General features: G+C 41.3%; 49 protein-coding genes and 1 riboswitch (2 of these 50 cut by a window edge). Of the genes, 15 read left to right on the forward strand and 34 right to left on the reverse strand.

The genetic code is table 11. From position 1 onward, the window contains the following. On the forward strand, window positions 1-170 hold the end of the coding sequence (locus E0H77_RS05285; RefSeq protein ID WP_131375597.1) for a YifB family Mg chelatase-like AAA ATPase. The gene continues 1,321 nt to the left of window position 1, outside the view; only the last 170 of its 1,491 coding nucleotides appear in the window; its start codon lies beyond the left edge, outside the window; the stop codon is at window positions 168-170. 60 nt (window positions 171-230) lie between these two features. Here the strand turns inward: E0H77_RS05285 and E0H77_RS05290 are convergent, their stop codons facing one another. After that, window positions 231-1,010 (reverse strand): TorF family putative porin, encoded by a 780-nt coding sequence (locus E0H77_RS05290; RefSeq protein ID WP_131375599.1) that lies wholly within the window; start codon window positions 1,008-1,010, stop codon window positions 231-233. A gap of 498 nt (window positions 1,011-1,508) precedes the next feature. Here E0H77_RS05290 and E0H77_RS05295 point away from each other — a divergent pair, with 498 nt between their 5' ends. Next, window positions 1,509-2,795 carry an OprD family outer membrane porin gene (locus E0H77_RS05295; protein WP_131375601.1) on the forward strand — a complete coding sequence of 429 codons (1,287 nt, stop codon included), beginning with the start codon at window positions 1,509-1,511 and terminating at the stop codon, window positions 2,793-2,795. 97 nt (window positions 2,796-2,892) lie between these two features. On the opposite strand, the gene ppa is transcribed toward E0H77_RS05295, so the two are convergent. Both ppa and E0H77_RS05305 read right to left on the reverse strand, forming a co-directional pair. Beyond that, window positions 2,893-3,420: an inorganic diphosphatase gene (gene ppa / locus E0H77_RS05300; RefSeq protein WP_131375603.1), complete on the reverse strand. Its 528-nt coding sequence runs from the start codon at window positions 3,418-3,420 to the stop codon at window positions 2,893-2,895. A gap of 114 nt (window positions 3,421-3,534) precedes the next feature. Continuing rightward, entirely contained in the window at window positions 3,535-3,933 is a 399-nt protein-coding gene (locus E0H77_RS05305; RefSeq protein WP_131375605.1) for an MAPEG family protein, read from the reverse strand. 108 nt (window positions 3,934-4,041) lie between these two features. Here E0H77_RS05305 and E0H77_RS05310 point away from each other — a divergent pair, with 108 nt between their 5' ends. Continuing rightward, on the forward strand, window positions 4,042-4,428 hold the full coding sequence (locus E0H77_RS05310; RefSeq protein WP_131375607.1) for a hypothetical protein: 387 nt from the start codon (window positions 4,042-4,044) through the stop codon (window positions 4,426-4,428). A 38-nt stretch (window positions 4,429-4,466) separates the two neighbouring features. Here the strand turns inward: E0H77_RS05310 and E0H77_RS05315 are convergent, their stop codons facing one another. After that, entirely contained in the window at window positions 4,467-6,146 is a 1,680-nt protein-coding gene (locus tag E0H77_RS05315; RefSeq protein ID WP_131312390.1) for an AMP-binding protein, read from the reverse strand. Window positions 6,147-6,276: 130 nt separating this feature from the next. Then, window positions 6,277-8,502, reverse strand: coding sequence for a DNA topoisomerase IV subunit A (gene parC, locus E0H77_RS05320; protein WP_131375609.1), 2,226 nt, complete (start codon window positions 8,500-8,502; stop codon window positions 6,277-6,279). 261 nt (window positions 8,503-8,763) lie between these two features. Here parC and E0H77_RS05325 point away from each other — a divergent pair, with 261 nt between their 5' ends. Genes E0H77_RS05325 through E0H77_RS05335 form a run of 3 tightly spaced genes read left to right on the forward strand, consistent with a single transcriptional unit; the run spans window position 8,764 to window position 10,490 of the window. Continuing rightward, window positions 8,764-9,444: a CsgG/HfaB family protein gene (locus tag E0H77_RS05325; RefSeq protein WP_131375611.1), complete on the forward strand. Its 681-nt coding sequence runs from the start codon at window positions 8,764-8,766 to the stop codon at window positions 9,442-9,444. Between the two features lie 18 nt (window positions 9,445-9,462). Continuing rightward, window positions 9,463-9,816: a DUF4810 domain-containing protein gene (locus E0H77_RS05330; RefSeq protein WP_131375613.1), complete on the forward strand. Its 354-nt coding sequence runs from the start codon at window positions 9,463-9,465 to the stop codon at window positions 9,814-9,816. Window positions 9,817-9,827: 11 nt separating this feature from the next. Then, entirely contained in the window at window positions 9,828-10,490 is a 663-nt protein-coding gene (locus E0H77_RS05335) for a DUF799 domain-containing protein (RefSeq protein WP_131375615.1), read from the forward strand. 44 nt (window positions 10,491-10,534) lie between these two features. On the opposite strand, the gene niaP is transcribed toward E0H77_RS05335, so the two are convergent. The 4 genes from niaP to E0H77_RS05355 are packed head-to-tail and all read right to left on the reverse strand — an operon-like array spanning window position 10,535 to window position 14,692. Beyond that, on the reverse strand, window positions 10,535-11,854 hold the full coding sequence (gene niaP / locus E0H77_RS05340; RefSeq protein ID WP_131375617.1) for a niacin transporter NiaP: 1,320 nt from the start codon (window positions 11,852-11,854) through the stop codon (window positions 10,535-10,537). Window positions 11,855-11,914: 60 nt separating this feature from the next. Next, window positions 11,915-12,556, reverse strand: a complete 642-nt coding sequence (locus tag E0H77_RS05345) for a trimeric intracellular cation channel family protein (protein ID WP_131312396.1) — start codon at window positions 12,554-12,556, stop codon at window positions 11,915-11,917. 41 nt (window positions 12,557-12,597) lie between these two features. Continuing rightward, window positions 12,598-13,065 carry a YchJ family protein gene (locus E0H77_RS05350; RefSeq protein WP_131375619.1) on the reverse strand — a complete coding sequence of 156 codons (468 nt, stop codon included), beginning with the start codon at window positions 13,063-13,065 and terminating at the stop codon, window positions 12,598-12,600. A 40-nt stretch (window positions 13,066-13,105) separates the two neighbouring features. Then, the gene (locus tag E0H77_RS05355; protein ID WP_131375621.1) at window positions 13,106-14,692 is read right to left on the reverse strand and encodes a TerC family protein; all 1,587 of its coding nucleotides are present in this window, start codon (window positions 14,690-14,692) and stop codon (window positions 13,106-13,108) included. Between the two features lie 382 nt (window positions 14,693-15,074). Between E0H77_RS05355 and E0H77_RS05360 the strand changes: the two genes are divergently transcribed. Then, window positions 15,075-15,686: an LOG family protein gene (locus tag E0H77_RS05360; protein ID WP_131375623.1), complete on the forward strand. Its 612-nt coding sequence runs from the start codon at window positions 15,075-15,077 to the stop codon at window positions 15,684-15,686. A gap of 101 nt (window positions 15,687-15,787) precedes the next feature. Here the strand turns inward: E0H77_RS05360 and E0H77_RS05365 are convergent, their stop codons facing one another. The 4 genes from E0H77_RS05365 to E0H77_RS05380 all read right to left on the reverse strand — a co-directional run bounded on the left by E0H77_RS05365 (window position 15,788) and on the right by E0H77_RS05380 (window position 20,602). Continuing rightward, window positions 15,788-16,720 (reverse strand): restriction endonuclease, encoded by a 933-nt coding sequence (locus E0H77_RS05365; protein ID WP_131375625.1) that lies wholly within the window; start codon window positions 16,718-16,720, stop codon window positions 15,788-15,790. Window positions 16,721-16,812: 92 nt separating this feature from the next. Next, on the reverse strand, window positions 16,813-18,381 hold the full coding sequence (gene guaA / locus E0H77_RS05370; protein ID WP_131375627.1) for a glutamine-hydrolyzing GMP synthase: 1,569 nt from the start codon (window positions 18,379-18,381) through the stop codon (window positions 16,813-16,815). Window positions 18,382-18,519: 138 nt separating this feature from the next. Next, entirely contained in the window at window positions 18,520-20,235 is a 1,716-nt protein-coding gene (locus tag E0H77_RS05375) for a cation acetate symporter (RefSeq protein WP_131375629.1), read from the reverse strand. A 10-nt stretch (window positions 20,236-20,245) separates the two neighbouring features. Then, entirely contained in the window at window positions 20,246-20,602 is a 357-nt protein-coding gene (locus tag E0H77_RS05380; RefSeq protein ID WP_131375631.1) for a DUF485 domain-containing protein, read from the reverse strand. A gap of 185 nt (window positions 20,603-20,787) precedes the next feature. Here E0H77_RS05380 and E0H77_RS05385 point away from each other — a divergent pair, with 185 nt between their 5' ends. From E0H77_RS05385 to E0H77_RS05400, 4 genes are all read left to right on the forward strand, one after another. Next, on the forward strand, window positions 20,788-24,276 hold the full coding sequence (locus E0H77_RS05385; protein ID WP_131375633.1) for a hybrid sensor histidine kinase/response regulator: 3,489 nt from the start codon (window positions 20,788-20,790) through the stop codon (window positions 24,274-24,276). 396 nt (window positions 24,277-24,672) lie between these two features. After that, the gene (locus E0H77_RS05390; protein WP_131375635.1) at window positions 24,673-25,437 is read left to right on the forward strand and encodes a YaiO family outer membrane beta-barrel protein; all 765 of its coding nucleotides are present in this window, start codon (window positions 24,673-24,675) and stop codon (window positions 25,435-25,437) included. Beyond that, entirely contained in the window at window positions 25,427-26,533 is a 1,107-nt protein-coding gene (locus E0H77_RS05395; RefSeq protein ID WP_131375637.1) for a hypothetical protein, read from the forward strand. The genes E0H77_RS05390 and E0H77_RS05395 overlap by 11 nt, the downstream gene beginning before the upstream one ends. Window position 26,534: 1 nt before the next feature. Further along, entirely contained in the window at window positions 26,535-27,920 is a 1,386-nt protein-coding gene (locus tag E0H77_RS05400) for a glycosyltransferase family 2 protein (RefSeq protein WP_131375639.1), read from the forward strand. Between the two features lie 153 nt (window positions 27,921-28,073). On the opposite strand, the gene E0H77_RS05405 is transcribed toward E0H77_RS05400, so the two are convergent. Next, window positions 28,074-28,724: a response regulator gene (locus E0H77_RS05405; protein WP_131312405.1), complete on the reverse strand. Its 651-nt coding sequence runs from the start codon at window positions 28,722-28,724 to the stop codon at window positions 28,074-28,076. Between the two features lie 361 nt (window positions 28,725-29,085). Next, window positions 29,086-31,035: an acetate--CoA ligase gene (gene acs, locus E0H77_RS05410; protein WP_131375641.1), complete on the reverse strand. Its 1,950-nt coding sequence runs from the start codon at window positions 31,033-31,035 to the stop codon at window positions 29,086-29,088. 163 nt (window positions 31,036-31,198) lie between these two features. Here acs and E0H77_RS05415 point away from each other — a divergent pair, with 163 nt between their 5' ends. Together E0H77_RS05415 and E0H77_RS05420 are read left to right on the forward strand one after the other, a co-directional pair. Beyond that, window positions 31,199-31,780: a DUF805 domain-containing protein gene (locus E0H77_RS05415; RefSeq protein WP_131375643.1), complete on the forward strand. Its 582-nt coding sequence runs from the start codon at window positions 31,199-31,201 to the stop codon at window positions 31,778-31,780. Between the two features lie 102 nt (window positions 31,781-31,882). Further along, window positions 31,883-32,842: a mechanosensitive ion channel family protein gene (locus E0H77_RS05420; protein ID WP_416240506.1), complete on the forward strand. Its 960-nt coding sequence runs from the start codon at window positions 31,883-31,885 to the stop codon at window positions 32,840-32,842. On the opposite strand, the gene E0H77_RS05425 is transcribed toward E0H77_RS05420, so the two are convergent. The 3 genes from E0H77_RS05425 to prfB form a co-directional block, all read right to left on the reverse strand. Beyond that, window positions 32,831-33,535, reverse strand: coding sequence for a 16S rRNA (uracil(1498)-N(3))-methyltransferase (locus tag E0H77_RS05425; protein WP_131375647.1), 705 nt, complete (start codon window positions 33,533-33,535; stop codon window positions 32,831-32,833). The genes E0H77_RS05420 and E0H77_RS05425 overlap by 12 nt on opposite strands. Beyond that, window positions 33,532-34,839, reverse strand: coding sequence for a 3-deoxy-D-manno-octulosonic acid transferase (locus tag E0H77_RS05430; protein WP_131375649.1), 1,308 nt, complete (start codon window positions 34,837-34,839; stop codon window positions 33,532-33,534). The genes E0H77_RS05425 and E0H77_RS05430 overlap by 4 nt, the downstream gene beginning before the upstream one ends. A gap of 132 nt (window positions 34,840-34,971) precedes the next feature. Then, window positions 34,972-36,067 (reverse strand): peptide chain release factor 2 gene (gene prfB / locus E0H77_RS05435; RefSeq protein ID WP_205677612.1). Its coding sequence is split into 2 segments (ribosomal slippage): window positions 34,972-35,994 and window positions 35,996-36,067, totalling 1,095 coding nucleotides; the frame shifts between segments, so codons are not numbered across the junction. A 370-nt stretch (window positions 36,068-36,437) separates the two neighbouring features. Here prfB and E0H77_RS05440 point away from each other — a divergent pair. Beyond that, a complete protein-coding gene (locus tag E0H77_RS05440) occupies window positions 36,438-37,214 on the forward strand; it encodes a putative porin (protein ID WP_131312412.1) in 777 nt (258 codons plus the stop codon). A gap of 39 nt (window positions 37,215-37,253) precedes the next feature. Here the strand turns inward: E0H77_RS05440 and recJ are convergent, their stop codons facing one another. The 10 genes from recJ to E0H77_RS05490 all read right to left on the reverse strand — a co-directional run bounded on the left by recJ (window position 37,254) and on the right by E0H77_RS05490 (window position 50,686). Further along, window positions 37,254-38,957, reverse strand: coding sequence for a single-stranded-DNA-specific exonuclease RecJ (recJ, locus tag E0H77_RS05445; protein ID WP_131375651.1), 1,704 nt, complete (start codon window positions 38,955-38,957; stop codon window positions 37,254-37,256). Next, window positions 38,958-39,614: a pyridoxamine 5'-phosphate oxidase gene (gene pdxH / locus E0H77_RS05450; RefSeq protein ID WP_131313152.1), complete on the reverse strand. Its 657-nt coding sequence runs from the start codon at window positions 39,612-39,614 to the stop codon at window positions 38,958-38,960. An 11-nt stretch (window positions 39,615-39,625) separates the two neighbouring features. Further along, entirely contained in the window at window positions 39,626-40,954 is a 1,329-nt protein-coding gene (glmM, locus tag E0H77_RS05455; protein WP_131375926.1) for a phosphoglucosamine mutase, read from the reverse strand. A 135-nt stretch (window positions 40,955-41,089) separates the two neighbouring features. Further along, window positions 41,090-42,556, reverse strand: coding sequence for an IMP dehydrogenase (gene guaB / locus E0H77_RS05460; RefSeq protein ID WP_131312414.1), 1,467 nt, complete (start codon window positions 42,554-42,556; stop codon window positions 41,090-41,092). A gap of 124 nt (window positions 42,557-42,680) precedes the next feature. Beyond that, window positions 42,681-43,475 (reverse strand): oxygen-binding di-iron domain-containing protein, encoded by a 795-nt coding sequence (locus E0H77_RS05465; protein ID WP_131312415.1) that lies wholly within the window; start codon window positions 43,473-43,475, stop codon window positions 42,681-42,683. Window positions 43,476-43,625: 150 nt separating this feature from the next. Continuing rightward, window positions 43,626-44,210 (reverse strand): TMEM165/GDT1 family protein, encoded by a 585-nt coding sequence (locus E0H77_RS05470; RefSeq protein WP_131312416.1) that lies wholly within the window; start codon window positions 44,208-44,210, stop codon window positions 43,626-43,628. An 82-nt stretch (window positions 44,211-44,292) separates the two neighbouring features. Beyond that, window positions 44,293-44,437, reverse strand: a riboswitch (yybP-ykoY riboswitch). Between the two features lie 188 nt (window positions 44,438-44,625). Continuing rightward, the gene (locus E0H77_RS05475; protein WP_131375653.1) at window positions 44,626-44,934 is read right to left on the reverse strand and encodes a hypothetical protein; all 309 of its coding nucleotides are present in this window, start codon (window positions 44,932-44,934) and stop codon (window positions 44,626-44,628) included. A gap of 141 nt (window positions 44,935-45,075) precedes the next feature. Further along, the gene (locus E0H77_RS05480) at window positions 45,076-47,031 is read right to left on the reverse strand and encodes a 2-oxo acid dehydrogenase subunit E2 (protein WP_131375655.1); all 1,956 of its coding nucleotides are present in this window, start codon (window positions 47,029-47,031) and stop codon (window positions 45,076-45,078) included. A 2-nt stretch (window positions 47,032-47,033) separates the two neighbouring features. Beyond that, window positions 47,034-49,751, reverse strand: coding sequence for a pyruvate dehydrogenase (acetyl-transferring), homodimeric type (aceE, locus tag E0H77_RS05485; RefSeq protein ID WP_131375657.1), 2,718 nt, complete (start codon window positions 49,749-49,751; stop codon window positions 47,034-47,036). A gap of 248 nt (window positions 49,752-49,999) precedes the next feature. Further along, entirely contained in the window at window positions 50,000-50,686 is a 687-nt protein-coding gene (locus tag E0H77_RS05490) for a M23 family metallopeptidase (protein WP_131312420.1), read from the reverse strand. A gap of 114 nt (window positions 50,687-50,800) precedes the next feature. Here E0H77_RS05490 and E0H77_RS05495 point away from each other — a divergent pair, with 114 nt between their 5' ends. Then, the gene (locus tag E0H77_RS05495; protein WP_131375659.1) at window positions 50,801-51,238 is read left to right on the forward strand and encodes a DUF721 domain-containing protein; all 438 of its coding nucleotides are present in this window, start codon (window positions 50,801-50,803) and stop codon (window positions 51,236-51,238) included. A 97-nt stretch (window positions 51,239-51,335) separates the two neighbouring features. Here E0H77_RS05495 and lpxC read toward each other — a convergent pair whose 3' ends face one another. From lpxC to murC, 6 genes are all read right to left on the reverse strand, one after another. Then, window positions 51,336-52,238 (reverse strand): UDP-3-O-acyl-N-acetylglucosamine deacetylase, encoded by a 903-nt coding sequence (lpxC, locus tag E0H77_RS05500; protein ID WP_131375661.1) that lies wholly within the window; start codon window positions 52,236-52,238, stop codon window positions 51,336-51,338. A gap of 123 nt (window positions 52,239-52,361) precedes the next feature. Then, window positions 52,362-53,564 carry a cell division protein FtsZ gene (gene ftsZ / locus E0H77_RS05505; RefSeq protein ID WP_131375663.1) on the reverse strand — a complete coding sequence of 401 codons (1,203 nt, stop codon included), beginning with the start codon at window positions 53,562-53,564 and terminating at the stop codon, window positions 52,362-52,364. A 166-nt stretch (window positions 53,565-53,730) separates the two neighbouring features. Then, window positions 53,731-54,993, reverse strand: a complete 1,263-nt coding sequence (gene ftsA / locus E0H77_RS05510) for a cell division protein FtsA (RefSeq protein ID WP_131312424.1) — start codon at window positions 54,991-54,993, stop codon at window positions 53,731-53,733. A 59-nt stretch (window positions 54,994-55,052) separates the two neighbouring features. Beyond that, the gene (locus E0H77_RS05515; RefSeq protein WP_131375665.1) at window positions 55,053-55,913 is read right to left on the reverse strand and encodes a cell division protein FtsQ/DivIB; all 861 of its coding nucleotides are present in this window, start codon (window positions 55,911-55,913) and stop codon (window positions 55,053-55,055) included. Window positions 55,914-55,916: 3 nt separating this feature from the next. Continuing rightward, complete coding sequence (locus E0H77_RS05520; RefSeq protein WP_131375667.1) at window positions 55,917-56,846, reverse strand: D-alanine--D-alanine ligase; 930 nt, start codon at window positions 56,844-56,846, stop codon at window positions 55,917-55,919. 40 nt (window positions 56,847-56,886) lie between these two features. Beyond that, a protein-coding gene (gene murC, locus E0H77_RS05525; protein WP_131375669.1) for a UDP-N-acetylmuramate--L-alanine ligase crosses the window boundary here: on the reverse strand, window positions 56,887-57,671 show its 3' portion. Its footprint extends 664 nt past the window's final position; the window shows 785 of its 1,449 coding nt (coding positions 665-1,449); the start codon falls outside the window, past its right edge — the gene reads right to left on this strand; its stop codon occupies window positions 56,887-56,889.

The following is a 57,671-nucleotide window of genomic DNA, read 5'->3' on the forward strand; positions in this document are numbered from 1 at the left end:
ACTCTCAAAAAATGCTGGCGCTCGCACAACAACGTCTCAATCTTTCTGCTCGAGCCTATCATCGAGTATTGCGAGTTGCCCGTAGTATTGCCGATTTGGCAGAAAGTGAGTCAATTTCTACAACTCACCTTTCTGAAGCATTGTCTTATCGCAGTCCATTTCAAAGCTAATTTTGCGACATAAAAAAACCGCATGTTTGACATGCGGTTTTTCGGGTAGACCTGCTATTTTTAGAAGGTTTTAGTCAAACTAAAGACCGCACCTGTATCAGTTTCGCGTTTGACAGCATTTGGCAAACCACTGGTATTGTAATTATTACCAATTGCATCCAGCTCGGCGGTTAAACCAGATACTGATTTAAAGCTATAGGTGATGCCAGCCTTCCAGTCCGTAAAGTTGTCATGTTTTTTATCACCATAACCAAAGATATCTTTATCCGCTTTGGTATAGCCAGCACCCAAGACGCCACCAAAACCTTTGGCGATTGGGAATGAATAGCTGGCATTGACATTCCAAGAGTTACTGCCTGTATAGCCACCCCAGTCATTGGTGTAGTTCACATTGGTAAATAGACTATCGCCATTGGTAATTAAGCTTGCAAAAGTTAACTTGGCATAAAATTCTGTCCAGTCCCAATCTTTGCTATGGCTTGGATAGTTATATTCCACAACCCCAACATCGAGCGTCGGCTTAATTTTATTGGACAGCGGTAAAGTTGTGGTAAAGCCAATCGATGGGTCAAGCTCTAAATGTGGAACATTCCCACCATCAAAGTCGACATTTGAAGCAAAGGCAGAAACATAAAGCCCACTTGAATGTGCCAAAGTAAATGATCCCTGAATCGCTGGGTCATTTAAAGTTTGACTGATACCACGGAAACGGTAGTCTGAAGTCAATGCAACATTGCCACTAAATGTTAAGCCATATTGTGCCAATGTATTATCTTCCGCAGCCATTGCACCGGTTGATAATGTCGATACAAATAATGCTGTTGTGAGTAATTTCTTCATTTTGTGATTTCTCCCCAAACCGTGAATTCGATTTTTTGGTTATTTCTTGCAACCCACCTAGTATTAGCAATTGTTATGCCAACTTTCCTGTTGAACAAATGATTATTCGCACCCTATTTTTTGTAAAATTGCTCACTTTTAGTTCATTTCAGCGATTTTTTTGTATAAAAAAAGTGCAAATACTTCAGCAAATATTTGCTGGAGCCCAGTAATTCACAATACATATAACATAGTATGTTTTATTTAGGAAACTATGATTCATATTGTTTTAAAATGAAAATAGATCTCATTTATATTCAAAAAAACTATAAATGATCTATTTCATCATCAGGTTTTAAATTTAAAAATATAGATATATTAAAACCATATGAAACTTTTGTGAAAAAATCATGAAATAATATTGATACTTGCAATCTTTTTATTATAGATTAAAGCCCACTTTGTAACTTTCTGTATCAAGCAGCGTTACGGGTTTTATTTTATTTTTAGGGGAAACCAATGCTAAAAGCACAGAAGCTAACCTTAGCAGTTTTAATCCAGGCTACTTTACTCTCTTCCGCATATGCAAGTGAACAAAGCGAATCTAAAGGCTTTGTTGAAGATTCAACCGCATCAGTTTTATTACGTACCGGCTTTATCGACCGTGATAAAAAAAATGTTAACCCAGGTGTAGATACTCGCTCTACAGTTCAATCTGTTATGTTGAATGCTGAATCAGGCTTCACTCAAGGTACTGTAGGCGTTGCTGTCGGTGTAGTTGGTGATTTCTCATTTAAACTCGGTGACAATAAGCACTCTGGCAACCAAATGATCCCTTGGAAAAATGACAATCGCAATGATCCATATGACCAATGGACTCGTGGTGGTGGTTATGTCAAAGTGCGTGCTTCAAATACAACTTTAACTTATGGTACACAAGTTCTTGATATTCCTGTACTAGCAAGCAACACAGCACGTATGGTACCTGAATATTTCACTGGGACTTTAGTCACTAGCCATGAAATTAAAAATTTAGAAGTGATCGCTGGTGAATTTACCAAAGATCAAATGTCTGACCAGATTGCTACAGATCAAAATCATTTAAAACGTGCTTATGTTTGGGGCACAAAATATAAATTTAATGACCAACTCACTGGCTCTTACTACGGTTTAGACAGTAAAGATGCGCTTAAACGCCATTATGCTGATTTAAACTTTAAACAACCGCTAAGCGATAAAAGTTCATTAACATATGACTTAAGTGGTTACCATACTAAGTGGGATAAAAATGCATCTGTATCTTCAGCAAAACCTGATGTTGATCCTTCAGATCGTTCCAACAATATTTGGGCTTTCTCTACAACTTATAGCCATGGCCCTCATAGTGTAATGCTTGCTTACCAACAAAGTACTGGTAACTCAGGTTATGCTTATAACGAAAATGCGGATGGTTTCCAAAGTGTCTATCTACCAAACTCTTACCTTTCAGACTTTAACGGTCGTGGTGAGAAGTCTGCACAAGTTCAATATAATGTTGACTTAGGTGCTTTCGGTGTTCCTGGTTTATCATTTACAACCGCATATGTCTATGGTTGGGATATCAACACCAAAACAACGCAAAATGCGAAAGAAAGCGAATTCTTCAACCAAATTAAATACACCGTTCAATCTGGTTTTGCAAAAGGCGTAAACTTGCGTCTACGTGAATCTATTTATCGTAATAGCCAAGCTTATGCAAATGACTACTACATGCCTGATACCAACGAAACACGTATCTTCCTAGATATTCCTATTAAATTCTTTTAATCATGACTGATTAATACGAATGAAAAAAACCTACACTGCAAAGTGTAGGTTTTTTTATATAAATAAATTTTGCTCACAAGCATGAGCAAAAAATCACTTATTTTTTAGCAGCTTCAATTGCTTTAACAACTTCAGCTTTCGCAACATCTGCACCTTCCCAACCAGAGATTTTAACCCATTTACCAGGTTCTAAATCTTTGTAGTGTGCAAAGAAATGTTCGATTTGGCTGATCAATAATTTTGGCAAATCTGTGTATTCCTGTACATCTTTGTACAATGGAGTCAATTTGTCATGCGGTACAGCAACCAATTTCGCATCGATACCACCGTCATCTTCCATCTTCAATTTACCAACAGGGCGGCAACGAATCACAGAACCTGCGGCGATTGGATATGGAGTCACAACCAACACATCTAATGGATCACCATCTTCAGATAAAGTATTTGGCACATAACCATAGTTTGCAGGGTAGAACATTGCTGTACCCATGAAACGGTCTACAAATAATGCGTCCGAATCTTTATCAATTTCGTACTTAATTGGTGCAGCATTCGCAGGAATTTCAATGATCACATAGATATCATTTGGTGCATCTTTACCCGCAGGGATATTGTTGTAGCTCATGACAATACTCTTTAAATGGAAACAAATTGAAAAAATTGAGTTGAGAGGCTCAATTTTTATCATGTGCCCAATTATACATGGCACATGATTTGATTGGAAAAATATTCAGACGCCTTAAAGCAGGCGCAAGGTAAACACCAACAGTAAAATCGGGCATACCATCGAGAAAAGCCAAATAATTGAACGTAAAGTTGCCCAGTTAGCCAAGTAGCAAATACCATACAAAACACGCAGCACAATATAAGCAATGCCGAGCGTCATAATCATGGCTTGATTCATCACCATATACTCAGCCATCAGCACAGACGCTAAAAATAAAGGTAAGCTTTCAAAACTATTTTGTTGCACCGCATTGGCTCTGGCGGCTAGACCTGTGGTTTTCGCCAAAAATTCACGTGGATTTTGATTATCTTTTAATTTATATCCACCTGCTATTTTAGCGATAAAGGTAAATACATAAGGCAATAAACATGCAGTCAAAATCAGATAAATAATCCCGCTTATGCTTTGCATGAATGTTTTCTCTTATTGAAATTAGACAGGCGCTCATCATAACATGGCTTTTCTGTGATTTTTTTTGTTAAATATAAGGCTTTCTATTATGCAAATGTGGATACTCGAATGATCGATCAAGATCAACAAACTTTGTTAGATGCCTTATCACAACAAATGCTTGCTCAAAAGCGTGTCGATCGTATCTTAAAAATTGTATTACCGATCACTGCCCTACTGATTACCACTATTTGCGCCAATATGACCTGGCAGTCAACTCTTGGCACATTCATCATGTTAACCGTTGCATTTTATGCTGTTGGCATTAAACGCTGGTCAATTTGGTTATGGCTGATTCTGTGTGCTTTATATAGTTTGATGGATAACTACCTCACTTTTGGAACATTACAAATTAAACCATTACGTTTACAAATGGTTGGCATGTTACCTTTTCTGATTATTATCCATATCGCACGCCCTTATTTAGACAAACTCATACAGCAACAAAAAAAATAAGACCGAAATTTCAGTCTTATTTTGTCTAGCTCAAAAACTTATTTGGCTTTATTGCGTAAATCCTTGCGCAAAATTTTACCTACATTGGATTTTGGCAATTCGTCCATAAATTCCACATAACGTGGACGTTTATAGCCTGTCAGATTGTCTTTTGCGTATGCCAGCAGTTCTTCTGTCGTTAAGCTTGGATCTTTTTTCACAACAAAAAGTTTTGGCACTTCCCCTGATTTTTCATCAGGCACACCAATTGCTGCCACTTCCAAAACTTTTGGATGCTTCGCAACAACTTCTTCAATTTCAGCAGGATAAACATTAAAACCAGACACCAAAATCATGTCTTTTTTACGATCAACGATTTTAATAAAACCACGATCATTCATGACGCCAATATCCCCAGTACGGAAAAAGCCATCTGCAGTCATGGTTTTTTCTGTTTCATCTGGGCGGTTCCAGTAGCCTTTCATGACCTGAGGGCCACGAATCGAAATTTCTCCCTGCTCACCCAACGCCACTTCTTTACCATCGTCATCTAAAATGGCAACTTCAGTTGCAGGCAGTGGAATCCCAATCGAGCCACTAAATTCAGAGGAAGCTGGCGGGTTAAAAGTTGCAACTGGTGACGTTTCTGACAAGCCATAACCCTCATGGATAATAATACCTGTCAGCTTTTTCCATGCCTCAGCAGTTGATGGCAAGACAGCCATACCACCGCCGAGTGCCAGCTTCATTTGGCTATGATCTAACTGACGGAAACCATCATTATTGACTAAGGCATTAAATAAGGTATTGACCGCAGGGAAGATCGTTGGCTTGAATTTAGCAAGCTCTTTGGTCAATGCGGTTAAATCACGTGGGTTAGGAATCAGTAAATTACTGAAACCTTTATACATACCGTACAGTTCACATACCGTAAAGGCAAAAATGTGATACAGCGGCAAAGCACACACCAAGCGTTCGACTTCCTGCGAGTCTTTACCAAATTTGCTCTGGAACATGGTGTCACATTGCAGCATATTGGCAATCAGGTTGCGATGCGTCAGTTCCGCCCCCTTAGATACCCCTGTGGTTCCGCCTGTATATTGCAATACTGCGGTATCACTCATGGTGACAATTGGACGTTTATATTGGCTTGGGCTGACTTTATGCAATGCAGTATTGAAACGCACATGGCCTGGAATATCCCAGTCAGGAATTTGTTTACGTACTTTGCGCAAGACAAAATTCACCAGATTGCCTTTCACAAAACCCAGCATATCGCCAACCGATGCGACAACGACATGCTTGACAGGCGTATGCCCAATAATTTTTTGATACACTGAAGCAAAGTTTTCAATAATCACCAAAACTTCTGCGCCTGCATCATTGAGCTGATGTTCAAGCTCACGTGCCGTATAAAGCGGGTTAACATTGACTAGAATCAAACCCGCCCGAAAAATCCCTAAACTCACAATCGGATATTGAAATACGTTTGGCATCATTACCGCCACGCGTGAGCCTTTTGCTAAACCTAAACTTTGCAAATAACAAGCAAATTTCTTACTTTCACGATCAACATCAGCATAAGAAATGGTTTTATCCATGAAAATAAAAGCATCTCGAGAAGCATACTTTTGAAAATTACGTTCAAAAATATCAATTAAGGAAGTATTTTCGGATGGCAGCTCGACTATTTCGGGAATACCTGTTTTTTTGTATTCATTAATCCAAATTTTTTCCATAATGCCTTTAATCTCCAATCTGTAATCCGATCTAATCGCGTTGTATGCTATGTACCTGATTGTTGAGTTTTTATGCCCAACGCGCTTTTTTTCCACAATAACATATATAACGTATTTCAAAATTGGCTTACTAGATCAATGTCTGAACTATGAGTTTATTTGCTTTTTGATAACCACGTGGTAAAAGTTGTCCTTTTGCTGCACGTTTTCCAAGATATTTTTGTAAGTCATCGCCTTTTAATTTCAATTGTTGTTGCCCTGCAACCACCTGAATCAGATCAGATAAATTCAATAATTGCATATCCACAACAATTTCATTGTCCTGAAGTTGTATCAATTTGTTGCCTTTACCTTTGTTTAAAACAGGTAATTCTTGCAAGTCAACAATCAAGACGCGCCCACCAGAGCTTAACAGTGCAACATGACTCTTTTGTTGAATTGGCATTAAAGGTAACGCTTGAGCCTGATCAGGTATGCTCAGGAAGGCCTTACCTGCTTTGGCATTGGTGTCGAGTGCATTGGCTTGGGTTTTAAAGCCATAACCCGCACTGCTCGCTGCCAGTAATTCTTGTTGATCGTCTTCAATCAGCACTTGAGTAAATGCTACGCCATTGGCAGGAGCAAGTTTCGAACTTAAAGGTTCACCCAAACCACGTGCTGACGGTAAGCTATTGATTGGCAATGCATAACTTCGCCCAGTCTGATCTATCACATAGACTCGTTGATTACTCTTACCAACGGCATGACTCAAATACTGATCGCCTGCACGGTAATTTAAGTTTTCAGCATCGACCTCTGCACCTTTTGCGGCACGAATCCAACCTGCTTCAGAGAGTACGACTGTTACAGCTTCTGCAGGCATCAAATCCTGTTCTTTAATTTGCACCGCTTCAGCGCGTTGTACAATCGCTGAACGACGCTCATCACCAAATTTTTTCGCATCTTCCTTGAGTTCATTAATCACCAAGTTTTTCAATGACTCAGGGTTTGCCAACTGCTCACGAATAATCGTTGCTTTGGCTGAAAGTTCATCCTGCTCTTGGCGAATTTGCATTTCTTCAAGCTTAGCCAGTTGACGCAATTTCAGTTCCAGAATCGCTTCCGCCTGAATCTCATCAATCTGTAACTTTTCCATTAATGCTTGTTTCGGCTGATCTTCTTCACGAATAATTTGAATCACCGTGTCGATATCCAAATAAGCAATTAATAGCCCTGCCAAAATATGCAGGCGTTTTTCAATTTTATTTAAATGATATTGCAAACGACGGGTGACGGTTGCTTTACGAATTTCGATCCATTCCAGCAAGATTTTACGAATCGATTTAACCTGTGGGCGACCATCTGCCCCAATCATGTTTAAATTGACCCGATAGCTAGACTCTAAATCAGTGGTCGCAAACAAATGGCTCATCACCTGTTCGGCATCGACACGGTTGGAGCGCAGCACAATCACCAAACGGGTTGGGTTTTGGTGATCCGATTCATCACGAATATCGGACACTAAAGGGAGTTTCTTCGCCAGCATTTGGTCAGCGATTTGAGTCACTACTTTTGAGCCAGACACCTGATATGGCAAATCACTGATGATAATTTCATTTCTTTCAACCGTATACACTGCACGCATACGGTAACTGCCACGCCCAGTCGTCTGGATTTTCAGGAGTTCATCTGGTGGCGTAATAATTTCAGCTTTGGTCGGTAAGTCAGGGCCTGGAATATATTCTGCGACTTTTTCATCGCTTAGATTCGGGTTACGAATTAGAGCAATCGTTCCTTTGATTACTTCACGTAAGTTATGTGGTGGAATATCCGTTGCCATACCCACGGCAATACCTGTCGTACCGTTCAGCAAAATATTCGGTACTCGCGCTGGCAAGTTAATCGGTTCTTTTAAAGAGCCATCAAAGTTATCTTGCCAGTCACAAGTGCCTTGCCCAAGCTCAGACAATAACAACTCACTAAACTGTGACAATTTTGCTTCGGTATAACGCATTGCCGCAAAAGACTTAGGATCGTCGGGTGAACCCCAGTTACCTTGCCCTTCAATAAACGGATAACGATAACTAAATGGCTGTGCCATGAGCACCATGGCTTCATAACATGCCGAGTCACCATGCGGGTGGTATTTACCCAGTACATCGCCCACTGTACGTGCTGACTTTTTCGGTTTGCCACTGTGCTTTAACCCTAGCTCACTCATGGCATAGACGATACGGCGCTGTACAGGTTTTAAACCATCACTAATATGGGGCAATGCACGATCCATAATTACGTACATGGCATAATTTAAGTAGGCTTGTTCGGTAAACTCTGCTACGGAGCGGTTTTCTGTCGCATGATGCGCAAGATTGGTCATAAAAGAATTGAACCTATCTGAATGCTAAGGGAAAGAAACAATGAATATGGCTATTTAACAAGATCGAGACTCAAACGTAAATTAAAACTCTATGATCTCGCTGATTTTTTCTACTTTCTTAAATTATTGCATACAATTCACACATTCCTTTAGGTTTTGCACCCTGCTTCTTTATAATATATAGGCTATGTAATGTGGTTGATTTATAATATTTATTAGATTACATAAGCTTGATTATAACCAGATTGGAAAAAATAATTTATGAAAATTCATTATATGGGCTGTTCTTTACTCGCACTCGGTCTTTTGGTCAGTGGCTGTTCGCCTGTTGAAAAATCAATAGTTTTACAATCTCCTCAAGTGAATGCTGCACTGAGCGCAAATAAATACACAGGTACAAAAACCAGTATTTCTATTGGGAAATTTGATAACCGCTCAAGCTATATGCGTGGCATCTTCTCGGACAATGTCGACCGTTTAGGTGGACAAGCCAAAACCATTTTAGAAACCCATTTACAGCAAACAGGCTATTTTACCGTCTTAAACCGTGACAACTTATCCGAACTAAAACAGGAAACAGGGTTTAGTGGCTCAGCTCAGAAAATTCAGGGCGCACGTTATGTCATTACAGGCGATGTTTCTGAATTTGGACGTAAAGAAGTGGGCGATGTACAGTTATTTGGCTTGCTTGGACGTGGCAAAGCACAAGTTGCTTATGCCAAAGTCAATTTAAATATTGTCGATGTACAAACCTCAGCAATTGTACATTCTGTGCAAGGCAGTGGTGAATACTCTCTCAGCCAACGCGAAGTTTTAGGCTTTGGCAGTGATGCGTCTTATGACTCAACCTTAAATGGTAAAGTGCTGGATTTAGCCATTCGTGAAGCAGTCAATCATCTGGTCAACGATATTCAAAACAATCAGTGGAATATCCAGAAATAAGCCAGAGAATAACATCACATGAAAAAATTTTTACCATGGGTAAGTCTTGGACTTGCCATTGGCTTGACGGGTTGTGCTTCGCAACCCAATACGCTTTACCATTGGGGTAATTATCCTCAACAGGTTTATTTAGGATTTAATCAACCTGAGAAAGCCTCTCCAGCCAAGCAAATCAGCGTATTAGAAGCTGATGTTGAAAAAGCACGCGCTAAAAATCAAGCCATTCCACCAGGTTTATATGCTCATTTGGGACTACTGTATAGTAATAGTGACACTCAAAAAGCAGCTCAGTATTTTGAACTGGAAAAACAAAGCTACCCTGAAGCCAGCGTATTGATGAATCGCTTATTGGCTCAATTGAAAGCCAATTAAGGAACAATACCATGAAAAATATGACGTTATTGCTTCTGGCTTTCTTCGGAATCAGCTTAACAGGCTGTGCAACCCACCAAGCCATCAAACCTCAATACGATGCAACGGTATATAAACAACATATGCCGCATTCGATTTTGATTTTGCCACCGGTCAATGACAGCCCTGAGCCGCGTGCAACTTACAGTTTTTGGTCAACCACCACTGTGCCTGTTGCAGAAGCAGGTTACTATGTTTTCCCCTTAAGCATTGTGGATCGCATGTTTAAAGAAAATGGCGTAACCAACGGGCATGATGCTCAGTCAATTCCTGCAGCAAAACTCAAAGAGATTTTTGGCGCAGATGCTGGCTTATATATTCACTTAAAAGAATATGGCTCGAAGTACCAAGTGATTCAGACAACAACCACTGTCTCGGCAGATGCCAAACTGATTGATTTGAACACAGGTACTGTTTTATGGACAGGTTCGAAACGCATCGTTCTGTCTAATAATGACAATAACAACAACTTGATCTCGATGCTGGTCATTTCTGTTGTGGATCAGGTGATCAATCAAAAGTCTGACTCGGGTTATAAAGCTGCTGCAATTGTCAGCTCTCAAATGCTCAACCCAACTCAACATGGCGGTATTGGTCTACTTTATGGACCGCGTTCGCCTAAATATCAGCCTTAATAAATTGGCGATCCTAGCGATTATAAATCGTTAGGATCGTTTTCTTACAATCCAATCGACTCAAGCGTTTTGCCTTGAGTTTCCTCTCCAAGAACAAGAATTACCGCAGCAACAGCTAAAAGCACCACTGTAAACATCATAAAGACATGATGAAAAGCCTCTGGATCAACGATTAAATGCGTGACCACAATCGGCGCGACAATGCCGCCAATCCGCCCAATCGCTGCTGCCCAACCTGAACCAAATGCACGGATATTGGTTGGATATTGCTCTGGTGTATAAGTATATAAAACACCCCACGCCCCCAGATTAAAAAAGGACATTAAACAGCCCCACAGCATAATTTCACTGTCGCTGTTGGCTTGTCCAAAAAAGTACGCCGACACCGCACAAAACCCGATAAAACCTGCGAGTGTCGCTTTACGCCCAAGTTTTTCCACTAACCAAGATGCCACAACATAGCCTGGAAGCTGTGCCAAAATCATAAACAGAACATATTCAAAAGATTTAACAATATCATAGCCCTGCTTCACCAACAGGCTCGGCAACCAGGTAAAAATACCATAATAAGAAAATACAATTCCAAACCAGATCAACCACAGCATGAGGGTTCTACGCACAAATGGTTTTTGCCATAACTGTTGAAATGATACTTTTTGCTGATGCGCGACAGGACAAACTTCAATCTCTTGAATCACCTCAACCCCAGCCTGCTGCTCCAGCTTTTGGATCAACATATGAGCTTCTTCAATGCGATTGCGGTTAATTAAATAAGGAACAGATTCGGGTACTTTGCTAAAAATCACCCAAACATAAAACAGGGGTAAACCACCGATTAAAAAGGCAATATGCCAGCCAAAATGCGGAATCAGAAAATAAGAAATCAGGGCGGCAACCAACCAGCCTAGCCCCCAGAAACTTTCCAGCAATACAATAAAACGCCCACGTACCTGTGCGGGCACATATTCACTGACCAGAGTCACAGCTACAGGCAACTGCCCACCCAAGCCCAATCCCACAATAAAACGACAGACCAGAAGCACAGTCAAATTTGGGGCAAACGCACATAATCCAGTCGCAATACTATAAATGACCAAGGTGCTGGCAAAGACATTCTTACGCCCAAAACGGTCAGCTAACGCACCTGAAAACACTGCACCAATTGCCATACCGACAAAGCCAATACTCACAATCCAGCCACTTTGTATAGCGGTCAAATTCCAGTCATGCACCAGCTTGGTCATAATAAATGCGATGATGCCAGTATCCATCGCATCGAACATCCAGCCCAAACCAACCATCCACAACAGATTATAATGAAAGCGACCAATCGGTAAGCGTTGCACGCGGGATACAAGATCCATAAGCTGTTCTCAAATCAATAGGTTATTTAAAAGGCATTGAAATGTGTTCTACACAATGTCTTATTCATCAATTGATGATGCCGAATGTCCATCATCTTCTTTATAGATAAATTTCGGCATTTCCAGACCAAAATAAATCGCAATCACCCGTAAGATAAAACCAAACAACAAGGTAATAACGCTGGTGACTTCAAGCGTTAAATTGAGCATGCTGCACAACCAGTAACAGATGACGGCAACAAAGGAAATGCTGGCATAGAGTTCACGGCGAAACACCAGTGGAATATCATTACACAAAATATCGCGCAAAATTCCACCAGACACACCCGTCAATACACCTGCCACCGCTGCGACCACAAAGCCATGCCCCATTTGAATCGCGACCTGACAACCAATAATGGTAAAGGCAATCAACCCCAAAGCATCAAGCAGCAAAAAGATAGAACGTAAATGCTTCATCCATTTGGCAATAAAAATTGTGACCAGTGCTGCAAAAGACGTCAGCATCAGATATTCAGGGTGTTTCACCCATCCCAAAGGATAATGCCCCAACAAAACATCACGTACCGACCCACCACCGAGCGCAGTGACACAGGCAATCAGAATCACACCGAACCAGTCCATGCTGCGACGCCCCGCAGACAAGGCACCTGTCATGGCTTCAGCGGTAATCGCCACAATATAAATGACCGTTAACAGCATTCCCTGAAACCTTTTTTAGGTAACTCAAAACAAACGTTATTCTAAAGAAAACTCGCACAACAATGTTTAAATTTTTTCCCCGAACCACACAGGCAGATCTGCTTCATACCGAGTGTTTTTGGCAATGTCGGATCTAGAAAAAACCACCGATCGGCATGGTAAACAAAATAGGATTGTTCTTGATGAATTTGATTTTCCTGACCATCAAAATAGTAAGCTTTAAACTCCACCATGGCATGTGATTTATCCAGCTTAGGCAAACTGTTTAGAATCTCCAGTTGCTGCCATTGATTATGTCGGCTCCATGCCTCTAGCGCAGCATGGTCTAATTGCTTCTGCTGGCCTAAAGCCGTGGTTTTAACAATATAATCAATCTCATGTTTGGCAAATGCACTATAACGTGAGCGCATGAGCTGTTCCGCACTTTGCGCGCTGGCTATGCCTTGATGTAAAGGCTGACAGCATGTGGCATATTGCCCATGACCACATGGGCATGTTTGTTCATTCATAAAAAAGCCTATTTAAAGGGCTATTTTAGCAAAACCAGACTTAGGATGTTTGTTCAGGTTGTGCTTTGGGGACAATATGGACTTTTTCAATTTTATGCCCATCCATAGTGACGATTTCGAAGCGATAACCATCGATCTCAATGACATCACCACTTTCGGGTAAACGTCCCAAATGCAACAACAAATATCCTGAAAGTGTTGAATACTCTTCACTTTCATCCACCAAGTCACGCCCAAGTAGCAAAGAAATATGACGAATATCAGTTGAACCATCAATCATGAGTGAACCATCATCCAGACTTTCTGCAACTGTCTGCATTTCATCTTCATCAGGGAATTCCCCTGCAATGGCTTCTAAAATATCAATTGGTGTGACAATCCCTTCGATTGAACCATACTCATTTAGCACAATGGCCATTTGTAATGGTGCTTGGCGTAGCTGCTCCATAACCATAAGTACCTGAGCATTTTCATGCACAATCATCGGTTCACGCAAATGTCCCGTAAAGTTCAGCTTACCTGTTTCAATATACTCATTCAGGATTTTATGCGTCAGGGCAATCCCTGCCAGATTATCCAGTTCGCCATGTGCAAAGATCAATCGTGAATGGGTCATTTGCGTCATATGTTCGCGAATCTGCTCAGGATGATTATCGAGGTCAATCCATTCGAGTTCAGGTCGTGGCGTCATAACCGATTTAACAGGACGTTCCGACAATCCTAAAACACCCTGCACCATCACGCTATGATATGCGCTATTTGCACCATCAAACATTTCTTCAGCAAAGGCATGTGTTGCTAAAACATCATGCTCAGACGTAACGTCATTCGTGTTGTTGTTCGACTTGCCACCCAGCATGCGCATGACTGCCGAAGCCGTCCGATAACGCAAATCAGTTGTAGTGATTGTACGTGCCTGATTACGGCGGGTCACCTGATTGATCGCCTCAATCAAGACGGAGAAGCCAATCGCGGCATATAAGTAACCTTTTGGAATATGAAAATTGAAGCCTTCAACCACCAAAGAGAAACCAATCATCATCAAAAAGCCAAGACATAAAATCACCACGGTTGGATGTTTGTTGACAAAATCCATCAGCGGTTTGGATGCCCAAAGCATAATGCCCACTGCAATTGTCACTGCAATCATCATCACAGGCAGATGTTTGACCATTCCTACAGCCGTAATCACACTGTCGAGTGAAAATACAGCATCGAGGACTACAATCTGAGCAATCACTACCCAAAAAGCAGCGTGGACTGGGTTTTCATCTTTTAAATGCAGATTACCTTCGATGCGTTCATGCAATTCCATAGTGCCCTTAAATAACAGGAATACACCACCGAACAACAGAATCAGGTTATGCCCAGAAAAAGGATGTTCCAAAATATGAAATAAAGGTTGGTCTAAAGTGACAATCCATGCCATAGATGCCAATAAAACCATGCGCATACACAATGCTAGCAACAAGCCAACGACACGCGCTTTACCTCGTTGCTCTAATGGCAACTTTTCTGACAAAACAGCAATAAACACCAAGTTATCGATCCCGAGAACCACCTCAAGAATCACCAGTGTTGCCAAGCCTACCCATGCTGAGGGATCAGACATCCATTCGAAAATCATTGATCACACTCCCCGAGGAAAGCTTTAACTGGAAACTGGACTTGCGTCAAAAAGAAAGAATGAACTGAAATGCAGTTCAAAATTTGAGTTGTTGAAAAATCGTGCGAGCGCCTACAACCACTACTCATGTTGATCTATATGTTGTGAATCGAATTTTCAGTATAGGCAAGATTTTTTAGAAATTCACCATTTTTATCCTCTTTTCATGAGAGTTTTTCAAAAAATAGAGCTTTTTCGAGACAGTTCTTTCAAGCTGATTTGAGACCATCATACTGATGATCAAGTTTACAAAATACGCTAGGAATACAATCACTTTCGCATCAAATTGTCATATTTCTTGCTTAATCTAAAACAAGAAAACATGATAAGGTGAGAATAAAAGATGAATAGTGTTGTAAATATGAATAAAGATCACAAAGTAAAAACGACGCAAGCACTGATTGCATTATATTGTGGCTCCCGTGTAGGTAACAAAGCAGTTTATTTAGAAAGTGCGATTCAATTGGCGCAAGGTTTAGCCGAACATGGATTTGGAATTGTCTATGGCGGGGCAAGTATTGGTTTGATGGGTCAGGTGGCAGATACCGTACTGGAACATGGCGGTGATGTCGTGGGTGTGATTCCTGAATTTATGCTGGACTATGAAGTTGCCAATGAACGGCTGACAGAGTTGCATGTTGTCAACAGTATGCATGAACGTAAAGCCATGATGGCTGAACGTGCCAGTGCTTTTATTGCTCTGCCAGGTGGTTTGGGTACATTTGAAGAAATTCTGGAAATTGCCACTTGGGGACAATTGGATCAGCATCAAAAACCAATGATGCTTTATAACGTCAATGGTTTTTATAATGCTTTAATTGCCCAACTTGACCATGCAGTTGCAGAAGGTTTTCTTCCACCACAACACCGTGCCAAACTCATAGTTTGTCAGAGTATTTCTGAAATTTACACTGCCATTAATAATCTAAAAATACCTGCAAGTTTTGTTATCTAAATTAAATTCCGACTATCCGCTGGCATGATTGCCAGCTTTTTTTATTTGAAAAATCAAAGAATAAAATATATACCTGCATAAAAAAGAGCGCCTAAGCGCTCTTAAAAATTATCTTCATCAAACCGATCTTGGTCTATTTTATAAATATGGAAACTTCTTTCCACTTGCACACCTAAACCAAATTCGATCATCAATGAAGTTAATTTATCACCATCAATTAGAACTATTCCTGATTTCTTCGCAGATTCAACTGCTTCCTTACTAAAATTGGACGTAGTAATAAATACACCTTTTTTAGCAACCTGATCTGCCAAAGCCCCTTTGAACTGTTGAATATCAGGTCGACCAACTGTACTTTCCCAACGCTTGGCTTGAATATAAATTTTATCTAGACCTAAACGGTCTTCACTGATGATTCCATCAATTCCACCATCATTTGTTCTACCAATTGCTTGTGCTGCATCTTGATGAGAGCCTCCGTAGCCCATCACTACCAGTAAATCAACGACTAGTTTTTCAAAGAATGTAGGAGAATTCTCTTTAATCAACTGAAGTAATTCAGTCTTTAAACTCATATTTAACAATTCAGTTGTCGTCTGTATTATTTCTTCTGGTGTTTGACTCGCATCTTTTTCATTCGGAATAATACCAATTACACCATCCTTTAGCTGTTGATTCACAAATAGAGATTTTCCTAACTTAAAATCACTAAACCCATCAAACTGCATTAAAAATTCATTTGTTATTGAATCAAAATGACTTAAATCAAGACTTTTCCCTAAGTTACTAATTTCACAAAATGCTCTTTTGGGTTGTTGAACTAAACCTGCCTTAACTAAATAAATTTTAGCCCAAGACACTCGATCTTTAAAAATATTTTTTCCACTGGGTAAAGTTTGATTTAACTCATCTTCAGATAAATTAGATTGACTAGCAAGTAAGTCTGCTGCTTGTGAAATTCTGATCGCTTCTTTTTGTTCAGCCAATAATTTCATTAATGGAAGCATTAATTGATCATATGTTGGCAAGGTCATTATTTTTCTCTGATTAAAATCTCAATTTTTATCTAAGTATAAATAAAAAAGGACACTTACGCGTCCTTTTCATTAACAACAATATAGAAAAATTATTCCCATTCAATCGTTGCTGGTGGTTTAGATGACACGTCATATACAACACGTGATACATCTTTAATTTCATTCATGATACGTGTAGAGATCTTGTCAACTAACTCATACGGTAAATGAGCAAAACGTGCTGTCATGAAGTCCACAGTTTCAACTGCACGAAGTGCAATCACCCATGCATAACGGCGACCATCACCCACAACACCAACAGATTTCACAGGTTGGAACACTGCAAAAGCTTGAGCAGTTTTGTCATACCAACCGCTGTCACGAAGTTCTTGCATGAAAATATCATCGGCAAGGCGAAGGATATCCGCATATTCTTTTTTCACTTCACCCAAAATACGCACGCCCAAACCTGGACCTGGGAATGGATGACGGTAAATCATGCTGTGTGGTAAACCCAGTGTTGTACCCAATTTACGGACTTCATCTTTAAACAAGTCACGTAATGGTTCAACCAAGTCAAAGGCCAAATCTTCTGGTAAACCACCCACGTTATGGTGTGATTTAATCACATGTGCTTTACCTTGTTTGCTTGCAGCAGATTCAATCACGTCTGGGTAAATTGTACCTTGTGCCAAGAATTTCACGCCGTCAAGTTTACGTGCTTCTTCTGCAAAGACTCCAATGAACTCACGTCCAATGATTTTACGTTTTTTCTCAGGATCAACTTCACTCGCCAAAGCCGTCAAGAAACGCTCTTCTGCATCAGCACGGATCACACGAATCCCCATGTTGTCTGCAAACATTTGCATGACTTGATCGCCTTCGTTTAAACGGAGCAAGCCATTGTCTACAAATACACACGTCAACTGATCGCCAATCGCTTTATGTAAAAGCGCAGCCACAACAGATGAATCGACACCACCAGACAAACCAAGCAGTACTTTTTCATTGCCAATTTGCTGGCGAAGCTGTTCTACACGCAAGTCAATGATATGTTCTGGTGTCCAAAGACCACGACAACCACAAATTTTGTGGACGAAGTTAGCGAGAAGTTCAGCACCTTTTGCAGTATGTGTTACTTCAGGGTGGAACTGTACACCATAAAAACGGCGTTTTTCATCACTCACCGCTGCAAATGGGCAACTTGGTGTACTTGCTGTTACGCTAAAACCTTCAGGAATCTGGCTGACTTTATCACCATGACTCATCCAAACATGAAGCTGGTTTTCTTTATCTTGTAGGTTACCAATCAGTTGGTCACGTACCAAAATATCGACTTCGGCATAACCAAACTCATGCACTGTACCTGGTTCAACTTTACCACCAAGCTGTTCAGACATGGTTTGTAAACCATAGCAGATACCAAGAACAGGTACGCCAAGTTCGAACACAACTTGTGGTGCACGTGGACTACCTTCTTCATGCACACTTTCAGGACCACCTGACAAGATAATGCCGTTTGGTTTAAATGCACGAATGTCTTCCTCAGACATATCAAACGCATACATTTCAGAATATACGCCTGCTTCACGTACACGACGTGCAATCAATTGGCTATATTGCGAACCGAAATCCAGAATCAGGATACGATCTTCAGTAATTTGGGTATTGGTAGTCATGAGAAACAACTATAGATAGCTAAAGAAGATAGGCGCGTTATTCTAGCAGTTTTTCTGTATGAAGCACATTGCCTAATATGTTTATTCATTAAGCATAAAAAAAAGCCCCTGACGGAGCTTTTTTTATCGATTCAAAGATTAGTGATCAGATGCACCTGATGCGCCAATCCCTGTCATTGAGCGAACATACTGAGCATCGAATGCTTTACGTTCTTTTTGTGCACGCGCTGAGTTATCTGTGATTGAGAAGAACCAGCAGCAGATAAATGATAATGGCATTGCAATGATTGCTGGACCATTCAATGGGTTAACTGGGCTATCAGAGATTTTAAGAGTATCTACCCAAACTGCTTTAGACAATACAATCATAATCACTGCTGTTGCCAAGCCAACAACGCCACCAATTACCGCACCACGAGTGGTTAAACCTCTCCAGAACATTGACAACACAAGCACTGGGAAGTTTGCACAAGAAGCAACAGAGAACGCTAAGCCAACCATGAATGCAACGTTTTGTTTTTCAAACAAGATACCCAAGATCATCGCAAAGATTGCAAGACCAAGTGTTGCAATTTTTGACATACGAAGCTCAGATTCAGGTGTTGTTTGACCTTTTTTGAACACGTTTGCATACAAGTCATGAGAAATTGCAGATGCACCTGACAAAGTCAAACCTGCAACAACCGCAAGAATCGTTGCGAATGCTACTGCTGAAATAAAGCCCATGAACATGTCGCCGCCTACAGCATCACTTAGATGCACAGCTGCCATGTTGTTACCGCCAATCAATTCCAGTTTGCCAGTCATTGCCATTTTTGCAGCATCAAGGAATTGTGGGTTGTTCGATACGAACAAGATCGCACCAAAACCGATGATAAAGGTTAATAGATAAAAGTAACCAATAAAACCTGTTGCAACAACCACTGACTTACGTGCTTCTTTCGCGTCTTTTACAGTGAAGAAACGCATCAAGATGTGTGGCAAGCCTGCTGTACCAAACATCAATGCCAAACCAAGAGACAGTGCATCAATTGGATTTGCTGCAAGTTTGCCTGGCCCCATGATCTTAGATGCATCATCAAAGCTGATATGACGAACTTCACCAAATACTTGGATAGATTTAGTAAACATTTCGCTGAAGCTGAAATCCACAGAGTTCATTACCATGAACGCCATGAAGGTTGCGCCACTGAGCAACATGACTGCTTTAATGATTTGCACCCAAGTTGTTGCCAACATACCGCCGAAGATTACATAAGCCATCATCAGCAAGCCAACAACAACGACTGCAATGTTATAGTTCAAACCAAATAGAAGTTTGATCAGCTGACCTGCACCCACCATTTGTGCAATCAGATAGAATGCAACAACGACCAATGAGCTAAATGCCGCAAGGGTACGTACTGGTTTTTCTTCCAAGCGGAAAGATACAACGTCAGACAGGTTATATTTACCTAAGTTACGTAAACGTTCAGCAATCAAGAACAATACAATTGGCCAACCCACCATGAAACCGAGTGAGTATAGCAAACCGTCAAAACCTGAACTAAACACCAGTGCCGAAATACCGAGGAACGATGCAGCCGACATATAGTCACCAGCAATCGCTAGGCCATTTTGGAAACCACTGATACCACCACCCGCAGTATAGAAGTCGCTGGTACTGGTCGTTTGTTTAGCAGCCCATTTGGTAATGAACAAAGTTAAACCAACAAAGATCACGAACATGATAATCGCGTGCCAGTTAGTCGCCTGTTGTTCCGTTGCGCCAAGATCTGGGCTTGCCATAGCAACAGTTGAACAAAGTGCTGTTGATGCAAGCAGAGCTTTAGTTTTTAGAGAAGTCCAATTCATCCGCGTATCCTCATCCTTGATTTACATTTGCTTGAGAAACAGAGCTTTTTTGATGCGTAATCGCTTCAACTTCTTTCATCGCTTCTGCACTCAACTGGTCAAATGTATTGTTGGCGATGTACGAATACACACCACATAAAATAAAAGACAAGACAATGATACCGAGACCGAGAGGAATTCCCCAAGTCGTGACGCCTCCACTAAAAGAACTCATTAAGAATTCTTTGTTGTAACCGACAAGAAGCATGAAGCTAACATAGATCACCAACATGATGATGGTTAATGTCCAACTTAACTTACTTTTGCGGCTAACCATTTCTTTGAATTTTGGATTTTGTAGAATTCTTTCTACTTGAACCTCATCCATAGCATTACTCCGTGTGTACAACCAGCCTTGGTCGCATTTTTTTAATTGTTTTTTCTGTGTTCTAACGGTATCAATATTTAAGGCTTTTAGTCAGTTAGACTTTGGTCGCTAAATTTTTAAGCAGCATTTTTGTTCAGGCACGACCTTCAGGTATGATAACAACAGATTCTTAATAAGCCATCAATATGAATAACTGGGTAATCATTGGGGTATTAACCCTTTACATTCTGATTTTATTTGTCTGTGCTTTCTTTGGGGAGAAATATGCAAGCCGGCTAAATGCACGCGGTCGCATGTTACTCTTTAGTCTAACCCTCGGTGTTTATTGCTCTTCATGGACATTTTATGGGGCAACGGGCGCAGCTGTCCGTCAGGGTATCATCTTCCTACCAATTTATCTCGGCCCCCTGTTATTTATTTGGCTGGGTTATGATATTTGGCGCAGGATTGGACGAGTGCGCCAGCATCATGCGATTGCGTCAATTGCCGATTTTATCGCTGCGCGTTATGGCAAAAGTGGGACATTGGCATCTTTAGTCACGGTACTGGCAGTTGTTGCGATTGTACCTTACTTGGCATTGCAACTCCGTGCGATTGCTCTTAGCATTTCAGTAATATTACCAGAAAACAATGATTTACACTTAACAACAAATACCGTATTGGTGCTCACTGCCATTTTAGCCATGCTGTCGATGGTCTTTGGAACACGCCAAATGGCAAATACTGAGCAGCATGGTGGTTTAATGCTGGCAGTGGCTTTTGAATCATTTGTAAAACTGTTTGCGTTAGTTTGTGTTGCCATTTTCTTTATCGCCGATCAGCCAAGCAACATTTCACAAATCAGTCGTGATATCCAAGAACAATACCATGAAGTGCAAATGGCTGGCGTTCCTGATACTTTTTGGGTACAAACTTTACTCGCAGCACTTGCGATTATTTGCTTGCCGCGCCAATTCCATGTTGCTGTTGTTGAACTACGTGATGAAAAACATATTCGCGGTGCGCGCAAATGGTTTTCACTCTATTTGATTCTAACCACACTGACTATTTTTCCAATTGCCAGCTGGGCACTGCATGCCAACCCCAATTTACTCAAAATTCCAGATTTGGCTGTACTGAGCCTGCCAATGAGCTATAACCATGAATGGTTAACTATTTTGGCCTTTCTTGGCGGCTTTTCTGCATCAACAGGCATGTTACTGGTTTCGTCGGTGGCTTTATCGATTATGCTGAGTAATGACCTGATTATGCCTGCATTATGGCGTTTCAATATGCTGTCACGTCATGACCGCCGTTTACCACTGGTTCTTAAAACCACGCGCCGTATTTGTATTGTAGCGGTCATGCTGATGGGTTTTTTATTCTTCCATTTCTTTAACGATATTAATCAGCTGTCTGTTTTTGGCTTACTGGCATTTAGTGCTGTTGCCCAGTTTGCACCTGCGTTAATCGGAGGCTTGTACTGGCGTGGCGGCAGTCAGCAAGGTGTATATGCAGGCTTACTGGTTGGCTTCTTGATGTGGGCATACACACTGCTCTTTCCAACTATTTTACGCAGCCTGCCACGCGAATACGCCGAACTGAGTTTTCAAGTTTTACATGGTGGCTTATTTGGCATTAATGGCTTGCGTCCTGAAGCTTTATTTGGTTTTGAATCACTCGCCCCACTCACGCATGGCGTGATATGGTCGTTAGGACTCAATACGATTTTATATATCTGGATTTCTAAAGCATACCGCCCAAGTGTTGCTGAACAGATTCAGGCTGAAAGTTTCTTTTACTATGAAACCAAGCCTTTACCTTCACAAAACTCCAATCATGAAATGGGCTACTTCCATCCCGATAGCCCACGTTTAAAAGTCAGTGACCTTATGGCGCTGGCAAAACGAATTACAGGCGAAGGACCAACCACCCACGCTTTTCAACAATTTTGTGATCAGAATTATTTGGTGCTCAATACCAATAGCGTTGCCAACGGCATGTGGTGGCGTTTTACCGAGCAATATCTGGCAGGGACAATCGGCGCAGCCTCGGCACGTACCCTACTCACGACTGCACTTGCCAATAACGGTTTAGGCATAGCACAGGTTGCCAATATTCTCGATCAGGCTTCGCAGTGGCAGCGCTTTAACCAAAACTTACTCATGACCATGATTGACCATATGACCCAAGGGGTGAGTGTGGTCGATGACAACATGTGTCTGGTCGCATGGAACAACCAATATCTAAAACTTTTTGATTATCCAAAAGATTTGGTTTATGTTGGCTGCCCGATTTCCGACCTGATCCGTTACAATGCCGAACGGGGTGAATGTGGTCCAGGTTCGATTGAAGAGCATGTACGCAAGCGGATTCACTGGATGAAAGTGGGTAGTGCGCATGAATTTGAACGCATTCGTAAAGATGGGCGTGTAATTCAGATGCGCGGCAATCCCATTGAAGGTGGTGGTTTTGTCACAACTTTTGCTGATATTACCGCTTTCCGTGAAAATGAAGCCGCACTTGAAGCCCGTGTCAAAGAACGCACCCAACAATTGGCAAATGCCTTAGAAGAACAACAGCTTGCACGTGAACAAGCCGATACTGCCAATATGTCAAAAAGCCGCTTTATCGCTGCCGCCAGCCATGACCTGTTGCAACCTATGCATGCAGCGCGCCTGTTTAGTACTGCACTCGAGCAAAGCATCCAATCAGATGAAGATCGACAAACCTTGCAGCAACTGGATCGTGCCTTACATGGTGCGGAAAGTATGCTGTCTGCGCTTTTGGATATTGCCCGTTTAGAAGGCGGTACAATTCAGCCAAAACGCCAAGCCTATCCATTACACGATTTGTTAAGCGATTTGAAATTGCAGTTTAAATCCATCGCAGCACAGCGCGGAATTGAGTTTCATGTTCATGATGCTCAGTTCTGGATTGATACCGATCCACAGTGGATTCGTCGTATTATCCAGAATTTTGTTAGTAATGCCCTACGTTACACCGCCAAAGGGCGCATTGTAGTCGGCGTTTTACGCTCCGCATCACAACCGCAACATATCCGGATTGGTGTTTGGGATACAGGGCCTGGTATTGCTGAAGAGCAACGTATTAAACTATTCCAAGAGTTTGAGCGCTGCGGGCATACCTCACCGTGGGGCGAACAAGGCTTAGGTTTAGGGCTTGCAATCGTACAACGCATGACCAGTTTGCTGAATTACCCCGTACATGTTTATTCGCATTTGTATCGTGGTTCATGCTTCATGATTGAAGCCCCTGTCGTCACTGCACCAAAAATTACGGCTACACCGATCCAGATGATGCCACTCAGAAACAATACCTACAAAATTTTGTGTCTGGACAATGATGAAAATATCTTGGAAGGTATGAATATCTTACTCAGCAAATGGGGGCATAAGGTCTTTAAAGCACGCGAACCTGAGGAAGCCAAACGATTAATTGAACAGGAAAATATCCAGATATGGCTGATTGACCAACATTTAAATCAGGAACAACGTGGTTTAGACTTTATTTTGCAGTATCGTCAGGACAATACCCCTGTCGCCCTCATTACTGCAGACTCTGACCCAGAACTGCCAGAACGTTTAAAACAACTGAACATTATGTTGCTGAAAAAACCACTCAAACCTGCATCGATGCGCGCATGGTTATCGGGCTTAAAAATTTCAGGTTAAACAATCTATAAAATAGTAAATTATTTATCCTCAAAGAAAGCAAATTAATATTAAATTAATTTAATTACGACATGATAGAATTAATGAACATAATTATTTTGCTTTCTTTTTTCATTTAAGAGAAATAAATAAGTGTAAAAATCATTATGCAATTGATTCAATGACTGAGCCATCTCCTAACTACTGATATCTCTAGCGTTAGGAAAATACTTAATATACTCTAGAAATATTAAGAATATGTATGATTGCTGCATTCATCTGAATCAGAGACATTTTAAACACACACTAAAATATTGCAATGAATCATAAATTACTTATTTATTCAGTATTAGCATGTGTAAATTTCAAAAAATTAAGCTTCAATGAGTAAGTTTAGTCACTAGTAACAGAAAGCATATGAAAAAAAAATTTTTGATTGGCACCTTATCTTTTCTTTCATCATCATCTTTTGCAGATAATCAAATTTTAGATGTGAACTACAGTCAGGAAAATAATACTAATCACCAACCAGACTGGAAAACCACTGAACTGAGTTATACTCAGAAAAAAGATGAAAATTATTGGCAGGTTTTTTTACGCAACTATGACCGCTATGATTTAAATGATAATCAGGTCGAGTTTGATGCAACCGATCTAGTTCATGAAAATCAAAATAGTAAAACTTTTTTATCTTATACTTTAGGTGCAGGTGATTTTAATAGTAGTAGTTATTTAGCTGAATTTAAAGCAGGTTTAACTTTACAACAGACTTATAAAAATGGCCAAACCTCCCCAATTATTGATTATAAATATTCAAAATATGAGAATTCATCTGTAAACTACTATGGTTTATCTGCAGAAAAATATATCCAAAACTGGAGAATATTGGCAGGTTTCTGGGTAAGTGATACCTCTTTCTATAAGCCAACAGCAGGCGTGAAAGCACAGATTAGCTACTATATTCCTCATAGCAGTAATAGCATAAATTATTATTTCTCGGATGGTAAAGAACCTGAAGTCAGTAATGTATCAACCAAAATTTATCATATTACGAGTCATGCTCTTGCATCAAAAATTTTAATCAGCAAGAATTTATATACCAATATCGGATTAACACATACCGTTTATCATGGGAATTACTCAAGGACAGGCTGTCTAGTGGGAATTTCTTATGATTTTTGATCAAACCCACTTTATTATTATATTAACGTGGTTAATTACAATTAGTCTTGCACTGGCATGCCAATTGATCTTTGGTATCTCTTACATGAAGATGAGAAATCATAAAAATTTGATTAAAAAAACAAAATATGTCAAATTAACAGAAGATTATCTTGACCTTCCTATTCATCAAATCACTTCAAAAAAAATTAAAAATTCAGATTTTCCTATATTTATTTCATCTTGGTCATTAAAATTTAATTCATCGGATTCAGAAACAAAAAAAAAATTAATTGTGATCGCGAATGTTTTAGATATTTCAAATAGATGCCTAAAAAAATTAAAACTATCTCAAACACTTATTCATCATAAAAATACGAGAGAAATTTGCCTAATGATACATACATTAGGAAATATCTATTATAAAAATAAAAATTCAAAATCAATTCAAAATAATATTCAGATTTTTATTAAAAATAAAATGGATATTATTTCATTTGAAGCATGTATTGCCTTATTAAAAATCGATAACAATAAATACTACCACCCTGTCCTTGAGGAAATCATCTTGAGAGAAAACTGGAACAATCAAGAATTAAAGCATTTAATGTTGTTCTTTAACACACCTGCAGCAGTTATCATGATCTTTAATAAAATTAAAAACCATAAAAACTCAAATGAGAAACGTATTATCAAAATAGCATCTAGAACCAATAATTTATCAGATTATTCAAGCTATATTTTAAAAAATATGCATGATTTTTCAATTGATAGTGTTTGCTTGGCAATTCGAAATATTAATAGTATTGAGGACTTCAGCCTGATTGAAGATTTAAGAAATGGATCAAACTGGGTTTATCATATTAATATTATTCATGCGATTATCAAACTAAATTATTTTTCAGAAGAAAATTTTAATTTCTTATTAAAATGTTTACGTAGCTCAAATTGGTGGGTAAGACACCGATCAGCTGAAGCTATTATTAAAAATTATAATTCTGATGAGCATTTAGTGAATTTTCTAACTAAGTTGATTGACGATCAATTTTCAAAAGAATCACTTCAAGTTGCACTCAATAAAAACAAACTCAACGATAATAATTTTTGGATCCAGTAACATGAAAGAAATCATTTATGCTTGGGAATTTATTTTCTTTCTTTATTTTATTTTTGTTAATGTAAGTTATTTCTTTCTTAATATTTTAGGTTTTTTTAGTATTAGCAAGATTCTAAAATCTAACCTGCATGATGTCTGGTTTACAAAGTTTGATGTTTATGACATTCCCATTAGCATTATCACCCCTGCTTACAATGAAGAGCTGACCATCGTTGATTCTGTGCAGTCATTACTCAATTTAAATTATTCAGAATTTGAAGTCCTAGTAATTTGTGATGGGCCTAAAGACAATACTTTAGAAGTACTAATCAAAACTTATGATCTTGTTCCAAATTTGGAAGTTCCAAGATTAAGGCTGGATCACAAACCGATTAAGAAAAACTATATTTCTCTTAAGGACAAAAGGCTCAAGGTTATTTTTAAAGAGAATGGTGGTAAAGCTGATGCTTTAAACTGCGGGATTAATATCAGCAGTTACCCATTATTTTGCGCAATTGATGCTGATTCAATTCTCGACTCAGAAGCACTACATAAACTTGTTCAGCCTTTTTCTTTAGAAAATAATACCGTAGCCAGCGGTGGTATTATTCGTATTGCAAATGGCTGTGAAATTATTGATGGCAAAGTTAAGCATATTGGTATGCCTAAAAGCTGGCTGGAAAAGATTCAAGTAGTTGAGTATCTACGTGCTTATTTAAATGGCCGTATGGGCTGGGTTGCAATTGATAGCGTCATGATCATTTCTGGTGCTTTTGGACTATTTTCCAAGTCTGCTGTCTTTGATGTGGATGGTTATAATCACAACACAGTTGGCGAAGATATGGAATTAGTTCTCAAACTACGCGAACATGCACTAAAAAATAATACCAAGATTAATATTTCTTTTGTTCCAAATGCTGTTTGTTGGACCCAGTGTCCGAATAATATAAAAATATTAGGATCGCAGAGAAAAAGATGGCAAAAAGGTTTATTAGAAAGCCTTTGGAGTTCAAAAAGCTTATTATTTAAACCACGCAGTGGCTTACTTGGTTTTTATGCTTTTCCATTTTTTATTCTTGTTGAAGCATTAGGTCCATTTATTGAATTATTTGGTTATATTAGTCTTCTGTTATTTGCTTTTTTGGGTTATATCAATTGGAATTCATGCTTTTACTTCTATTTTCTTGCTTTTTCTTTTGGTTTAATTCTATCATTAGGCGCAATCTTAATCGAAGTTACATTCTTTAATCATTATACTTCAAAAAGTATATTTCAATTATTTATAGCTTGTATATTAGAAAATCTCTGGTTTAGATATATTCATTCTTATTGGAGATTAATTGGGTCAATACAATTTTTAAAAAAATCACCTGCAAGCTGGGGTGAAATGAAAAGAGTTAAATTTTAATATTAGTACTCATTTAAAATCGTTTTATATTTTTATACTCTCCTATTTATTAAAAATATAGATACAAATCTCTATGCTACAATTCTCTGATTGATCTTTTTATTTCTCCTATAAGGAAAAATAAAAAGATCTGTTAAAAAGAAAATCTAGTATTTAAATTTTCTTTTCATCAATATTCAATGCACTGATAGCCAAAACCGCTTGAGTACGGTTTTGTACGCCCAGTTTTCTAAAAATCGCAGTGACATGGGCCTTAATAGTCGCTTCAGAAACATCAAGCTCGTAGGCAATCTGTTTATTTAGCAAACCTTCAGCAACCATCATTAAGACACGGAACTGCTGTGGAGTTAATGACTGAATTCGCTCTGCCAATGCTGTTTCATCCGCTGCACGCGGGTCAAAACTGATGTTGGCGGGTAGATTGGGTGGTAACCAGATTTCACCCTCAAGCACCTGACGAATTGCTTCACCAATATGACTCGGGTGAGCCGATTTTGGAATGTAGCCCATTGCTCCATGTGCAATTGCACGCTGAATAATACTGGCTTCTTCATGTGCTGAAACCACAATAATCGGAATAGTTGGATATTGAGCACGAACGTGTACCAGTGCCGAAAAACCCGATGCACCAGGCAAGTTCAAGTCCAATAGGACAAGATCTGGTTCAGTTCCATTTTCAAGGCGTGCGTAAAACTCGTTTACTGCTGCTGTTTCATGAATTTGAGCTTGCGGAAAGCTATAACGCACTGCTTGAATCAGTGCGTGACGAAACAGGGGATGATCATCAACGATTAGTATATTCATAAGCAATTTGGCTATATATTTGGCGTAGCCTAGCCTTCCACTCTATGCTACAACTTTATGTCTGTATACAAATATTACCGAATTTTTACCAACTTTGTTGTGCGATTCGATAGGTTTCTGCATTTTTTACTATCTGCTCAAAAAAAATTAACAATATATGATGATCTAAAGATCAGGTTATTTTTCTTAAGCACAATGCTAACATACTGCATTTTTATAGATAAATCAAAAAGATGTTTAAATAGCCTGCGCATCTTTTATTTATTTCCTGTTCATCAGGACATGTTAAAGCAACGCTCTTAATGCCACATCAAAGTGGCATTTATTTAAGCTATATTCGCTATTTCGCCTCAAAAATTGGCTATTTTTGCGTTTTCCCAATCACAGTTGCAATTAATTGTTCGACCACCTGTGGATCTGCAAGCGTAGATGTATCTCCTAGACTATCGAGTTCACCCATCACAATTTTACGCAAAATACGCCGCATAATTTTGCCTGAACGGGTTTTTGGCAAAGCACTCGCCCAGTAAATGGCATCAGGCGTTGCAATCGGCCCCAAGACCTTACGCACCCATCGAACCAAGGCTTCTCGTAATTGCTCCGACTCAGCATAATCAGCTTGCAAGGTAACAAAAGCACAAATCCCCTGTCCTTTAACTTCATGCGGCATTCCCACCACGGCGGCTTCTGCAACCGCTTCATGTGCAACCAGCGCACTCTCAATTTCGGCAGTTCCCAAACGATGCCCCGATACATTCAAGACATCATCTACCCGTCCCGTAATCCAGTAGTAACCGTCTTCATCACGGCGCGCGCCATCTCCTGTAAAATAATAGCCTTTATAAGTCAGAAAATAGGTTTCTATAAAACGCTGCTGATTGCCCCAAATACTGCGCATTTGCCCCGGCCATGAATCCTTAATCACCAAATTACCTTCACCCACGCCTTGTATTTCACAGCCTTCTACATCCAGCAAGGCGGGCTGAACGCCATAAAATGGACGGGTTGCAGAACCTGGTTTTAATGCCGTTGCACCAGGTAAAGGGGTTATCATCATGCCACCCGTCTCAGTTTGCCACCATGTGTCTAAAATTGGGCAGCGCTCCTCACCAACGACATGATAAAACCAGTGCCATGCTTCAGGATTAATCGGTTCACCTGCGGTTGCCAACAAACGTAAAGTACTGCGATTACTTTCCCGCACATAGGCATCGCCTTCACGCATCATGGCGCGAATCGCGGTGGGTGCTGTATATAAAATCGTGACTTTATGTTTATCAATAATATGTCCGATGCGTGCCCATGTTGGGTATTGTGGAATTCCCTCAAACATCAGTGTGGTTGTGCCCGTTGCCAGTGGTGCATAAACGGCGTAGGAATGTCCCGTAATCCAGCCAATATCAGCGGTACACCAGTAAACATCATCTTGTTTTAAATCAAAAACCTCTCGAAAAGTTGTGACTGCATAGACTAAATAACCCCCTGTGGTATGCAGTACACCTTTGGGCTTACCTGTTGAACCCGAGGTATACAAAATAAAGAGTGGATCTTCAGCCTGCATCGGTTCAGGCGGGCAAATTTCATCGACCTCCATTTGCAGCATGTGATACCACAAATCGCGTTCAGGATAAAAATTGATGGGATTGCCTGTGCGATGTACCACAATCACATGCTCAACTGTTGCTGTGCCTGATTGTTCCAATGCCAGATCGACATTTTGTTTGAGTGGTAACAGCTTGCCACCCCGCATGCCAGCATCGGCAGTGATGATCATTTTGGCTTGGCTGTCTTCAATTCGACTCGCTAGAGCATCGGGAGAAAACCCGCCAAATACCACGCAATGCACTGCCCCAATTCGCGCGCACGCCAACATGGCAATGGTGGCTTCACTAACCATCGGCATATACAAAATCACCCGATCGCCTTTAGAAATGCCATATTTTTTCAAGGCATTGGCAAAACGGCAGACTTCGCTATACAACTCTTTATAAGAAATAATTTTATGTCGCGAAGGATGATCCCCTTCCCAAATAATCGCAGGTTTATGTGGATGCTCTTTTAAATGCCGATCTAAACAATTAGCACAGACATTGAGCTGACCATCGGCAAACCACTCGATTTTAAAATGCTCAGGGTCATAACTGGTATTTTTGACTTGTGTAAATGGCTTGATCCAGTCGATATACCGAGCCTGCTCTGCCCAAAAATGATCTGGATCATCAATCGATTGTTGATAGCGCTGAAAGTATTCGTGTTCCAACGTACGCGCAGTTTTTTTGAATTCTTCGGGAACGGGATAAATTTCTTGCATAGACTGACTTCCTTGAATAGATAGTGCAGTTTCATCATGAAATGCATGTTGTTTTTGTTTGTTATTTTTCCACCATAAAGATTATTTAAGTACAATATTTCAACACAAGGCACACTTGTATCGTATAATTTTTGTACATGACTTCATTCTAGGGAAAGACCGTATGCCATCTCAAAATTCAGCGTCTTTTTTTGGTAAAGCCACTCCCCAGCATGCTCACACACTTTTGTCTTGTGAAGGTCGGCTTGGTCGTCTGAGCTATATCGCCCGTTTTGGTTTTTTGCATTTCCTGTTTATCGGCATGCTTTCTGTGGCAGCACAAGGGATGCATTTGATCAACTGGAATACAATGATGCTCCGCACGTCCCATCTGCCAGAGCCTTCTTTTTTCATGTTGACTGGTGGGCTCATTTTATTGTTGTTGTATAGTTATCTTATGATTGTCTTTATGATTCGGCGGTTACATGATCTGAATCAAAGCGGCTGGATGAGCCTATTACTCCTCATTCCGATGCTTAACCTCCTGTTTAGCCTGTATCTGGTTTTGGCACGAGGAACACCTCATGCAAACAATTATGGATTAGTTCCTCACACTGCTTTTTGGGAGAAGCTCTGTGCATGGTTAGTCATTGTGTTATTTATCATCAGTCTGGCAAGCAGTAGTATGCGTATTTCCTACATGATGGGTACAGGTGAATTGGAGAGCCCACATCAAATCATGAAACAGGGTATGCAATATTTCTAAGATTACTCTACGTTTCTTTACTCAACTTTATACTTTTTAAGGCAGAATATAGCGCTTTGAAGTTTGGAACAAATCGACGTGGCAGAGCATCAATCCTCAACCATACAAAATGTGGCACAAGATACCACTCAACTGCTACAAGAAGCGGGCAAAAAAACCACGCAAACAGTATTGGAACATAGCAGCAAGTACCATGACGCTTATACGACTATCGACAAGATCATGGACAGTTTCTGGGAACGCGTTCCTTATATCTGTATTGCAATTGTGGTCTTTATCATTTTCTGGTTATTGACCAAACTGTTTAAATTTTTTGTGCGTAAAACGCTGGAAAATCGCTCCTATACTCGCCAAAACCTGGTTTTAGTACTCAACCGAGTCGGTACATCTGCCATTTTATTCTTTGGTTTCCTGATTGCGCTCGTAATTTCAATTCCAGGCTTTACCCCTGGGCAACTGATGAGTGCTTTGGGAATCGGTTCGGTCGCCATTGGTTTTGCTTTTAAAGATATTTTTCAGAACCTGCTGTCAGGGCTTTTAATTTTGCTCAGCGAACCTTTCCGTATTGGCGATGACATTATCTGTAATGGTCTGGAAGGAACGGTTGAAGATATTCAGATTCGCGCCACTTTTTTACGTTCTTATGATGGTCGCCGCATCGTGATTCCAAATGCCACGGTTTATACCAGCGCGATTACGGTCAATACTGCCTATCAGCGTCGCCGCTGTGAGTTTATGGTCGGGATTGGTTATGAAGACGATGTGAAAAAAGCCAAAGAGATTATTTTAAAAATTCTGGATGAAAACCGTAATGTGTTGAGCCAGCCTGCTTTCTCGGTGAATGTCACTGCTTTAGCCGATTTCTCGGTCAATCTGACGGTACGCTGGTGGGTAGATACCACAGAAACCACGATTGCTGCCTCAGCCAGTGAAATTCAGGAACATGTCATGCTGGCTTTTGAAGAACACCAGATTTCGATTCCATACCCAATCCGTGAAGTGAAAGTGCATCGTGCCGAGCTGCATACGGATGAAATTGCCGTGCAAGCATCAGGCAGTTAAACGCCCTAAAACATACGAGACCGCTGTTTCAGTTCTTAAAATACGGTTGCCCAAACTAAAACTTTGGCAGCCGTTTTTTTCGAGTAAATCAACCTCATAAGGAATAAAACCACCTTCAGGGCCAATCAATAACTGACAATGCTGTGCCTGTAATTTAGACATACCCTGATGGGCATAAGGATGTGCCACAAAACTCGGACACTCTGCCGTTGTCCACTCTGACAAGACATCTTCCACGAACGGTTTAAAACGGCGATACAGCTCAATTTTAGGCGCAATCGTATCTCCCGCTTGTTCCAGACCCAGCGTAACGTAATCATCCAGCTGTTGTAAAAATGGCGTTTGCCAGTAACTTTTATCGACACGATAACTATGGATCAGTACTAGCTTTTCCACGCCCAAGGTCACACTGTCCATCACCAGACGACGTAACACTTTCGGGCGGGGCAAAGCCACAATGAGCGTCACGGGCAATTTTTCAGGAATCGCCAATTCCTGTACGGGTTTGACCAGCACTTGCTCCGCCGAAACTGCCAGCACTTCAGCCAGATAGCGTTTGCCTTCCCGAATACCCACCTTTAGCTGATCACCGACTTTGAGATTCAAATGTTGCTGCAAATGCTGTAACTGACGGGGTTCACGAATTGCCCAAACATCACTTTCGGGTGGCTGAGCCAACAAAACCAGATTCATACGCTTGCCAAGAACTGATCAATCAGTTGAATATGGCGCAGCACCGAACCTTGATTGCTGTGCAAAATTGTGGTGGCATGTTGTAGCATGTGTTGGCGCTGTTCAGTATTTTCGAGCAGAGCAAGGAGTTGTTCCTGTGCTTGCACCGCATCCTGTACAATTTTGACCGCATCTTGTTTAACAAACTCATCCACAATCACTTGGAAATTAAAATAATTTCTTCCCAATACCGTTGCAACATCGAGCGCTACAGGCTCTAAAATATTGTGCCCACCCCCAGGTTCATTCAACGAACCACCAACATATGCCACCTGACTCAAGGCATACCATAACCATAACTCACCCATGCTATCTGCCAGATAGACCTGAGTATTGACATCAACAGCCTGCTGTAAACTACGACGCTTGGTATTCAAACCCAATTGCTGCGTAATCTGAAACACTTCATCAAAACGCTCAGGATGGCGAGGAACAACAATACACAATAAATTTTGGTCTGCCTGTAATGCAGCTTTCAGTTCAGTTAACAGTTGTAGTTCTTCAGGGGCATGAGTACTGGCAAGTACCATAATTTTGCGGTTGCTTAACTGCCAATCTTGTTTTAGCTGTGCTGCTTTGGTCACAACCCATTCAGGCGCATGAATATCAAATTTGACATTGCCCGTAATGCTCATCTGTGTCGTAGATTTACCCAAATCGGCAAAGCGCTGCAAAGTTGCCTGATCTTGCGCTGCAATCCAGTTCAACTGGCTCAGCATCGGATACGTCAAACGTTTGAATCTGGCATAACCTCTAGCCGACTTTTCAGAAAGACGCGCATTGAGTAAAAGCTGTGGAATACTGCGCTGCGCCACGCATTGCAGCAGATTTGGCCATAGCTCAGTTTCTATCAATAATAAAATTTTGGGTTGGTAACGATCAATAAAACGTTCCAGTAAATCTTGCTGATCTACAGGTAAAAATACCGCTTGAAACAGTTCAGGATAGCGCTGCGCAAACAAATCTTTTGCCCGCGCCTGACCTGTGCGCGTAGTATTGGTGATTAGAACAGCCTGACCCTGCTGTAAATAATGCTCAATCAAAGGTTGTGCAGCATTGGTTTCCCCAACAGAAACTGCATGAAACCAGATCACCTGACGGTTTTTCGGGGTTTGAAAAGGGCCAAAACGTTCCGTTAACTCATTTTGAAAATCTGCAAGATGCCCTGAGCGTTTGTTTAAACGCCAACGATACAATGGCTTAATACATGCTAAAAACCAATTGTACCAAAAGGGGGTTTTAAAAAGAGGAACGGGCTGGGTCATCCAAATCTGAAGTCACAAAAAATTTGTGCCTATTATGCGTAAATTTTCTCAAAAGAACAGATGCAATCTGCAACAAGAAAAAAGCCAATGTAAATTCCTACATTGGCTTTTTGAAACATTTACAAGAAACGATTACAGCCCTTGTTTTAAGCTCGCTTCAATAAATTTGTCCAGATCACCATCTAAAACTGCGCCTGTGTTGGAGTTTTCAACACCTGTACGTAAATCTTTAATGCGTGAGTCATCCAGTACATACGAACGAATCTGACTACCCCAACCAATATCTGATTTTGAATCTTCAAGTGCCTGAGCCGCTTCGTTACGCTTACTCATTTCCAGTTCATACAATTTAGCACGTAACTGTTTCCACGCATGATCACGGTTGGCATGTTGTGAACGCTGGTTCTGACACGCCACTACAGTCCCTGTTGGAATGTGCGTTAAACGTACCGCAGAGTCGGTTTTGTTAATGTGCTGACCACCTGCACCCGAAGCGCGGTAAGTATCGGTACGGACATCGGATGGATTGATATCAATTTCGATATTGTCATCCACTTCAGGAGAAACAAACACCGCAGAGAATGAGGTATGACGACGGTTACCTGAGTCAAATGGTGACTTACGTACTAAACGATGTACACCAGACTCGGTACGCAACCAACCATAAGCATACTCACCTTCAACACGAATGGTTGCAGATTTAATCCCTGCAACATCTCCATCCGACTCTTCCATCAATTCAGCTTTAAAACCGTGACGCTCAATCCAGCGCATATACATACGTAATAACATCGAAGCCCAGTCTTGTGCTTCTGTACCACCTGAACCTGCCTGAATTTCCACATAGCATGGATTTGGATCCATCGGATTGCTAAACATACGGCGGAATTCAAGTTTTGCCAGTTCTTCTTCGGCAGAAGTGAGTTCAGCCTGTACATCTTCCAGCAGGCTTTCGTCATCGGCTTCCACAGCCAAATCCAGCATGGCTTGCGCATCTTCAAGTTGTGTTGCCAAACCATCTAGGACATTTAAGACGTTTTCCAGTTCACCTTTTTCTTTAGCCATCGCTTGCGCACGGCTTTGATCATTCCAGATCGCAGGGTCTTCAAGTTCACGTAGGACTTCTTCTAAACGTTCTTTTTTTAGATCGTAGTCAAAGATACCCCCGTAGTGTTTGACTACGATCGGTTAAATCCTTTAATTGGTTTAGATACGGATTGATTTCCACGTGAAATTTCTCTCTACAGCCATAAAATTTGTGGCATTTTAACATAGAGTCCAAGCTGACGATATGCTGGCATTTTTGAAAAATATCACTGCTGTTTGAGCATAATCAGCACACGGGCAATAGCATACTACATATCTTGTAACAAAAATATTTGATGCTTATTTAAACTAAAATCACAGAGTCCATACACTATTAATAAAACACTACATTTTATATTTTAATTTATTATCAATATGTTAATTTTAATTTTTTACATACATTTACTTTCGTACTATTCGATTACTTTCTTTAAATTGACCCATTAGCATTTTTCACTACACTTAAAGTTGTAACAAAAAATGAAAATCAGGCTTTTTAAGGAAAAAGTAATATGAAAAAAATACTGATTGCAACGACAGCACTTTTTGCAGGATTAAGTGTAACTAGCGTGGCAAATGCCTACCAAGCTGAAGTTGGTGGTTCTTATAACTACTTAGACCCAGATCATGCCAGCGGTATTAGTCAGTTTGGTGTCAATGGTACTTATTATTTTAATCCTGTAGAAACCCGTAACGCGCCTTTGGCAGAAGCTGCATTTTTAGACCGTGCGAGCAACGTACACGCCAATGCCAGCTATGGTGACAACAGTGGTACGAAAAACACCACTTATAGTGGTGGCGTAGAATATTATATTCCAAACTCTGACTTTTACTTAGGTGGTAATGTTGGACGGAACGAATTCAAAGTCGATAATTCGAGTATTGACCTCAAAACTACGTTGTATAACGCTGAAGTCGGCTACTTACCTGCACCAGGTTTATTGGTTGCAGTGGGTGCGCAAGGTTATGACACCCGACATGGTAGCAATGGAGTTGATCCAACCTTACGTGCCAAATATGTGACTCAAATCGGTCAACATGACATTAACCTCGAAGCTCGTGGCGTATTCGGCGACAAGGAAAATAAACAGTACTATGTTGCAGGCAATTACTACATCGATAAAACGTTAAGTATTGGTGCAGACTACAGTAAAGATAAATCCATTAATCAAGACCAATGGGGCTTAACTGCGAAAAAATACTTTAACAATAACGTCAGTGTCGATGGTCGTTTAGGTTTCGGTAATGACTACAATACCTATAGCGTAGGTGCATCTTACCGTTTCTAAAATCACACATATAAAAAACCGCTCTATATGAGCGGTTTTTTATTGTTCTAAATGAATGATATGCAACTGCAAGTTGGTTGCGCCATTGAACGTGTTTTTTTCTAATCGATAGACCAAACGTACCTGCATTTGCATAGGATCAAACTCAAAACGATCAATCGCATTAAAGGCAATTGCATCAAGGCTTTGCCCATTTTCCATTCCTAAGCGGAGCTTTAAATGCCGCTCTTTGAGCCAGCGGTAATCCAAGACTGCAAAAGTCCCTTCAAAAGTCGGCAATGGAAATTTTTGCCCCCAAGGGCCAAGTTGCTCCAACACATCTAAAGTTTGTAGCTGCAAAGCATCACTTGGCAACTCACCATCTGTCCACAGTACCTCTTCAAATAACTGTGCATCCATATCTGCAATCAGCGCAGTAAATACTTGCTGAAATTCATCAAAATATTGTTTTTCAATAGTTAAGCCTGCCGCTGCCGCATGCCCACCAAAATAACGTACCAAATGCGGATGATGCTCGGCAACCAGTTCAATTGCATCGCGGATATGAATACCATCGATTGAACGTGCTGAACCTTTGAGATGTATACCATCTTCATCCGCCGCAAAAATAATACTTGGGCGATGAAACTGTTCTTTAAGCCGACCCGCAACGATCCCAATAACACCTTGATGCCAATGTGGTTCAAACATCACCAGTGCTGCAGGTAAATGTTCCTGATCTAAACGAATCTGCTCTAAAGTTTGCAGGGCATCTTGTTTGATTTGTGATTCAACCTGACGGCGCTCTTGATTGAGCTGATGCAGTTGCTGTGCAAGTTGGTACGCTTGCTGAGCATCTTGTGCCAATAGACATTCAATGCCAATGTCCATAGTTTCCATACGCCCTGCAGCATTGATTCGGGGGCCAAGTACAAAACCCAAATCTTGCGCCTGTAGCTGTGCGGGATCACGCCCTGAAATATCCAGCAGTGCCAATATACCTAAACGACATTGCTGCTGACGCATGCGTTGTACACCCGCATCCACCAAAATGCGGTTGTTATAGTCAAGACTTGCAACGTCAGCATAAGTGCCCAATGCCACTAAATCCAGATATTGGGTCAGCTGACTGCTACTTTTACCCTGCTGGCGGCGTAAACTGGCTAAATTCGCCAATACATAAAAAGCGACACCAACACCTGCGAGTGACTTGCTCGGAAAGTCACAGCCAAGTTGATTCGGGTTGACCACGGCATCAGCACTTGGCGTAGGTTTAGTGGTTAAGTGATGGTCAGTAATAATCACTTGCATACCGTACTGCTGAGCTTGTTCTACCCCTGCATGACTGGAAATGCCATTATCTACAGTAATCATTAGCTTGGGTTGATATTTTTCTTGTACTAAATCAGCAATTTTCGGAGTTAAGCCATAACCATATTTGAAACGGTCAGGCACGACATAATCAACTTTTGCACCCATGTCTCGTAGGGCTAATAACATCAATGCGGTACTGGTTGCACCATCAGCATCATAATCTCCCACAATGACGATCTGCTGCTGTTGATCAATCGCAGCATCTATGAGTTGAATCGCTGTTTGTAATCCTTTGAGCTGCGGGGGTAGTAAATGCTTGAGTTTAAGATCTAACTCTTGCGCTGAAGCCACACCACGGCGTGCCAAAATTTGGGCAATAAAAGGCAACATGCCCTGAAAATCTTCAGGGCGTGAAAGCAAAGGACGTTGTCTAATTTGTAATTTTTTCATTTATGGCATTAAACGTTGTAAAACCCATTGTCCATCTTGTAATTCATAGCGCAAACGATCATGCAAACGATTTGGGCGACCTTGCCAAAACTCATAGTTTTCAGGCTGTAAACGATAGCCACCCCAGAACTCGGGTTTATTCAGCTCAGTCTTGTCAGCAACAGCATCATACAAAATTTCAAAACGCTGTTGTAACTCTGCACGTCCAGAAATCACACCACTTTGTGGCGTACTGATATGTGCAGCAATTTGGCTGTCACGTGGACGTTTATGATAATAATCTGTCGATTCTACTTCAGAAATTTTGCTGACCCGACCATGTATACGGACTTGACGCTCTAGGCTTGGCCAGTAAAACAAAAACTCCGCATAAGGATTGGCAGCCAAGTCCAAACCTTTTTGACTGTCATAGTTGGTATAAAAGTCATAGCCTGCTTCAGTTGCCCCGCGCAATAACAAAGTACGCACATGTGGGCGTCCTTGAGCATCCGCTGTTGCCACAGACATCGCATACGGCTCATGTAAATTGGCAGCTAATGCAAAATTAAACCAGTCTAAGAATTGTTGATGCGGATGAGGCTGCACTTGAGTTTCAAGCAGTTCACCTTGTTCATAGCTTAAACGTAGTTCACTTAAATCTTTAATTACATCTTTCATCATTGCTTCCCCTAAGCATGTTGACGAATAAGATCTGCCAAGTGATTCGCCAGATCGGTCACTTCTTGTAATTGATCCCCTTCAACCATGACACGAATCAAAGGTTCAGTGCCTGACTTACGGATCAAAATCCGTCCACGACCCTTCAATTGCTGCTCAGCTTGCTCAAGTTCAGCCACCAAAGCAGGGATCGAAAATGGGTCAATCATCTGTTCCAAGCGCACATTGACCAGCACTTGCGGGAACAAGTGAAAACCTTCTACTAATTCATGCAGTGCTTTGTTTTGTTCAACCATCACGGTTAACACTTGCAGTGCAGAAATAATCGCATCACCTGTGGTGCTTTTGTCGAGGGTCAAAATATGCCCTGAAGGTTCACCACCAATCACCCACTGATTATCTTCAAGTGCTTGTAAAACATAGCGGTCACCGACTTTTGCACGGACAAATGGCACATTGGCTTTTTGTAATGCCAACTCGAGTGCCATATTGCTCATGACTGTTCCCACAATACCTTTGGGCTTCTGCGAGGCTTGAGTCGCCAGAATATACAGAATGTGATCGCCATCAATCAGGTTACCGAATTTATCAACCAAGATCACGCGGTCAGCATCACCATCAAAAGCAATCCCGATATCGGCTTCATGCTCAAGAACCGCTTTCTGCAAATTGCCTGGATGGGTTGAGCCACAGTCTTCATTAATATTCAAACCGTTTGGCTCATTATAAATCGCAGTGACTTTAGCACCCAATTCTAAAAATACGGCGGGCCCAACGTTATAACCAGCGCCATTGGCACAGTCCACCACAATCCGTAAATTACGTAAATTGAAATGATAAGGGAACGTTGATTTACAAAATTCGATATAACGTCCGTTGGCATCTTTAACACGGACACTTTTTCCGAGCTGCGCAGTGTCAGCAATCACGATATCTTTTTGTAATTCTTGATTAATCGCATTTTGTACGTCATCAGGCAGTTTTTTACCTTCGCCTGAGAAAAATTTAATTCCATTGTCATAATATGGATTATGTGAAGCTGAAATGACAATACCTGCATCAGCATGCAAAGCGCGTGTCAGATGCGCAATTGCAGGCGTTGGCAGTGGCCCAAGCAAATGTACATAGACACCTGCTGCATTAAGGCCTGCTTGTAGTGCTGACTCTAAAATATAACCGGATAAACGGGTATCTTTCCCCATTACTACCACAGGTTTATGCGTTGGATCTTGTTTTTTAAGAACTTTTCCTGCTGCAAAACCCAGTTTCAATGCAAATTCTGGCGTAATTGGAAGCTGACCAAATTTTCCACGAATTCCGTCTGTGCCAAAATAACTCATGCTGTTCTCACTGGTGTTCTTAGGTTTGTCGAGCAAACCATGTTTCGTCATACATAATTTGTAATACTTTACACCATATCAAAAAAGCCGTCAGTTGATGACGGCTTTTTACACATTTTTTTTACTAAAAACGCATTAACCTACACGGTAATTTGGCGCTTCTTTGGTAATGGTTACATCGTGTACGTGAGACTCTTGCATACCTGCTGACGTAATTTTTACAAATTTGGCATTTTCACGCAAATCCTGAATATTTGCAGAGCCTGTATAACCCATTGAAGAACGTAAACCGCCCATCATTTGATGCACAATCGCACTCATTGGGCCTTTATAAGGCACACGACCTTCAATACCTTCTGGAACCAATTTCTCAGCACCAGCTTTGGCATCTTGGAAATAACGATCCGCAGAACCTGAAGAACCTGCCATTGCCCCCAAAGATCCCATACCACGGTAAGCTTTGTAGTAACGACCTTGGAAGAACTCAACTTCACCTGGTGCTTCTTCAGTACCAGCCATGAGTGAACCGACCATAATCGTACTTGCACCTGCAGCAATCGCTTTCGCCATATCGCCAGAGAAACGAATACCACCATCCGCAATCAATGGAATCTGATCTTTCAACGCACTGGCTACATTGTCAATCGCTGAAATTTGTGGAACACCAATACCCGCAACAATACGTGTGGTACAAATTGAACCAGGACCAATCCCCACTTTCACCGCATCCGCACCTGCATCGAGCAATGCTAAAGCAGCATCGCCAGTGGCAATGTTACCGCCAATGACTTGAACTTGTGGATAGTTTTGTTTGACCCAACGTACACGTTCAATCACACCTGCTGAGTGACCGTGTGCTGTATCTACAACAATCACGTCCGCACCCGCATCAACTAGGGCTTCAACACGTGCAGGCGTTTCAACACCTGTACCGACTGCTGCGCCTACACGTAAGCGACCCAAGTCATCTTTACATGAATTCGGGAAAGATTCCGCTTTACGGAAATCCGTTACGGTGATTAAACCTTTTAAAGCATGGCTATCGTCAATAACCAAGACTTTTTCAATACGATGTTTTTGTAATAAGGCTTGAATTTCTTCTTTAGATGCACCTTCTTTGACTGTTACCAAACGCTCTTGTGGCGTCATAATATTGCTAACAGGTTGTTCAAGATTGGTTTCAAAGCGTACATCACGACCTGTTACGATCCCGACAACTTTGCCATCCTGCACTACAGGCACACCACTGATGTTGTTTGCTTTGGTAATTTCAATCAATTCGCGCACAGTTGTGGCTGGTGTAACCATAATCGGGTCTTTCACCATACCTGCTTCGAATTTTTTCACACGGCGTACTTCAGCGGCTTGTGCTGCAATATCCATGTTTTTATGAAGAATACCAATACCACCATTTTGCGCCATAGCAATTGCCATACGTGACTCAGTCACTGTATCCATAGCAGCAGAAACGAGAGGAATATTGAGCTGAATGCCACGAGTTAGGCGTGACTTAAGAGAAACATCTTTTGGGAGGACAGTAGAATAGGCAGGGACTAATAAGACATCATCGAAGGTTAGCGCTTCTTGAACGATGGTCAGCATAACAAACTCACTGGTAAATTCCGTGAGCTATTATAAACAAATTTCTCTTAAAAATGCATGTTCGGAGAAATGAAAATCTGCAAAAAACCCAAATGCCTTGGATTTTTTGCAATTCAGGCACAACTTAGAGTGGTACGCTAAAAATACGGTCATTCATAAGATCAATACCGCATTGAAGATTTTCAATCCAATCCAAGAACTGATTCACCTGCTCTTTACCTATAAATGCCGTACCGTGTTGTGGCACGATCATCTCTAAATCCAACTGACGAACCATCTTGACCCATAAACGGATGATTGAATTACTTCCCATATAACGCTGGTGGAAGCCCTTCATTTTTGGAATATGGTCACTAAAGTTTTGAATTGGAATATTAGCATCATCCACCATTGATGCCCCCATATCACCAGAAAACAAGATCTTAGCGACTGGATCATAAAACTGAAAATTACCCACAGAATGCAAAAAATGCGCAGGAATAGCCACCATAACACTGTTACCAAGTGGAATACGCTGCCCTTGATCTGGTAGTTCAATCAGACGCTCTTCCCAGCTACCCTTCATACGGTCACTCATAAATGACGAATTCAAGTGAGGTAAAAAGCGTGCCCAAAGTTTAGAAGCCACAATTTTTGCATCGGTATACACTAACCAGCGTGGCATAGAAGTAATAATGTCAGGGTCTTGGTGTGATGCCATGACATAGTCTAAGTTCTTCAGTTTGGTATATTTATTGAGTTCCATCGTCAGTGGAACATAAGTTAAATCTCCACCTGGATCTAGGACTGCTGCGCGTTCGTGGTCAATGATTAAAAACTGGTTGGCTTGTACCCCTTCGCCTTTAACTAGACTTGTGAAGCTAATGCATTTATGTGTACCGTTATCAAACAGTACCTGCGATGTTGTACGTTCAAACATCTTCCCTAGGCCCCAAAAAATGACTAAATTATTATCACGTATAAGTTATATGGATTTTGGTTTACATACAATCACAGATGATTAAAAATCTTTAACAAAATTTGCTAAATAGTCAAAAAGACTCAAAAAAATTGAGTCTTTTTCATCAAATCAAAAGATAGCTGACCAATAGTGCTGTGCCAAAGTGATCACGCCGACCGCAAGAAAAATAAAAGCACCAATTTTATGAATCAGGGCAATTGGTAATCTATCAGCAAGCTTATTGCCAATAAATACTGCAGGGCCATCCGCAAGCATCATCCCCACAGTAGTACCCATCATTACCAAAATGACACTATGGAATTGTGCAGCCAAAGCAACCGTTGCGATTTGGGTTTTATCCCCAATTTCTGCCAAAAAGAACAGAATAAAGGTTGCACCAAAGACACCTAGATGTTGCCATTTAGCAATACCATCAACTTCATCCTCAATTGAATCGGGAATCAGCATCCAGACTGCCATCGCAATAAAGCCGAGTGCCAAAATCCAGATCATGACATCTTGAGGGATAATTTGAGTTAACCATTGACCTAAAACAGCAGACAAACCATGGTTGAGCGTGGTGGCTGCCAAAATTGCAATTAAAATAGGAATCGGTTTACGGAAACGTGCAGCAAGCAGAAGAGCGAGAAGTTGTGTTTTATCGCCAATTTCTGAGATAAACACCGCTCCAAGAGAGAACAGGAAAGTTAACATACATTTTTCTCTGGCTAGCAAAATTTGCCTATGACTTACCCCTCCTGCTAGCCATGATCAGATATCTGATTGCGGAGTGATAAATCAAAGGTCTTGCCAACAAAAGAAAGCTTTGTAAAAAGCTCATTTGGTTCTTTGCTATGATGACCATGTTCGGTTCAGAACAAGTATGTTGACCATCATCTATTTACAGACGTAAATAGCGGCTACTCCCCAATGAAGTGTGTCAGTATTATATAAATCTAAATTTATTTTTCAAAACATTTCTTACGTTCCAATAAAGAAAAATAGATTTAATCTTATATCTGTCTTTCGTCCATCCATTTTCTTTCTCCCTATGGAAGACATACAAAGAAAATAAAATGCTTAGAAAGCAACTGAACGATGCCAATGACTCCCAGTTATCAAGGGAAAATCAGGAAATAAATTTAAAATAGCCCCAGACCATTAAGCGTATTAGTCCCAATAAAAATGCAAAATATAGACTCAACCCAACAAAACCAAAGCTGATCCAGCCTGCTGCACCCTGCACTTTCATACCACCATATTCAATAATTAATACAAAAATTGCAGCAATTGCCTCAATGCCTAGCACGCTATAACTGACCCATAACCAAGGAAAACTCAAGAAACTCACCCACACAAACATGAGTAGCAACACCAGCAGCACAAATGGCAACATCATCTTTAAATATCCCCAAAGATCGGGTACTTTGTCTTTCATCTTAATGACCAAATTGCTTTTATTTTCAGCTATTTTATGTTTTTTTCAGCCGTTGAGAAGACACCATTAGATGTATTTTTTAAATAATGTGCATAAAAAACCCCGCCGTAGCGAGGTTTTAAAGTCTAGTTCAGATGTAGATTAGAGCAACAAACTACGAATATCAGCCAATAGTTTAGTCAACTTATTGCTAAAACGCGCAGCATCTGCACCATTAATCACACGGTGGTCATAAGACAATGATAACGGCAACATCAAGCGTGGCTCAAACTCTTTACCATTCCATACAGGTTGCATGGTTGCAGGAGAAATACCCAAAATCGCAACTTGTGGCCAGTTCACCAACGGTGTAAACGCTGTACCACCGATTGCGCCCAAGCTTGTAATGGTAAAGTTCGCACCTTGTAAGTCTTTTGGTGATAATTTTTTATCACGTGCTTTCTTACTCAGCTCACCTAACTCAACCGCAATTTGCTTAATGGTTTTTTGGTCTGGGTTACGCAGTACAGGAACAGTCAACCCATCTGGTGTTGCAACTGCAATACCCATATGGATTTCATTGCGTAACAACACAGATTTACCATCATCTGCCAAGTGACCTGAAAACTCACGCTCTTCTTTCAGTAAGTGCGCAACCGCTTTAATAATGAATGCCATAATAGTCAAGCTAATGCCGTCTTTCTTAAAGTTACCTTTAAGATCATTACGCCATGTTTCAAGCTCGGTAATATCGGCAAGGTCAAATTGCGTCACTTGTGGAATAAAGTTATTCAATGACAATTGCGGAATCGACACTTGCTGCAAGCGAGTCAAAACTTTCTCTTCAACACCACCAAATGCACTAAAGTCTGGTAATGATGGCAAGCCTGACGCAACTGCTGCAGCCGCTTTTGGTGCTTCAACAGGCGCTGTCAAACGCTGTTTCACATAGGCATAAACATCGTCTTTCATGACACGACCATGCTCACCAGATGTTTTCACCTGTGCCAAGACCACACCAAGTTCACGTGCTAACTTACGAACCGCAGGGCCTGCATAGACTTTCGCATTTGCAGCTTGCTGTTCTTTGGTCAGCTTATCAGCACCTTGCGTTGCTGCTACTGGAGCTTCAACTTTCGCTGCAGGTGCTGCAACTTCAGCTTTAGCCGCTACAGGTGCAGGCGTTGCTGTCGCAACTGCTGCAGCCGCTTGACCTTCTGCTGCAATCGTTGCAAGCAAGACACCTTGTGATACGCTTTGACCAGACTGTAGGTGAATGGCTTTCACCACCCCTGCGACAGTACTTGGAACTTCAACTGTGGCTTTGTCAGATTCAACAACAACGAGGCTTTGGTCCACTTCAACTCTGTCGCCGACCTGAACCAAAATTTCAGCCACAACAGCTTTATCTACACCCAGATCAGGCACTTGAATTTCAACATCGCCTGCAGGTTGTGCTTGTTGTACTGGTGCAGCAACTTGAGCAACTGGCGCAGCAGATGCTGGTGTTTCTACTGATTGTGCAACAGATACTGGCGCAGCAGCAGAAGTTGTTTTAACTTTAATTAAAACTACGCCTTCTTTAACGCTGTCACCTTGTTTAACTTCAATGCTTTCAATCGTACCAGACACTGTACTTGGCACTTCAACAGAGGCTTTATCGGACTCAAGCAAAACAAGACTGTCGTTTTCTGCAATACTTTCGCCGACTTTTACCAAGATTTCAGCAACAAGGGCTTTTTCTACACCAATGTCAGGCACTTGCACCTCAACCACTTGACTGCTGGTTGCAGCCGCAGGTTGAGCAATGACTTGTGGTGCTGCAACAGGTGCAACTGTCTCAGCCACTGGTGCAGGTTTTGCGACTTCTTCAACTTTGGCAGGTGCAGTACCTTGTGCTTCCAGCTCTAGCAATACCGTACCTTCAGTCACGTTATCGCCTTCTTGAACCAAGATGCTTTTCACCACACCTGCTGAAGTGCTTGGCACTTCAACAGAGGCTTTATCGGACTCAAGCAAAACAAGGCTGTCATTTTCTGCAATGCTGTCACCGACTTTCACCAAGATTTCAGCAACAGTGGCTTTATCTACGCCAATATCAGGTGTTGTGATTTGCATGATTACTTCTCCTCACCTGATTGAGTTTCTTGGTATGCAGCAACTGCTTGAACTTCAGGATGCGCTTGAGGTGCCCATGCAACTGGACGATCTGTTTCAATTTCAAAACTTGAAATCGCATCTTTAACTAAGCGAGCATCAACTTCGCCTTCGTCTGCAAGTTTTTTCAAGGTTGCAACCACGATATGCGCTGCATCAACACCGAAGTAGCTACGCAAGTTAGCACGTGTATCTGAACGACCATAGCCATCTGTACCTAAGGCAACGAATGGTCGGTTGTCTGGTAAATACGCACGAATTTGTTCACTGTAAGCGCGCATGTGATCGGTTGCAGACACCACAATACCATCTGTGTCACGAAGCTGTTGCGAAACCCAAGATTCGCGTTGTTCTTCTGCAAGTGGATGCAAGCGGTTGTATTCGTCACATGCCATACCATCACGTGCAAGTTCGTTGAAACTTGTCACAGACCAAACATTTGAATGGATTTGGTATTCATCACGTAAAATTTTCGCAGCTTTGATCACTTCACGAAGAATGACACCTGAACCCATTAACTGAACCGTTGCTTTTTCATCTTCTTCAAGCAGATACATACCACGTTTAATGCCTTCTTCAACACCTTCAGGCATTTCAGGATGCTCGTAGTTTTCATTCATCACGGTTAAGTAATAGAACACACGTTCTTGATTAACGTACATACGTTGCAAACCGTCATGTACAATCACTGCAAGTTCATAACCAAAACATGGATCATAAGAGATACAGTTCGGAATGGTGTTCGCAAGAATATGTGAGTGACCATCTTGGTGTTGTAAACCTTCACCATTTAGTGTGGTACGACCTGCTGTTGCACCCAACAAGAAACCTTGCGCTTGTGCATCGCCTGCTGCCCATGCAATATCACCAATACGTTGGAAACCAAACATAGAGTAGTACATGTACATTGGAATCATTGGCAAGTTATTGGTTGAATAACTGGTTGCCAACGCAGCCCACGCGCTCATCGCACCCGCTTCGTTAATCCCTTCTTGAAGCATGTGACCGTCTTTTGCTTCACGGTAATGCATCAATTGTTCTTGGTCTTCAGGTGTATATTTTTGACCGTGAGCAGCGTAAATACCCAACTGACGGAACATGCCTTCTAGACCAAAAGTACGTGCTTCATCTGGAACGATTGGCACTACGCGATCTTTAATCGCTTTTTCTTTCAATAATGCAGCAATTAAACGAACCATCACCATTGTAGTTGATTGTTCTTTACCACCTGAACCATTCAATACCGAGTCAAATACAGATAGCGCAGGAATCGCTAAAGATTCACTCTCACGACGACGTGCAGGTAGGTAACCACCTAGAGACTCACGACGACCCTTCAAGTATTTCATTTCTGGAGAGTTTTCGCTTGGACGATAGAATGGAAGCTCTTCTAATTTATCATCTGTAAATGGCAGGTTAAAACGGTCACGTACATATTTTAAAGAATCGATCTGCATTTTTTTGATTTGGTGAGTCTTATTCACCGCTTCAATTTCTTCAGACAAACCGTAACCTTTAACAGTTTTCGCAAGAATAACTGTTGGTTGACCTTTTGCCTTGGTCGCTTCTGCATATGCAGCAAAGACTTTGTACGGGTCATGACCACCGCGATTTAAATTATCAATATCTTCATCGCTTAAATCTTTTACAAGTTCCGCAGCTTCTGGGTACTTGCCAAAGAATTTCTCACGTGTATATGCACCACCTTTCACTTGATAGCGCTGGTACTCACCATCAACTGTTTCTCCCATGACTGCTTTTAAAGCACCAGACGTATCTTTTGCAAGCAATGGATCCCAATGGCGACCCCAAACTACTTTAATCACACGCCAGCCTGCACCACGGAATAAAGATTCTAATTCTTGAATAATTTTACCGTTACCACGTACAGGGCCATCTAGACGCTGTAAGTTACAGTTAACAACCCAGATCAAGTTATCAAGTTTTTCACGACCAGCAAGTGAAATTGCACCAGTACTTTCTGGCTCATCCATCTCGCCATCGCCAAGATATGCCCAGACTTTACGATCTTCTTCTTTGATCAAGCCACGATTCATCAAATATTTTTGAATGTGCGCTTGATAAATCGACATGATTGGACCAAGACCCATTGATACAGTTGGGAATTGCCAATAGTCTGGCATTAAATATGGATGTGGATAGCTTGGTAAACCGTTACCGCCAACTTCACGGCGGAAGTTACCGAGTTGTTCTTCAGTCAAACGACCTTCCAAAAACGAACGTGCGTAAATCCCTGGAGCACAGTGACCTTGATAATAGATCATGTCACCGCCAAAGTTATCATTGCTTGCACGGAAAAAGTGGTTAAAACCTACATCATACAAGGTTGCTGATGACGCAAAACTTGCTAAGTGACCACCTAAATCATCGCCTGTTTTATTGGCGCGTAACACCATCGCCAACGCATTCCAACGAATCAAAGCACGGATACGGCGTTCCATGTCTTGGTCACCTGGCATTGCAGGTTGTTCTTCTACAGAAATGGTATTGAGATATGGAGTATTTAGGCGCTGAATAGGGACGTGTTTAGCAATTGCGCGTTGATAGAGTTTTTCTAATAAGAATGCTGCCCGCTCTGTTCCCATATGCTGTAACACTGAATCAAAAGCATCTTCCCACTCTAGGGTTTCTTGCGCGTCAGAATCGCCATAATACGCCATGTTTCACCTTTCCTTAATCATTTTAGACAACCCGTTATTTTTAACATGTTTTAGATTAAAAAGTTATGGCTACTTTTAAATACAACTGGATACCAACATTCATAAAATAAATAATCGTTATCTTTAAAATCCTTATTGACAAAAAAATCGCCCATAAGGACGATTTTTATAAAATAACAACAAATCAGCAGGGAGATTTAGAGGTTTTTACTGCTGATCTGTCAAATTCCAAATTTAAATATTCAAATTTATGGCAGCATCGCAAGATAAGTGCTTGGGTTCTTACGTTGACCATCTTGTACGATTTCATAATGCAAATGTGCACCTGTACAACGACCTGTACAACCGACTTTGGCAATTTCTTCGCCCGCCTGTACACGTTCACCCACACTGACTAGCAAACGTGATGCATGTGCATAACGAGTGATATAACCATTACCATGGTTAATTTCAATCATTTGACCATAACCATTGACCCAGCCTGAACGAGTCACGACACCAGAACCAGAAGCGTAAATTGGAGTGCCATTTGGCGCAGCCAAGTCTACACCTGGGTGATATTCAGATTTACCAGCAAAATAACGTGTTCCATACTGTGAACTCACACGTACCATACCTGGCAAAGGATTGGCTTTTAACCAAGACAGGACATTTGAACCAGAACCAGTATTTGCAGCAGAAAGATTTGAACTACCGTATTTTTTAGTCACTGATGCATTGTTAAATTCAACTGATTTATGACCACGAAGTCTCACATTAACATGTGGCGTCGCATCTGCATCATCAACATCGTTGCTTTCTACTGAATATGAACCTTGTGCAACTGCACGGCTCAATTGTTCAAGACGATCTGTTGAAGTTGGCGTGTCAATTAAATCTGCAAATGCCAGTGGCGTGGAAACCAATAAAGATAACGCTAATAAAATACGTCGCATAAAAACCTCTAAAAACTGCTTAACTTAAGCATCACGAAAAACAACCTTTGTACTTCTTGTTTAGACTTAGACAACGCTCTAAGATGAATGTCATAGCAAAAATCGGACTCTGCCATGTCACAACCTCGGAATCTATTTCAGTCCAACACCCCCCAAACAAAGGCTGCAAATATTCAGCAACTCACCAAACAAGTACAATATTGGCAGATGCTGACAAAAATCATTCAACCGCTTTTACCCCAGCCTGAACAATGGCAAGTGGTCTGCTATCAACATGGTGTCTTAATTATCACAGGGGAAAATCAAGCGATGATCAGCCAACTGGGATATTTACAAAAACATTATGTTGCACAATTATCTCAAAAAGATGAATTAAGAGATTTACAAAAAATTCAAGTTCGTTTGCGTGCAAAAAGCATTCAAAAAAGACCAGTAAACAAAGTTCAACCTATCTCAGCAGAAACACAACAAATGTTACAAAGTGCAGCACAGTTTGTGAACGACCCTAAGCTTAGCCAAGCTCTACGCAATTTAGCAAGCGTTATAAAGTAACGAGCTAATTTTGACAGGCTATTTCTCGATATTTCGCTATTTTTCACACAATTTATATTTTTGTATAATCCATGCGCCTGCCTGAAATTTTAAGGGTTTAGCTCACATTCACATACGAAATTGGGCAATCCTTAATGTCATTAAATGTTACAATTTCATAGTTACTCGGATCGCTCTTCACCTGATGCAATAACTGATTGTTCAGTGCATGCCCAGACTTGTAAGCATCGAATTTTGCAATAATTTGGTGTCCGAGCAAATATAAGTCACCTACCGCATCTAAAATTTTGTGACGTACAAATTCATCATCATAGCGTAGCCCTTCTTCATTCACTACGCCTGTTTCATCGACACCAATCGCATTTTCCAGACTTGCACCTAACGCCAGATTATTGGCTTTTAAGAAATCCAAGTCTTTCATAAAACCAAAAGTACGCGCATCGCTAACTTCATACACAAAGGTTTCAGTTGAAAAATCAATTGTTGCTGACTGATATTCTTTAGCAAATGCAGGATGGTCAAAATCAATGGTAAAATTGAGCTGAAAACCATGATGTGGCGTAAATGCTGCACGTTTATCGGCAATGGTTACTTCAACAGGTTTTAAAATTTTAATAAATTTCTTTGGGGCATCTTGTTCAACAAGCCCACCTTGCATCAGCAAGTAAATAAATGGACCCGCGCTCCCATCCATAATCGGGGCTTCAGAAGCAGAGACTTCTACGATTAAATTATCAATACCCAATGCTGCAATCGCACTCATGACGTGCTCAATTGTGCCTACTTTAATATCACCTTGTACCAAGTTAGAACACATAAATGCTTCTTGGATCAACATTGCATCTGCAGGTAGGTCTACAGGTGGGTTTAAGTCAACACGACGAAACACAATACCCGAGTCAACCGTATGCGGCACAAAGTTAATCATGACTTTTTGCCCACTGTGTAAACCAATACCACTGGCCTTGACCACACGCTTGAGGGTACGCTGTTTCAACATCTGTTATTGTCTTCTACCTTTACAAACTGCTCAAGATTAGCATAATTAACCATTGATAAAAAACAAAAAAGGTAGGCCAATTGCCTACCTTTTCTCATTTTAGTAGATTGATTACTAAAATAATCACTTACCCTGTTGTTTTTTCAAGTAATCTTGAATACTCATTGGGTTTGGACGTGAACCACCTGTTGACGTTGCTGCTGGGCGTGCAGGTGCGCTATTTGGCTGATACTGACGCTGAATCGCTGGAATATCATCATCTTCAACGATTTGCTGAGGTTGATGCTGATGCTGAGCCACAGCTGCTGCAACTTGTGATGCTGCCTTAGCACGTGCTTCTGCGTTATTCGAATTACGAGTCAGACCTGTTGCAATCACAGTAACGCGAATTTCATCACGTGCATCTGGATCAAATACCGTACCAAAGAAGACTTCACCTTCATCCAAGTCAACAATTTGGTTCACCACATCGGTAATGATCTGAGTTTCACGCAAAGTGACATCGTTGCCACCTGTAATGTTAATCAACACGCCTTTCGCGTTCATGATATTCACATTATCAAGTAATGGGCTACGAATAGCTAAACGTGCAGCTTCTTCCGCACGGTCTGGCCCTGAGCTTTTACCTTCACCCATCATGGCATAACCACGAGTACTCATCGCCGTTTTCAAGTCAGCAAAGTCAAGGTTAATGTGACCTGGGCGTACAACCAGATCAAAAATACTACGTACAGCATTGAGCAATACATCGTCTGCTTTACGGTAAGCATCTTGCATAGAAATGTCACCATAGACATTTAGCAAGCGTTCATTTGGAATAATAATGAGTGAGTCAACAAATTGCTCAAGTGCCTCAATACCTTTCTCGGCAGATTTTTGACGGCGACGACCTTCAAAATTAAATGGAGTCGTAACAACACCAACCGTTAAAATTCCCATTTCTTTGGCAATTTCTGCAACCACAGGAGCAGCGCCCGTACCCGTTCCACCGCCCATTCCTGCAGTGACGAAGACCATGTCCGCACCTTCAAGATGCTGACGGATCAATTCACGGCTTTCTTCTGCTGCAATTTGCCCGACTTCTGGATTAGCACCAGCACCCAAACCGCGTGTGCTTTGTTCACCAAGCTGGATTTTAAATGGCGCATTCATGCGGTCTAAGGCTTGTTTGTCTGTATTCGCACAAACAAATTTTACGCCTTTAATATCAGACTGCACCATATGCTGGACAGCGTTACCGCCACCACCACCTACACCAAATACAGTAAAACGGGCTTGACCGTTACCATCGGTTTGTTCGTCGTCTAAAAATTCAAATGAGGCCATGACCTTGAGTGTTCCTAATGCTTATTGGCAGCCACTTGAGCCCGTATACTGCCTTGAACGTCTATATAAAATACAATTTTTTTAGGATGCTGTGCTAAAGCCATCTTTGTCAAGTATAGAACTTTTTGCTTACAACTTCCCAACAATATGCGCCATCAAAATGGACTTAGAAAATCGATTTTAGTTTATTGTTTAACGAATTCCATCCATTTTTTAAACGATTCATCATCGTTTTATCTCTATTTTCGTCAGCAACTTCAATTGCATCAGGTATTTCACTTTGACTATACATCAATAAACCCGCAGCAGTAATATATTGCGAACGACGTAAAGCGGCTAAATATGCATCATCTGCACCGACCTGTAAAGGCGGATTACCTAAATGTGCTGAAACACCAAAAATTCTACGCGACAAACTCACCATACCTTCAATCTGGCAAGCGTCACCTGTGAGCACAACACCATGGTATAACCCGTGGATTGCGCCCGTTTCATCAAGATCACTACGAATAGTATTTAAAATTTGTTCGTAACGCGCAATGATAATTTCACTCAGTTCGATACGACTAATCGTCTGTGGCCCTTCAATCCCCTGTACATGCAACATATGATCGGGTTTAACCACATTCATATCGACACAGCCATGCAGAATTTTAATCCGCTCAGCTTCTTCAGTTGTCGTTTGTAAGACTGCAGCGATATCACGGGTCACATGTTCACCGCCCACTGCATAGGTCTTGGTCAGCGCCAAGCGTCCATCAAGATAAACCGCCAGATTGGTTGTACCCGCACCAATATCGAGTAAGCACACACCGTAATCTTTTTCATCCTGCAACAGGCTCGCCTCAGCCGTTGCTAAGCATGAAATCACCATGCGTTCAACTCCGATGTTGGCACCTTTCATGGCACGATCAAGATTTTGCATGGTACTAATTGGCAACATCATTAACTGATAGTGCCCCGTCATACTGTGTGCTGACATGTTAATTGGGTTAATCACCCATTGTTGTGAATCATCAAGTTCGAAACCCAATGGCACAGCACTGGCAAGATAATGATCTGGCGTAATATGACTGGCCTTAGCAAGTTCTAGTGCGCGCACAACTTCATTGGTGGTAATGGTATGATCAGGGTTAGCAATCGGAGTACGCCCCGCTGCATAAAAGCTTTTTAAATCAGCACTTGGAATCGAAATCCAGGCAGAATGCACCCGACATTCGGCCATGTTTTCAGCTTCTGACACCGCATTTTTAATTGCAGAAATCACTTTATCCAGACTAACTATTTTACCTTTGTTCATACCGCGATTGCGTGCAGTTGCCATACCAACAACCTGAATATTGTCGGGTGCATGAACTTTACCTATCAAGACTGAAACTTTATGCGTCCCGATGTCTATTGCTACAACTGAGGGAACCGCTTCACTCATTACCTACTACCATTGATTTATGATTAATTATTGGCATAGCGCCTGTCAGTATTCCAATATTAATGCGCTTGTGCCGTATTTGGCTCACTCGCTGGCGTACTGACAACAGTATTGCTCGCTACAAATTGTCCATGCGAAACAGGTGCCGCACCTCTCCACTGGATTGCCAGACCATTTCTGTAACGCAAATCCACAGTGGCGATTTGAGACCAAATCGGCTTTAAATCTGTTCCTGCAAGCACACTCAAACGCTGTAGTTTACTCATGGTTTGATCCTGATCCACAATAATTCGTAATCCTGAATCAAACTGCATAAACCACGTCATGCGCTCGGTTAAATACAACTCTTTTAAATGAAGATTAAAAGGTTGAAATAGTTGATTTATTTCATTATAACGCCGCATCATCAACTGTGACTGGCTAATCGGCCCATGCAACAATGGTAAATCATTGTGTGGCTGCGGTGCAGCTTCACTATACACATCACCACTATCACTCAGTAAACGCCCTGTTCCCCAACGCGCAATCGGGTGGCGAGGAAAAACCCGCACACGAATTGCATTTGGCCATGCACGAGAAACAACAACCCGATCAACCCATGAAATATCTAAAGTCCGATCACGGATTTTTTCCAAGTCCGAAGTAAAATAATTATCTCGTATAATCGGTTTAACATACATGCCAACTTGCTGAGCTTCTAGAGCAGAATCATTACCGACCACTTGCAAATCTGCCACACGTGCGTCTGTAATAATCTTATATAACCCATAAGTTCCAGCAATAAAAACAGTTGTTGCAATAATTAACAATATCCATCCACCCAGATTTGCCATTTTCTCGGCGCGTGTGGGTGGCTTTTCATGAATAGAGGTGACTGCTGCGCGTGTTTTTCGACGCATTGAAGCTGGTAATTGCGCCATAAATTAGCGAACCGTTTCCGTCAAGGTTTGTTCTAAAATAGCCACACAAAGACTGTCAAAATCATAACCAACCGCTTTAGCCGCTTTTGGCACCAGCGAATGGCTGGTCATGCCTGGAACTGTATTCACTTCCAGCAACCAGAAATTATTCTGTTCATCTTGCATCGCATCAATACGCCCCCAACCGCTTGCACCAACCACTTGAAAAGCACGTAAGCACAATGCTTGCAAACGTTGCTCATCTGACTCACTCAAGCCGCAAGGAATACCATATTGCACATCATTACGCTGATATTTGGCTTCATAATCATAAAAAGCCACATCTGCGGGTGGTTGCAAACGAATCACTGGCAAAGGCTGACCATTCAAGAATGAAATGGTGAACTCACGTCCAGTAATCCATTTTTCTGCCATAACAACCGCATCGTGTTGAGTGGCTTTGGCAATCGCAGCAGCAAGGTCTTCAGCTTTTTCAACCTTACTCATGCCCACACTTGAACCCTCATGCACAGGCTTGATAATTAAAGGTAAGCCAAGGCTTGCAACCACTTCGTTCAAATCAGTGTCTTTACCAATAATTCGATACGGTGCAGTAGGTAAATCTGAACCTTGCCAAACTTGCTTGGTTTTAACTTTATCCATCCCGATGGCAGAGCCTTGTACGCCCGTACCTGTGTATGGGATATTTAACCATTCAAGCACACCTTGAATCTGACCATCTTCACCACCACGACCATGCAAAACAATAAAAGCACGATCATAGCCAACCAGTTCAGTCACGCTACGCTCTTGTGGATCAAATGCTTCTGCATTGACACCTGAACGCAACAATGCTTCAAGAACCGCTCGACCACTATCTAAGGAAACTTCACGCTCTGCTGAACGTCCACCCAATAACACTGCAACCTTGCCGAATTTTGAAGCATTTGACACGTTTTTTATCCTTAAATCTAAGCAAATCACCCAAGCGGGATTATTTTATAAATAAGCGTTTTTGCGCTAACTCAACCGAAATTGCACCCACGTTACCCGCACCTTGTGTTAATAACAAGTCATTTGGTTGTAACACTTTTTGAATGACATTTTCGAGATTCCCCTCAACTGGATCAATCAAAATCGGTTCAACTTCACCACGTAAGCGAATGCTGCGCGCCAATGAACGACTATCCGCCCCGACAATTGGTTTTTCACCTGCTGGATAGACCTCAAGTAACAGTAATTGATCCACCTGTGACAGCACGTCAACAAAGTCATCGAAACAGTCACGGGTACGGCTAAAGCGGTGCGGTTGGAACAACATGACTAAACGGCGGTCAGGATGACTCTGACGAGCTGCCTTAATGGTCGCTTCAACTTCTTTTGGATGATGGCCATAATCATCAACCAATTTGACATTGCCTTCACCTAGTGCGTATTCACCTTGTACCTGGAAACGACGACCTACACCACTGAAGCCTTCTAAAGCACGGCAAATTGCAGCATCAGAAACCCCTTCATCGGTTGCGACACCAATCGCTGCCAAGGCATTTAAGATATTGTGCAAACCTGGTTGGTTGATGGTGACACGTAGTGGTTCACGATCTTTACGCAGCACGGTAAAGTGCGAACGCATACCGTCTTGCTCAACTTCAACCGCACGAATGTCGTTGTCTTCTTGAAAGCCATAAGTAATGGTTGGGCGACCAAAACGTGGCATAATTTCACGTACATTGGCATCATCACCACAAACTACAGCCAAGCCATAGAAAGGTAAGCGGT

Source organism: Acinetobacter brisouioides, assembly GCF_004331075.1.
Lineage (GTDB): Bacteria > Pseudomonadota > Gammaproteobacteria > Pseudomonadales > Moraxellaceae > Acinetobacter.

What these genes read in the sequence shown, in the direction of transcription:
- glmM (WP_131375926.1), bottom strand. Translation starts at nt 40,954, where the DNA reads ATGAGTTATTTTGGCACAGACGGAATTCGTGGAAAATTTGGTCAGCTT.
- pdxH (WP_131313152.1), bottom strand. Translation starts at nt 39,614, where the DNA reads ATGAAAGATGTAATTAAAGATTTAAGTGAACTACGTTTAAGCTATGAA.
- E0H77_RS05405 (WP_131312405.1), bottom strand. Translation starts at nt 28,724, where the DNA reads ATGAATATACTAATCGTTGATGATCATCCCCTGTTTCGTCACGCACTG.
- E0H77_RS05305 (WP_131375605.1), bottom strand. Translation starts at nt 3,933, where the DNA reads ATGCAAAGCATAAGCGGGATTATTTATCTGATTTTGACTGCATGTTTA.
- ppa (WP_131375603.1), bottom strand. Translation starts at nt 3,420, where the DNA reads ATGAGCTACAACAATATCCCTGCGGGTAAAGATGCACCAAATGATATC.
- E0H77_RS05470 (WP_131312416.1), bottom strand. Translation starts at nt 44,210, where the DNA reads ATGTTAACTTTCCTGTTCTCTCTTGGAGCGGTGTTTATCTCAGAAATT.
- recJ (WP_131375651.1), bottom strand. Translation starts at nt 38,957, where the DNA reads ATGAAAAAATTACAAATTAGACAACGTCCTTTGCTTTCACGCCCTGAA.
- E0H77_RS05475 (WP_131375653.1), bottom strand. Translation starts at nt 44,934, where the DNA reads ATGAAAGACAAAGTACCCGATCTTTGGGGATATTTAAAGATGATGTTG.
- aceE (WP_131375657.1), bottom strand. Translation starts at nt 49,751, where the DNA reads ATGGCGTATTATGGCGATTCTGACGCGCAAGAAACCCTAGAGTGGGAA.
- E0H77_RS05480 (WP_131375655.1), bottom strand. Translation starts at nt 47,031, where the DNA reads ATGCAAATCACAACACCTGATATTGGCGTAGATAAAGCCACTGTTGCT.
- E0H77_RS05385 (WP_131375633.1), top strand. Translation starts at nt 20,788, where the DNA reads ATGAATAACTGGGTAATCATTGGGGTATTAACCCTTTACATTCTGATT.
- E0H77_RS05430 (WP_131375649.1), bottom strand. Translation starts at nt 34,839, where the DNA reads ATGACCCAGCCCGTTCCTCTTTTTAAAACCCCCTTTTGGTACAATTGG.
- E0H77_RS05325 (WP_131375611.1), top strand. Translation starts at nt 8,764, where the DNA reads ATGAAAATTCATTATATGGGCTGTTCTTTACTCGCACTCGGTCTTTTG.
- E0H77_RS05345 (WP_131312396.1), bottom strand. Translation starts at nt 12,556, where the DNA reads ATGCTGTTAACGGTCATTTATATTGTGGCGATTACCGCTGAAGCCATG.
- guaA (WP_131375627.1), bottom strand. Translation starts at nt 18,381, where the DNA reads ATGACTACCAATACCCAAATTACTGAAGATCGTATCCTGATTCTGGAT.
- ftsA (WP_131312424.1), bottom strand. Translation starts at nt 54,993, where the DNA reads ATGAGTGAAGCGGTTCCCTCAGTTGTAGCAATAGACATCGGGACGCAT.
- acs (WP_131375641.1), bottom strand. Translation starts at nt 31,035, where the DNA reads ATGCAAGAAATTTATCCCGTTCCCGAAGAATTCAAAAAAACTGCGCGT.
- guaB (WP_131312414.1), bottom strand. Translation starts at nt 42,556, where the DNA reads ATGCTGACCATCGTTCAAGAAGCGCTAACCTTCGATGATGTCTTATTA.
- E0H77_RS05355 (WP_131375621.1), bottom strand. Translation starts at nt 14,692, where the DNA reads ATGATTTTCGAATGGATGTCTGATCCCTCAGCATGGGTAGGCTTGGCA.
- E0H77_RS05425 (WP_131375647.1), bottom strand. Translation starts at nt 33,535, where the DNA reads ATGAATCTGGTTTTGTTGGCTCAGCCACCCGAAAGTGATGTTTGGGCA.
- E0H77_RS05315 (WP_131312390.1), bottom strand. Translation starts at nt 6,146, where the DNA reads ATGGAAAAAATTTGGATTAATGAATACAAAAAAACAGGTATTCCCGAA.
- ftsZ (WP_131375663.1), bottom strand. Translation starts at nt 53,564, where the DNA reads ATGGCCTCATTTGAATTTTTAGACGACGAACAAACCGATGGTAACGGT.
- E0H77_RS05400 (WP_131375639.1), top strand. Translation starts at nt 26,535, where the DNA reads ATGAAAGAAATCATTTATGCTTGGGAATTTATTTTCTTTCTTTATTTT.
- E0H77_RS05390 (WP_131375635.1), top strand. Translation starts at nt 24,673, where the DNA reads ATGAAAAAAAAATTTTTGATTGGCACCTTATCTTTTCTTTCATCATCA.
- E0H77_RS05465 (WP_131312415.1), bottom strand. Translation starts at nt 43,475, where the DNA reads ATGTTTGAACGTACAACATCGCAGGTACTGTTTGATAACGGTACACAT.
- E0H77_RS05310 (WP_131375607.1), top strand. Translation starts at nt 4,042, where the DNA reads ATGATCGATCAAGATCAACAAACTTTGTTAGATGCCTTATCACAACAA.
- E0H77_RS05440 (WP_131312412.1), top strand. Translation starts at nt 36,438, where the DNA reads ATGAAAAAAATACTGATTGCAACGACAGCACTTTTTGCAGGATTAAGT.
- E0H77_RS05395 (WP_131375637.1), top strand. Translation starts at nt 25,427, where the DNA reads ATGATTTTTGATCAAACCCACTTTATTATTATATTAACGTGGTTAATT.
- E0H77_RS05335 (WP_131375615.1), top strand. Translation starts at nt 9,828, where the DNA reads ATGAAAAATATGACGTTATTGCTTCTGGCTTTCTTCGGAATCAGCTTA.
- E0H77_RS05415 (WP_131375643.1), top strand. Translation starts at nt 31,199, where the DNA reads ATGCCATCTCAAAATTCAGCGTCTTTTTTTGGTAAAGCCACTCCCCAG.
- E0H77_RS05350 (WP_131375619.1), bottom strand. Translation starts at nt 13,065, where the DNA reads ATGAATGAACAAACATGCCCATGTGGTCATGGGCAATATGCCACATGC.
- E0H77_RS05495 (WP_131375659.1), top strand. Translation starts at nt 50,801, where the DNA reads ATGTCACAACCTCGGAATCTATTTCAGTCCAACACCCCCCAAACAAAG.
- E0H77_RS05360 (WP_131375623.1), top strand. Translation starts at nt 15,075, where the DNA reads ATGAATAGTGTTGTAAATATGAATAAAGATCACAAAGTAAAAACGACG.
- E0H77_RS05330 (WP_131375613.1), top strand. Translation starts at nt 9,463, where the DNA reads ATGAAAAAATTTTTACCATGGGTAAGTCTTGGACTTGCCATTGGCTTG.
- parC (WP_131375609.1), bottom strand. Translation starts at nt 8,502, where the DNA reads ATGACCAATCTTGCGCATCATGCGACAGAAAACCGCTCCGTAGCAGAG.
- E0H77_RS05515 (WP_131375665.1), bottom strand. Translation starts at nt 55,913, where the DNA reads ATGGCGCAATTACCAGCTTCAATGCGTCGAAAAACACGCGCAGCAGTC.
- E0H77_RS05295 (WP_131375601.1), top strand. Translation starts at nt 1,509, where the DNA reads ATGCTAAAAGCACAGAAGCTAACCTTAGCAGTTTTAATCCAGGCTACT.
- niaP (WP_131375617.1), bottom strand. Translation starts at nt 11,854, where the DNA reads ATGGATCTTGTATCCCGCGTGCAACGCTTACCGATTGGTCGCTTTCAT.
- E0H77_RS05375 (WP_131375629.1), bottom strand. Translation starts at nt 20,235, where the DNA reads ATGAATTGGACTTCTCTAAAAACTAAAGCTCTGCTTGCATCAACAGCA.
- E0H77_RS05290 (WP_131375599.1), bottom strand. Translation starts at nt 1,010, where the DNA reads ATGAAGAAATTACTCACAACAGCATTATTTGTATCGACATTATCAACC.
- lpxC (WP_131375661.1), bottom strand. Translation starts at nt 52,238, where the DNA reads ATGTTGAAACAGCGTACCCTCAAGCGTGTGGTCAAGGCCAGTGGTATT.
- E0H77_RS05490 (WP_131312420.1), bottom strand. Translation starts at nt 50,686, where the DNA reads ATGCGACGTATTTTATTAGCGTTATCTTTATTGGTTTCCACGCCACTG.
- E0H77_RS05380 (WP_131375631.1), bottom strand. Translation starts at nt 20,602, where the DNA reads ATGGATGAGGTTCAAGTAGAAAGAATTCTACAAAATCCAAAATTCAAA.
- E0H77_RS05365 (WP_131375625.1), bottom strand. Translation starts at nt 16,720, where the DNA reads ATGACCTTGCCAACATATGATCAATTAATGCTTCCATTAATGAAATTA.